Here is a 57,671-nt window from a genome sequence, read left to right on the forward strand (position 1 = left end):
GCCAGGCCGAACTCCCGGCCTGGAAGGAGGAACACAATGCCTCGCACCGCAAGGTCCGCGCCCGCGTGGAGCACGTCTTCGCCCGCATGAAGGGCTGGAAGATCCTCCGCGACTGCCGCCTGAAAGGCGACGGCGTTCACCACGCCACGCTCGGCATCGCCCGCCTGCACAACCTCGCCCTCGCCGGGTGACGCAGAAACCAGCAGGTCACCGAGCATGCCGTAGATCATTTACGGGACAACCCTTAGGCGGGCAAGCGCGTAAACGCCCGCCAGGCGTACAGCGGCCTGGTCATGACCGAGTTGTTCGGCGGCCGTGGTGTACCGATCGGCGAGCTGGCTGGCATCCGCGCGATGCGCGTCTCCCTCGGACAGCAACTGCTTGCGGTAGGCGTACAAGCCGGCAAGGACAGCGCCGATCAGGGTCAGCGCGGTGACAGTGGTTTTGAGGACATCGTTGACGTCGACCGGCTTGGAGGGCTTCTGGCGGGAGGCCGCATGCGCGAAGTAGTCGTAGGCGTACTGGTAGATCCCCCAGCCGAGCAGCGCAGCGAGAAGCAAAGCGGCAGGAGCCACGAACCAGACCGGCCACAGGTTCGGGGTATGCCGTCCCCGAGGAGCTTGTCGCCTGCGTCGAAGTGAGAAAGCCACGTCAGAAGCATGGCGCAGCGAGATCGTCGGCAGGGCCCATTTGCGAGATCGAGTTCGTACGCCGTCGGGGCATTGATACCTCAAGGGATTGGCATAGCATCTCTGGATGCCTTCTTTTCGCGCACTGGAGTGCCTGATCGCTGTCGCGGACACCGGGTCGATCACTCAGGCCGCATTGCTGCTGCACTCCTCGCAGCCGGCCGTGTCCCACCAGATCGCCTCACTGGAGCGCGAGGCCCGCACGGCCCTGTTGCGTCGCGAGGCACGGGGGGTCAGGCTCACCGCCGCGGGGCGGGTCGCGGTCGCTGACGCCCGACGGGCGGTCGAGGCGGCTGCCGCCGCTGTTCGATCGGCTCGGGCGGTGGGAGAAGCCGAGGGCGGGGTGCTGCGGATCGGCTGCGCGCAAAGCCTTACCGTCGCCCTGCTCGCCCCGGTGCTCCGCGACTGGCGCCGGCGCCACCCGGACGTGGTCATCACCCTGCACGAGCTCGCCGTCATGGACGAGGCGCTGAGGCTGGTCGAGTCCGACGACGTCGACGTCGCGGTGCTGCCGGACCCCCCGTCCGATCGTTTCCAGGTCACTGCCATCGCCGAGGAGGAGATCGTGCTGGCCGCGCCCACCGGCCACCCACTGGCCCAGCGGGCCTCGGTGCGGATTCAGGACCTCGACGGCGCGCCACTCGTGCACTACACGGCGCACAACCGCCTCGGCGCCTGGCTCGACCAGTCCTTCGCCCGGGCCGGGGTCCGCCCGGAGGCGGTCATGCGCACGTCCGTCACTGCTACGGCGCCTCAGCTCGCCGCCGCCGGACTGGGCGTTGCGGTCTGCCCGGTGAGCGCGGTCAGTGCGGGCTTTCCGGGGGTGGTCCGGCCGTTCTCACCGCGGTGGACCAGGCAGTTGATGGCGGTCACCTCCGCCGACCCCGACCCGCTTGTCGCACGGTTCATCGCCGGACTGCGCCGTCACGGAGTGCGGGTCACCCGCAGCGTACAGGCGCAGCTCGACGAAGGGATCGCGGCCGCGAACCAGTGACCATGGACGCTCTGAGACCTGCAGCAGGACACATGAGGGGAGGCTCGCAGGGTGTGCCCGCCATGGGTCTCATGGTGGGCACCGCGCACGGTTCGTGGATCGGCGGACCCCTGCTCGCCGCCGGGCTCAGCTGCAGTTCCTCCATCTGGACGGGCACGGTCGCCACCGGACTCGTCCTCGTCCTCCTCGCTGTCGTTACCGACCCGGCGGAAGCACGAGGTATCCAAAAAGTCTTTGTTACACCGTCCATCTATGAATGACTTCGAGGGAACAGCGGACCGTCCCCGATCGCTGCACAGCACATGACTTCCTGCCCGCAGCGAGCGGGAAGCGTCCTACGCGAGAAAGAAGGCTCCCATGTCCCAGGCATTCGTCACGGGTGGCTCCGGTTTCATCGGACAGGCCCTGATCCGCCGGCTTGTCGCAGAAGGCCATACGGTCCGCGCGCTGGTCCGCAGTCAGGCGTCGGCCGACAAGGTCGCGGCCGTGGGCGCGCAGCCGGTGCAGGGCGAGTTGACGGAAGCAGCCGACTGGCAGGACGCGGTGACAGGCAGTGAGGTGCTGTTCCACCTCGCCGCCGAGACGGACATCACCGCCGACCGCGAGCGCCACGAACGGGTGACGGTCGGTGGCACCCGAGCGGCTGTGGAAGCAGCCCGTACCGCGGGGGTCGCCACCTTCGTCCACTGTGGCAGCGAGGCCGCGCTCCTGGCCGGCGAACCGCTGCTGGACGTGGACGAGACCGCACCGCTGCGGCCGGACTCCGAGGCCGCCTACTGCGCGGGCAAGGCCATCGCCGAGCAGATCGTGCTGGAGGCCGGTGCACCGGGCTTCACCACCGTCTCCGTACGGCCGCGGTTCGTCTGGGGTCCCGACAGCAGCCTGATCGAAGGCCTGGCCGCTGCGGCCAGGGCCGGGCAGTTCGCCTGGATCGGCGGCGGCCGGCACACCACCGACGTGACGTATGTGGACAATGCCGTCGAGGGCTTGGTACTCGGCTGGCAGCATGGCCGGCCAGGACAGGCGTACTTCGTCACCGACCGGCATCCAGTCATCCTGCGGGATTTCCTGGAGACACTTTTCTCGCTCCACGGCGTCGACGCACCCATCCCCGACCTGGACGCCGACACCGCCGCCCAGGTGGTGCCGGTACCCGCTCGGTGGTTCGTCGGACAGCCGTGCACGCTGCGCACCGACAAGGCCGTGAGCGAACTGGAATACCGGCCCATCGTCTCGCACGCTGCCGGTTTCGCCGCCGTGAAGGAAGCTCTGGCCGTTGACGCCGCGTGACGGCCTGCGGAGTCATACCTGACCGTGGTGTCCGCCCCGGGCCCCGGTACGTCCGCGGGCAGGGAGGTGGCCCTGCCCGATGCCGGGCCACCGTGCGTGCTCGGGCGCGTCGGCAGGGGTGGGCCCGGTCAGCGGTGAACCTGGCCCCACAGATCACCTTCCCAGCTCCACGTGGCTGCCTCGCCGATCGGGCCGGAACGGGGCAGCCGCGAGAAAGATAGGGTGCGGTCGCGTGATGCGTCTTGCAATTCTTGGTCCTGTCCGTGCATGGCGGCGCGACGAGGAGATCGACCTCGGCTCCCCACAGCAACGTGGGCTGCTCGCGCTGCTGCTCCTGCACGAAGGACGCCCGGTGGAGACCGAGGCGATCCTGGAGGCCCTGTGGGGCGAACACGGGCCTCGCGGTGCTCGGGGCACCGTCCGCACGTACGTCTATCGTCTGCGCCCGATTCTCGGCGACATGGCGGTCATCGAATCGACCGGCAGCGGCTACCGTCTCACGGTCCGTGACGGGACCCTTGACCTGAGGAGGTTTCGGGAGCTGACCGCCCAGGCGCACCGGGCACGCCGCGCCGGCGCTGCGGCGAGCGCTGCCGAGCTCCTGCGTCAGGCTCTCGGCACGTGGCAGGGACCGGCCCTGTCAGGTGTCCGGGGCCCCTTCTTCGAGCTTGAGCGCGATCGGCTGGAGGAGCTGAGACTGGCGGCTCTGGAGGAGGTTTTCGATCTTGAGCTGGAGGTCGGCGGGCCCTCTGATCTGACGTCCGAGATTCGGGCAGCCGTGATGGAGCACCCGCTGCGGGAGCGGCTGCACGAACAGCTCATGCTGTCGTTGTTGCGTGCCGGCCGCCGGGCCGAGGCGCTGGCCGCCTTCCAGCGCACACGGCACCTTCTGCGTGAAGAGCTGGGCGTGGACCCCGGGCCCGCACTTCGCTCTCTGCACAGCCGTGTCCTGCGCGAGGTCGAGGACGCGCCCGCCCCTGCGCGCCGTGACCTGCCCTCGCCCCTCGCGCCCGCACCGGTTCCGGCGCAGCTCCCGGCGGACCTGGCAGTGTTCACCGGGCGCCGCGCAGAGATCACGGAGCTGTCCTTGACCGTGCGTGATGCTGCGCACGCTCCGGTCATCGGCATCACCGGTCTGGGCGGGATGGGCAAGACGACGCTCGCCGTCCACGTCGCCCACACCCAGCGCCGGCTGTTTCCCGACGGACAACTCTTCGCCGACCTCGGCGGCTTCACGGATCCGGTCGGCCCGTTGGAGGTGCTCGGCCAGTTCTTGCGTGCGGTAGGAGTGCACCGGCTGCCGGCGTCGCTGGACGAACGTGCCGCGTTGTGGCGTACGACGGTGTCAGGGCGCCGGCTGCTGATCGTCCTGGACGCGGCAACCAGCGGTGAGCAGGTGCGTCCCCTGCTGCCGGCCTCTCCGGGCTGTGCCGTCATCATGACCAGTGCGCGCCGCATCATCGACCTGCCCGGCATCCCCTGGCTGCGTCTGGGCGTCCTGCAGCCCCAGGACGCGTTGCACCTGCTCGCCGCCATCTCCGGCACCCGGCGCGTGTTCGCGGAGCAGGAAGCGGCCGGTCGCCTGGTGCAGGCCTGTTCCTACCAGCCGCTCTCGGTGCATGTGGCGGCCGCCCGGTTGGACGCCCGGCCGTCGTGGACGATCGACCAGATCCTGGCCCAGCTCGAAGACGATCTGCGCCAGCCGGTCGTCATGCATGAGGACTGCAAGATCGTCGACAAACCGTTCCGTGAAGCCCAGGCACGCATGGACACCTTCCACCGCAACGCCTTCCACCTCGCCGCCGTTCCCGACTGCAGCCGGCTGGACGCCGCCATGGCCGCGGCAGTGCTCGACCTGCCCGTCAACGAAGCCACCGCCGTCATGGAAGCCCTCGTCGACGCTCATGTGGTGGAGATCGGCGAGAACGGCGACTACCACTTCCTCGGGCTCGTCAAGGCGTTCGCGCGGCGCCAGGCCCTCAACGGGCTGGGACACGAGCACTGCCAGCAAGCGCTGCACCGACTGCTGCACCACTGCCTGACCGGCAAGGACACGGTCGACGAAAAGGACCTGCGCGCGCTACTGGACCAGATCACTGATCTTCCGGACGCACTCGCGGAAAAGGTGTCGCTCTCGCTGCCCTGATCCCTGCAGCGGCCGCGCGAGGCGACGTACCCGCACAAGCTCCAGCACCACCCGTGGTGCGAATGTGCGGAAGACCATCTGCCTCCCGTGGACGAAACGCCTCGTCGACACGCCGTCGACACCACGTCGACAAGCGCCCGATGCAATGCACGCATGCTCGACTCATTCACACGCGCCGCTCTGGCAGCACAGATCACCGGGTCCGTACTCGGACCGGAAGACGAAGGGTTCGCCGACGAGTGCGCGCCCTTCAACCTTGCCGTGACCCACCACCCCCGTGTCGTGGTCGCGGCCGCGAACAGCGCCGACGTGCAAGTCGCCGTTCGCTTCGCCGCACAGCGGCGTCTGCCTGTCGCCGTCATGGCCACCGGCCACCAGGCGACGATCCCGGCCGACGACGCGGTCCTCATCACCACTCACCGTATGGCGCAGGTGAGCATCGACCCCGCAGCCCGCACAGCCCACGTAACGGCGGGAGCCCGCTGGCAGCAGGTGATCGACGCGGCGACCCCGTTCGGGCTCGCCCCGCTCAACGGCTCCTCACCACTTGTCGGAGTCATCGGCTACACCCTCGGCGGAGGCCTGAGCCCCACCATGGGCCGCGCCCACGGATGGGCAGCCGACCACGTCACCTCCCTGGAGGTCGTGACAGCCGACGGCGAGCTGCGCCATGTCGACGCCACGTCGGAACCCGACTTGTTCTGGGCACTGCGCGGCGGCAAGAGCAACTTCGGTGTCGTCACCGCCATGGAGTTCGCGCTCTTCCCGGTGCAACAGCTGTGGGCGGGCGGCCTCTTCTTCGACGGCGCCGACGCAGCAGCCGTCCTGCACGCCTACGCCCGGGTCACGGCCGAGGCCCCGGACGGGTTGAGCTCGTCGGTCGCCCTGCTGCGTCTGCCGGCCCTGCCCGGCGTGCCTCCCTTCCTCGCCGACCGCTTCGCCGTGCACGTCCGCATCTCCTACCTCGGCCCGGCAGCCGAGGCCGTCGAGCTGGTTGCGCTGCTGCGGGCGGCCGCACCCGTCCTCGCGGACACTCTGGGGCCGATGCCCTACGCGTCCTTCGCCCAGATCCACAACGATCCAGCAGACCCGGCGCCGTTCATGGAACATACCGCGATGCTGCGCTCATTGACCGCCGAAGCCGTCGAGGAGATCCTGAGTGCCGCGGGCCCGACGGCCGACTGCCCGGTGCACTTCGTCGAGCTGCGTCACCTCGGTGGCGCCCTGGCCCGGGCCGCGGACAACGCCGTCGGACACCGGAACGCCCGGTTCGCACTCTGGATCGTGGGTGTCGGGGCACCCGATGCCTTCACCGCCATGAACGCCTACGCCGATGAGCTCCTGCAGCGCATGCGCCCCTGGTCCACCGGCGGACGCTACCTGAACTTCATGGCTGCCCAGGACACCGGCGTCAACGACGTGAGAGCCGCCTACGACGAAGCCGATTACAGCCGGCTCCGCAGCATCAAGAGGCGCTTCGACCCGGACAACCTCTTCCGCTTCAACCACAACATTCCCCCCGAGGAGCGCCCGATGTCCGACGACAAGCTGCAGCTCCTGATCGACCACGCCGCGATCGCCGATGCACTGCACCGCTACACGGCCGGCCTCGACCACGGTGACGCCGAACTGCTCGCTTCGTCACTGACCGAGGACGCCATGGTCGACCTGACACCGGCCACGAGCAAGATCGGTCTCGACTTCCCCGCTCTCAAGCCGCGCGACACCGTCGTGGGAGCACTGATCCCGGCGGTCGGCCCGCTCGACACCAGCCACGTGATCAGCAACATCCGCGCCACCGTCGACGGCGACACCGCCCACGTGTACTGCTATGCGATGGCCCAGCACTACCTGCCGCAGGAAGGCCCCAAGCCGGACCGGACCCGGCACGCGCTGATGATGAACCGCTACGACGCAGACCTGACGCGCGACGGAAGCACATGGCGCATCAGCCGGCTGACGATCGACAACGCCTGGTTCGAGGGCGACGAGACCGTCCTGATTCCCGGCGGCTGACCTCAGGGCGGGACGGTCCCACCGGGGTAACACCCTCCATCGGCAGGGCGTCACCCCGGTGCTGCCGGGTCCCACCCACACTGCCGCAGGTGCGGGCCGCACCGGCCCGTCCCACGAAACCTCCACCGGCGGGCCGGCCACCACCAAGCCCTCAACGCCCGCACTCCACGATCCACTTGGGAGCGTTCCGAGTGTCCACCCCCGACGAGCCCCACCCTCCTCAGCACTCACACCCCAACAGCGTCCAGGAACGGCTCAAGGCCCTCATACGGGACTTCCGCCACGGCGTGTGGCAGCCGACCGGCCTCGAACATCGCCTGGCCGAGCTTCTCGCTCAGTCGGCCGCCGGGTCCGGATCGCTCAGCGCGGTCAGCATCCGGGCCGCGACATGGGAGGGCTCGATGACGGCCGTCCACGAGAACGGCGGACGTTTCATCACTCTTCTGGCGGACCTGCTGCCGCTGGTGGAGAAGCCCGACGCAGCTGCGTTGCACACTGCCGGCCTGGCGCTGGACCTGGTCGAGACGATCACACAGACGGCACCGCACCGACAAGCTGCTCCTCCGCCGGGAGCACGCCCCTGTCCGAGCCCGGCAGGCAACCAGCAGAGTGCCCTACCACCCGCACCCCGGGCACCGCATCCTCGCGAGGACAGCAGACGGCTGCGCGTGGACGCGGCACGCAATCACGCCCGTCTGCTCGACGCCGCAGCACGAATTGCACAAGAGCAAGGGCTGAAGCACCTCACGATGGAAGCAGTGGCCACTGCGGCAGGTGTCGGCAAAGGCACCGTCTTTCGGCGGTTCGGCGACCGCACAGGTCTGCTGCAGGCCCTGCTGCAGCACTCCGAGGACACCTTCCAGGCCGCTCACCTCAACGGCTCGGACCAAGCAGAGGGCCGTGACGAGGCCATCGAGCAGCTTCGCGCATTCGGGGTGGCCGCCATACGACGCTATGCCCAGGAGCTGGAGCTCCAGACAGCCGCCGAGCCCTCCCCCGATGAGCGCTACCGGCGCGCACCTCGCCGCTCGTACCATGAGCGGGTCAGCGTCCTGCTCAGCCTGGCTGCACCCGAAGCAGACGCAGAACTGTTCGGCCACGCACTGCTGGGCTACCTGGAGCCCGCCCTTCTCCGGCATCTGAGCGACCAGTGCAACCTACCGCTGCAGCGGCTGGAAAGAGGCTGGCTCGAACTGGTCTCCCGACTCACCCATGAGGCCACGGCTCCACACGACATGACCTGAGGACCGCCGACGTGACTACGGGGACCTTGGCTGCAAGCGGGCCTGTGCGGGAGTTGGCGGCTGTTGTCCGTCTCTCTGCTGCCGAAGACTGCGCATTCCGAGGCGTCGTCGCCGACGATATCGCCGGGTCCGACAAGGCCTCGCGGACGGTGTCCAGAAGTGGCACCCCACCGGCCTGCGGGACCACCACACCCCGCCGACCTGGAGGAAGGGGGCGGGTGTGCGGGCGCGCCTCGGGGGCCGGGACGCACTGTGGCCGTCCGCGCGGCAGCTTCGCCTGTGCGCCGTGCCGCACCACAGTGGCGCGGTACTTGACCGGCGGCCGGGAAGCTTCGAGAAAGAGCGTGGGGTGCCTGAAGATCGCCCGGTCGGCCGAGTACCGGCAGGAAGTTCGTTCACAGCTTCATAGCTTGTTCCTCAACCTCCGACCTGGTCGAATCATCACTCTTTGAGGTGATTTCAGAGTGTGAGGCGGCCGCAGTCGGGGCCGCCTTCTTCGTTGCTACTGGTCCCTCACAGGCTCGGCCTGCACGGGACGGGTGAACCCGTGCCCCGGGGGGCCAGCCCAGGCCGTCAATGCCGTGCGCCGCCCGGCGTGGCGTTCCGCCGTGCCGGTGGCGCGCGTGGCCCAGGCGATGTGGCCGTCGGGGTGGACGAGGACTTCGCTCACCCCGTCCAGGCCGGCGTGGCCGTCGTGCGCGGTGACGGTCGCGGCGGTGACCCGCTGACCCCACTCCGCTACGGCTCGAAGATCCACTTGATGACTGAGCGGACCGGGCTGCCGATCTCGGTGGGCATCTCGGGCGCCAACCTGCATGACAGTCAAGCGCTCAAGTCGATGGTGCGGGGCATACCGCCCATCCGCTCCCGCCGCGGCCCTCGTCGGCGCAGGCCCGCCGAACTCCACGCCGACAAGGCCTACGACAACCGTCACCTGCGGCGATGACTGCGCTCCCGGCACATCACACCCCGCATCGCACGCAAGGGCATCGAGCCCTCCCAGCGGCTGGGCCGCCACCGCTGGACCATCGAACGCACCATGGCCTGGCTCGCCGGCTGCCGGCGCCTGCACCGCCGCTACGAATGCAAAGCCGTCCACTTCCTCGCCTTCGCCGGCATCGTCAGCACCCTCATCTGCTACCGCAGACTCTCCAAATGAAATGATCTTTCAGCGGGGCCTGAGCCCGTCGACGACGACGTCCAGCATGCGGTTCAGCTGGGGGCGCTGCTCGGGTGCGCCGGCCACGGAGAGCAGACCGGCGAGGATGCCGCCCACCTCGACCGGGTCGATGTCGTTGCGCAGTTCTCCTGCTGTGGCGCCGGCCTCGAGCACCATCGCCAGGACCTGCTGGACCTCGTCGCAGACCGGTCCGGTGCCGAAGCGGCCGGAAGCGCTCATGGCGACCAGGGCCTCGCAGATGCCGCGTCGTTCACCGGCCCAGTCGGCGAATCGGAGCATCCACGCGTGGAGGGCCTGCGCGGGCGGCTCGGTGGCCAGCAGGGTGCGCGCATCTTCGCGCAAGGGCCGGATCTGGTCCCGGTAGACCTCTTCGACCAGATCCTCACGGGTGGGGAAGTGCCGGTACAGGGTGGCGTTGCCCACTCCCGCGCGTTTGGCGATCGCGTCCAGCGAGATCGCGCGTCCGGACGCGAAGGCTTCGGCGGCCGTGGCGATCAACTGCTCGCGGTTGCGCTGCGCGTCGACGCGCAGGGTGCTGCGTGGAGGTGTCATGACCTTCGCGATCGTGAGTGTCGGATGAGGCGTCGGATGAGGCTCGGGATCGATTCGGGGATATCCCCGTTTCAGTGTACGGTGAGGCAAACGGGGAGGTCCCCGATTGTGGACGTCCCGCCGATCGCTCCAGCGACGAAAGGTTTGCCATGCCTGCAGCTCTCATCACCGGGGGGACGACCGGGATCGGCAGGGCGACGGCCGAGCTGCTGCACGCCCGCGGCTACCAGGTCGCGGTCACCGGACAGAATCCCGACTCCCTCGCGCGGGCGCGGTCCGAGCTCCCCGGCGACGTGCTCGTCGTCCGGTCCGACGGGCGCGTGCTCGCCGACACCGACGCCCTGATGTCGGCGGTGTCGGCGCGGTTCGGATCGCTGGACCTGCTCTTCCTCAACGCCGGGATCTTCCGTCCGGCACCGGTTGCCGAGGTGACGGAGGAATCGTTCGACGAGCACGCCGACCTCAACTTCAGGGGCCAGTACTTCACCCTCCAGAAGGCCCTTCCCCTCATGAACGACGGCGGCTCGATCGTGCTGACCGTCGGCATCGGATCCCGTCGCGGCACCCCTGGCGCCACGGTGGGGGCGGCGACACGCGGCGCGCTGCTGGCCATGCTGCCCTCACTCGCGCTCGAACTGGCCCCGCGCAGGATTCGCGTCAACGCCGTGAGCCCCGGGGCCACCGACACCCCGCTGCTCGACAAGCTGGGGGTGCCCGAGAGCGGCCGGGACGCCATGCGCTCGAAGATCCCCTTCGAGCGCTTCGGCTCCAGCCAGGAGGTCGCGGAAGCGGTCGCCTTCCTCGCCTCGGACGCCGCCGGCTACATCACCGGCCAGGACATCACCGTGGCCGGCGGCTACGGACTCGGCGCCTGAAACCCGGGCGGGCCGACCGCCAATCCGCACCTTTCGAACGCCATGAACCGCACCTCACAGGAGAACACGATGGCACTCACTCTCGACACGTATCGGCTGCTGGGCCGTTCCGGACTCCGGGTCTCACCGCTGGCGCTGGGCACGGCGACCTTCGGCACCGAGTGGGGCTGGGGCGCCGAGCGCGACCAGGCGCGCAAGCTCTTCGACCGCTACACCGAGCTCGGCGGCAACTTCTTCGACACCGCCAGCACCTACACCAACGGAAGCTCCGAGCGACTGCTCGGCGAATTCGCCCGCACCGACCGCGACAAGATGGTGCTGGCGACGAAGTACTCGACGCTGCGCCAGTCCGGTGACCCGAATTCCGGGGGTACCCACCGCAAGAGCATGCTCGCGTCGGTGGAAGCCAGTCTGCGGCAGCTGAACACCGACTACATCGATCTGCTCTACGTGAACGTATGGGACTTCAGGACGCCGGTGGAGGAGATCCTTCGGGGCCTGGACGACCTGGTGAGGCAGGGCAAGACGCTGTACGTGGCGATCTCCAACGCCCCGGCCTGGCAGGTGTCGCGGATGCAGGCGATCGCCGACCTGCGCGGCTGGTCACCACTGGTCGCACTGGAGACCGAGTACAGCCTGATCCAGCGCACCACGGAGCGTGACCTGATCCCGATGGCACGCGAGATGGGACTGGGCGTGGTCCCCTACTCCCCGTTGGGCGGCGGGGTGCTCACCGGCAAGTACAGCCGGCAGGACCAGAACCCGGTGGGCTCCGTCGCCGGCGAGACCGCCGGCAACCGCAAGAGCCTCAACGCCGCCCTGGGATGGGTCACCGACCGCAACCTTGCCATTGCCGAGGCGGTGAAGGAGGTGGCCTCGGAGCTGGGCCGCACACCCGCCCAGGTCGCACTGGCCTGGACCCTGAACGCCCCGGGCGTGACGGCACCCATCATCGGCGCCCGTACCGTCGCACAGCTGGAGGACAACCTGGGCGCCCTGCAGGTCGACCTCACTCCTTCACAGCTGGCCCGCCTCGACGAGGTCAGCGCCATCTCCCTCGGCAACCCGCATGATGTGCTCGCCAGCGAGCACATCCGCACGATCACCACAGGCGACATGAAGGTCGAAACCCTCGGCTGATTCGCTCCATGAACGGCGACATCCCGATATACCGGCACGCTTTTCAGGATGGAACGGAGCGACCTCGGCAATGCGTAAGTACAGCGGCAAGAATGTGGTGATCACAGGTGGCAGCAGCGGCATGGGGCTCGCGCTGGCGGAGCTGCTGGTGCAAGACGGAGCCCGCGTGGTGATCACCGGCCGTTCTCAGACCAAGCTCGACGCGGCACGCGAGCGGCTCGGCGACAACGCCGTGGCCGTCCGGGCGGACGTGGCCTCACTGTCCGACCTGGATATGCTCAGCGGCCGTGCAAAAAGCGAACTCGGCTCGATCGAGGCTCTGTTCGTCAACGCCGGCATCTCACCCCTCACGCCCCTTCAGTCGACGACCGAGGACATGTACGACGAGCTGTTCGCCATCAACGTCAAGGGCGCCTTCTTCACTGTGCAAAAGCTCGCCCCGCTGCTGAGCGCGAACGCCGGCATCGTCCTCACCACCTCGATCGCGAACGTCATCGGCATGGCGGACACCAGCGTCTACGCGGCCGGCAAGGCGGCGCTGCGCTCGATGGCCCGCACCTTCTCCCGCGAGTTGCTTCCGCGGGGAATCCGTGTCAATGCGATCAGCCCGGGCCCCATCGACTCGGGAATTCTGGAAACGATGAACTTGTCCAAGGAGGCCGCCGACCAGTTCAGGGCGGAGCGGACCGTGAGCAACCCCATGAAGCGCTACGGCACCGTCGAAGAGTTCGCCAAGGCGGCCGCATTCCTCGCCTTCGACGCCACGTACACCACCGGTATCGAGCTGGCCGTGGACGGCGGTGAAACCCAGCTCTGAGCTCGTCTGCCGTCCCGCTACGGGCGTAAGGCCTGCTACCACGGCAGTTATGGGGGACGCTGCAACGCGTGGTCGTGTCGATCAAGCCGCGAGCCGCTTATGCAGGCGCTCGGCCGGTGGATCGACGACGACGTCCGAGTTGGCCGTCGACGAGAACACCAGCTTGTCTGCGATGCCCTGCACCCATGCCATGGTGCCCGGGTCGCCGTCCTGGATCGGTTCCCGCCCCATGAACGCCGGGCTCACGCTGGTGACCCGAACGTTGCTGCACCCGCTGTCAGCGGGCGCCCCCCGATCAGGCGGGCGCCGGCTCGGCGGCGGGCCTATGCCTTCTTGCCGCCCCGGTGGTCCGCCAGGCCGCGGATCAGGGAGACGAACGGTGCGACGTTCGAGCTGTAGCTCATACCGTCGAAGCTGTTCGTCAGTGACAGCCCGTCCGTCATGGCCCGTCCCAGGACCGCCAGCTCCTCGATGAAAGCCTTGTCGCTCGCGACGTCACCCGGTGCGAAAACAGGCGTCAGGGCGTCCACCCAGGAAGCATGGGCGAAGTCGCGGATGCGGCGCACGGCAGCACTCACGACCTCGTCGTCCTTCTGCGGTCCTACGCTGATCGTCAGCAGAAGGCGGAGGTAGTCGGGCCGCTCGTCGAGGGAGGCGCACGCGGCGGTGAACCAGGCCTCGAACCGGTCGAGGGGTTCGAGGTCGTCGAAGGAGGACGGATGGGCGAACAGCGCGTGCAGCTCGTTGAAAGTGCGGTCGAGCAGCGCCGCCAGGACGCCCAGTTTGTTGCCGAAGTGGTAGTAGATGGAGCTGGCGGGCAACCCGGACTGTGCGGAAAGGTCTGAGATGGCCATGCCGTCATACCCTCGACTTGACACAAGGCTCCGGGCCGCATCGAGGATGAGATCGCGGCTGCTCAACCCGGCAGCGGTCGATGCGGAGTTGTTTCCCTTCACCATGGGCCCATGATAGGTGCCGGGCGACGTGTGGACGGACAGGCGTGCGGTGGGGGGCAGAGCGGTACTTGCCCCGCTTCACCTCGGTGGCCGAGGTGTCTCAGCGCAAGAAGCCTTCATAGGTGCGCTGTTGCAGCTGGCTCTCGATCTGCCTCACTGTCTCCAACCCCACACCGACGATGATCAGAATGCTGGTTCCGCCGAATGGGAAGTTCTGGCCTGCACCCGTTACGGCCAGGGCGATGGTGGGGACGAGGGCGATCAGCCCCAGATACAGCGCGCCCGGCCAGGTGATCCGGGTGAGCACATAGTGCAGGTACTGGGCGGTCGGCCGCCCGGCTCTGATCCCCGGTATGAAGCCTCCGTACTGCTTCATGTTTCCGGCGACCTCGTCCGGGTTGAAGGTGATCGCGACGTAGAAGAACGCGAAGAACACGATCAGCGCGGAGTACGTCGCTATGTAGACCGGATGATCGCTCTTGGAGAGGTTCTGGGTGACCCAGGCCTTCCACCCCGAGTCGCCCTGCGAGAACTGGGCCACCAAGGAGGGCACATAGAGAAGTGACGAGGCGAAGATCACCGGGATGACACCCGCCTGGTTCAGCTTCAGCGGTATGTAGGTGGAGGTGCCGCCGTAGGAACGGCGCCCGATCATGCGCTTGGCGTACTGCACCGGGATGCGGCGTTGGGCCTGTTCCACGAACACCACCAGGCCGACCAGGGCCAGGGCGACGAGGACGACTCCACCGAACTCGATCCATCCGCCGGCCAGGCTGCCCTGCTTCTTGATCGCCCACAGGGCGGCGGGGGTCGTGGAAGCGATCGAGACGAACATGAGGATCGACATGCCGTTTCCGATGCCACGATCGGTGATCAGCTCGCCGAGCCACATGACGACCGCCGTGCCGGCAGTCATGGTGACGACCATGGTGACGGTCGTGAAGACAGAGCGATCTGGAACGATCTGGCCGGCGGCCGAGCAGTTCTGGAACAGCGAGCCGTTGCGGGCGGTGGCCACCAGACCGGTGCCCTGAAGAACGGCGAGCGCCACGGTCAGGTACCGCGTGTACTGGGTTGTCTTCGCCGTACCGGCCTGGCCCTCCTTCTTCAGGGCTTCCAGGCGGGGGATCACCACGGTCAGCAGTTGCAGGATGATGCTGGCGGTGATGTACGGGAGGACGCCGAGCGCGAAGACGGTGATCTGCAGCAGGGCGCCTCCACTGAACAGGTTCACCAGTCCGAACAGCCCCTCACTGCCCGAGGTCTGATCGATGCACTGCTGGACCGCTCGGTAGTTGACCCCCGGGATCGGGACGTGGGTACCTGTCCGGTACACCACGATGACGCCGAGGGTGAACAGCAACCTCCTGCGCAGGTCAGGCGTTTTGAACGCGTGGGCTAGCGCGACGAACACGGTGCCTCCCGCGACCCTGCGTCCTCGTGCCGTGACGCGGGTCAGAGATTTTCGAAGGACAACGGCACGTCGACGACCGCTACCGCTGTGGTGATGGAACCGATCATTCGGGGATGAGGGCAGTGTCGGGGTGCGTGCTGTCCTTTCCCTGACGCAGCGACCTGCGACCCGTCGGCCCTGGGGTGAGCGAACGTTCTGCCTCGCGTCATTGTCGAGTCCTGCAGGACCTGTGTCAAGACTGAACGTTCTATCTAGTGTGTTGCTGGGTGTGCTGGGTGTGCTGGGTGTTGCGGAGGGTGCGCGGATACGCCCGGCACCGCCCCGGAGCTCGGGGCGTGGTCAGGATGTGCGGTCTGCCGCCGTGGCGGCCCGGGCCAGCCCGCTGGATCCGCTGAGCGGTACCTCCCTGATGAACAGGGTGACAAGGAAGGCGATCAGGGCGATCGGGGAGACGTACAGGAAGATGTCGCCGATGCCGTGGCCGTAGGCGCCCTCCAGCCAGCTGCGGACGGGGGCCGGCAGTGCGGCGAGGTCGGGCAGCCGGCCGCCGGACGATGCCTTTGCGGCGGTGGCCTGGTCCTGCGGGCTGAGCCGCGCGACGGTGTCGAGGGCGTGATGGCCGATGCGGGTCGTGAGGACCGAGCCGAGCACCGAGACGCCCACCGCGCCGCCGAGTGAGCGGAAGAAGGTCACGGTGGAGGACGCGGCGCCGAGGTCGCCGGGGGAGACCTGGTTCTGTGTGCACAGCACGAGGTTCTGCAGGGTCATACCGACGCCGAGTCCTATGAGCGCCATGCAGCTAGCCGTGTACAGGTACGGGGTGTCATGGCGGAGTGCGCCGAGCAGCGCCAGGCCTGCTGTCATCAGGGCGCCGCCGGTCAGGAGCCACCCCTTCCACCTGCCGGTGCGGGTGATGATCCGCCCGGAGACGGTGGAGGAGATGAACAGGCCCGCGATGAGCGGGATCGTCAGGACGCCCGACATGGTGGGGGACTCGCCCCGTGCGAGCTGGAAGTACTGGCTGAAGAAGACGGTGCCCGCGAACAGGGCGACGCCGYCGAACAGAGAGGCAAGGGAGGCGAGGGTGATGGTGGGGTTGCGGAACAGCCGCAGCGGGATGATCGGTTCAGCGGCCCGGGTCTCGACGACGACGAAGAGCAGCGTCAGCACGCCGGCCGCACCGACCAGCGTATATGTCTGCCAGGACAGCCAGTTGTACTTGTCGTCGGCGAAGGTGACCCAGATCAGCAGGGTGCATACGGCAGCGGTCACGAGGAAGGCGCCGGCCCAGTCGACCTTCACCTGACGTTTGACCAGCGGCAGATTCAGTGTGCGTTGCAGCACGACCAACGCGACGAGGGCGAACGGGATGCCGACGAACAGGCACCAGCGCCAGCCGAGCCACGAGGTGTCGGTGATGACGCCGCCGAGCAGCGGGCCGCCGACGGTGGCCACAGCGAAGGTGGCGCCCAGGTAACCGGAGTAACGGCCGCGCTCCCTAGGGGAGATCATCGCGGCGAGCACGATCTGGCCCAGGGCGGACAGGCCGCCTCCGCCCAGGCCCTGGATGACCCGGGCCGTGATCAGGGTGGCGGGGTTCTGGGCGAAGCCGGCGACCACGGAACCGAGGACGAAGATCACCAGTGCCGACTGGACCAGGATCTTCTTGCTGAACTGGTCGGCGAGCTTGCCCCACAGGGGTGTTGACGCGGTCACCGCGAGAAGGGACGAGGCGACGACCCAGGTGTATGCGCTCTGGCCGCCCCCGAGGTCGCTGATGATCCTGGGCAGGGCGTTGGTGACGACGGTCGAGGACAGGATGGCGCAGAAAAGGCCGAGGAGCAGTCCCGACAGGGCGCGCATGATCTGTGCATGAGTCATCGGCTCATCGGTGAATCCTCCCTCGTGGAGGGCGGGTGACTGCGCACCTGCGCTGGGGGTGGTTGTCATGGACGGCGGTTCCTTTACCGGAGCGATGGGTGTTGTGGGGCCGGGATGCGGGTGGCCTCCAGCCGGTGCGTGCGTCCTCGTGCGAGGCGTGCTCAGGAACGGCTGGTCTTGACTGCCGTTGCTTGAGGCAACCATGTGGTCGCGTGAACGCGCCGGACCGTGTCCCGGTAGGCTAGCAGGCTTCGAGATAGAACGTTCGGTATTGACGAAACGTTTGCCAGTCACCCACACGAGGGGACCTAACGTCATCGCCGAGTCGACATCGCCGGGTCGGGGTCGCGGAACCGGCTCTCGGGCCGCCCGACGGTGGTCATGTGGCCATGGCCTGCGGGCGATCTCGTCGCACGTACGCCAGGAATTCTTGGCAGGCCTCGGAGGGGATGACCCTCGGCTCCTTGGGCGACTCCGTGAAGAACTACTTGAGAACGAGGAAACTTTGACTGTCCGTCACGAGGCTCATCGCTGTGTCACGGTCACCGGACTTCTCTTTGCTGGCGCGCTGCTGACAACCCCTCAGGCTCTGGCGGCCACCGCCCCTGTGTATTGAGCAGCAGGTGCTGGAGCAGGTTCGGGTGAAGGCTGAAGCCCCGGGGTGGACCCGGACGAGGCGGCTGCCTTCTTCCAGGATCGGATCATGCACCTCTCGTTGGCCGCCGGCTCCGGGGCGGTGCGGGAGCGACTGGACGCACTCCACCGCCAGGCGCTCAGGACCGGGGCGCACTCCGTGTGCCGTTAAGGAGCCGGTCGATCAAGTCCGGCGGCGGGTAAAAATAGGGGTAGAACGTTCTGTCTTGACAGCGCGCGACGTGGTCGCCATGATGATGAGACAGAACATTCAGTCCCGCGGAAAGGCGGCCGGTGGCTTGCGGTTGGCAACCGCCCGGCACCCCACACCATTCAGCGGACCGATGTCGTCGTCCCTCAGGTCGAAGCGGCCGGCAGCACTGCGTGCTGGATCCGCTCCACCTCCCCGTATCAATCGAAAGGTTCGTTGTGAGCACTGTTGCTGCTGCTCCGTCCGGTGTCGCCGGGACCGCGTCTGCCCTGCGGCGGTTGTACTTCGTCCGGTTCGCGTTTGCGATCGTCTGGGCTGTGGTGCTGCTTCCGATGGCATCGAAGATCAACCCGGTGGTGGCGACCCTTCTGGTGCTGTACCCGCTGTTCGACGTGGGCGCGGCCTTGTACGACGCGAAGGTCTCGAAGGGCACGGGGTCACCTGCGCTGCTGTACGTGAACGTCGCGGTCAGTTCCGCCACGGCGATCGGTCTGGCCGTCGCGAGTGCGTCGGGTATTCCGGCGGTGCTGCGCGTGTGGGGTCTGTGGGCGGTGGTGGCCGGACTGGTCCAGCTGATCGTGGCCGTCCCCCGCCGCCGGATGGGCGGCCAGTGGCCGATGATCCTCAGCGGTGGCATCTCGGTCCTGGCGGGCGGGTCGTTCATCGCCTCGGCCGGCGCCGACGATCCTTCGCTGTCCAGCGCGATCGGCTACGCCGTTCCGGGCGCGATCTTCTTCCTCATCTCGGCCCTGCGTCTGGGCCGCGCCTCGAAGGGTGCATGACATGGGCGAGAACGTCTACGACGTCATCGTGATCGGCGCCGGACCGGTGGGTGAGAACGTCGCCGACCGGGTGGTGCAGGGCGGGCTGAGCGCCGCCGTCGTCGAGCGCGAACTGGTCGGCGGTGAGTGTTCGTACTGGGCCTGCATGCCGACCAAGGCGCTGCTGCGGAGCACCGCTGCGCTCCGGGCCGCCCGACAGGTGCCGGGGGCGCGTGAGGCGGTGAGCGGTGAGGTGGATGTCGCGGCCGTACTGCGCCGCCGGGACTCCTTCGCCTCGCAGTGGAAGGACGACGGACAGGCGTCCTGGCTCAACTCGGCGGGGATCGCGCTGTATCGCGGTCAGGGACGGATCAGCGGCGAGCGAACCGTCGAGGTGGCCGCCGAGGACGGTACGACGACGGCGTTGACCGCGCGCCATGCGGTGGTGATCGCGACGGGAACCGCCGCGCTGCTGCCGGACATCGACGGTCTGCGTGAGGCGACGCCGTGGAGCAGCCGGGAGGCCGCTGCCGCGAGCGAGGTACCCGGGCGGCTCGCCGTGATCGGCGGCGGTGTGGTGGCCTCGGAGATGGCGACGGCGTTCGCCGGGCTGGGCTCGTCGGTGACGGTGCTGGCGCGTGACGGTGTGCTGCCGCTCGCGGAACCGTTCGCCGGCGAACGGGTCACCGCGGCACTTCGGGAGTCCGGTGTCGATGTGCGTCTCGGGGCGGAGGCCGTGTKCGTGAAGCGTGCCGGTGACGGTTCGGTGCACATCACGCTCGCCACCGGTGAGAGCGTCGAGGCCGACGAGGTTCTCGTCGCGATCGGTCGTACGCCCAACACGCAGGACATCGGCCTGGAAGCGGTCGGCCTGAGTCCGGGCTCCTGGCTCGCCGTGGACGACACGCTGCGGATGCTCGGGGAGACCGGGGAGCCGCCGGCCGACGGCTGGCTGTACGCGGCCGGTGACGTCAACCGCCGTGTGTTGCTGACGCATCAGGGCAAGTACCAGGCTCGCGCCGTCGGTGATGTCATCGTGGCGCGTGCCAAGGGCGAAGCGGTCCAGGACGAGCCGTGGGGCAGGCATGTGGCCACCGCGGACGAGCGTGCGGTGCCGCAGGTGGTGTTCACCGAACCGGAGATCGCGTCGGTGGGACTGACCGCGGCTGCCGCCGAGGCCGCCGGCCTGCGGATCCGTGTCGTCGACCACGACCTGGGCGCTGTCGCGGGCTCGGCCCTGCATGCCGAGGGCTACCAGGGCCACGCCCGTATGGTCGTCGACGAGGACCGCAAGGTGGTCGTCGGCTTCACCCTCGTCGGCCCCGATGTGGCGGAACTGCTGCACGCCGCGACGATCGCGGTCGTCGGCGAGGTGCCGCTGGACCGGCTCTGGCACGCGGTTCCGGCGTTTCCCACCGTCAGCGAGGTCTGGCTGCGGCTGTTGGAAGCGTACGGGCGCTGACCAATCCGTCCCCTGGTGTCCTGTCCTCCCCGTCCCGTCCCTCCTCGTCGCGACCACGACGGGACGGGACGCATGGTCCCCACCGGAGGGCAGCACACGACATGAGCCCAAGATCATCCTATGACGCAACGGAGTGACCTCATGGAAGCGGAACTCACGAGTCAGAGTCAGTTCGAGGACGACGACTCGGCAGGGCTCAGGGCCGGGAGACGAGCGGTCAGGGGCGGTGACGGCGGCTCCGAGGGCGGAGAACTGGAGTTGCTGCACCTGGGGAAGGACCGTGTCCTTGAGTTCACCGTGCGAGGACCGCAGGACGGGCCGGTCGTTCTCTTCCACCACGGCATGCCGGGTTCCGCGGTTCCGATGGACTCCGTCCTCGACTCGGTGACCGGCAAGGGGTATCGCGTCGTGACCTGCTCCCGCCCCGGCTACGGCGCGTCGACTGCGGCCCCGGGGCGTACGGTCGCCGACACCGCAAGGACGTGCCGCGCCCTCATGGACCATCTGGGCGTCCACGAGTACTGGGTGACGGGGTGGTCCGCGGGCGGTCCGTACGCACTGGCCTCCGCCGTTGCCGACTCCGCACGGGTCCGTGGTGTGCTGTTGATCGCCTCGTTCGCGCCGTACGACGGCGAAGGACTCGACTTCGTCGAGGGCATGGGTGTGCAGAACCAGGCCCTTTTCGGAAGCGCGGCCCACGGGGAGCAGGAACAGCGCGCGATCGTGTCGCAGATGGCGGCGATCGTCCGCGACAGCGATCCTGCCGAGCTCGCGGCCGGAATGGCGAGTCTGCTCCCCAAAGTGGACGCAGCCGAGCTCACCGGCGCCTACGGCGTGGACAACGCCACGCACATGGACCACGGGCTCGCGGCGGGGGAGGACGGATGGCTGGAGGACCTGCGTGCGCTGACGGCACCCTGGGGATTCGAGCCGGGTGACGTCACCGTTCCCGTCGAGTTGTGGCACGGCGCCCTCGACCAGATGGTGCCGGTCGCGCACGGGCAGTGGCTGACCCGGCGGCTGCCGGCCGTCCACGCTCATGTCGAGGGAGGCCACGGACACATATCGCTCGGCGTCGGAAGACTGGGACACAAGCTCGACCGGCTCCGGTCCAGGACGTCCTGACCCCACTTCGATCTGACGCCTACCGCGAAGTCACGACAGGGAGCTGTGCCGGTCGTGGCTGAAGAGCGACGGGGACGCCACGAGTTGTACACCTTCCGTGCTGCACGTGACTGCCGAGGACGTGGCCGCGGGTCTCCTTGCAGCGCCCCTTGATCCCGAGCGCGTAGGGAGTTGTCGTGTCATCCAAGAACGTCGTGGACTACATCATCGTCGGCGGCGGGCCCGCGGGATCGGCGTTGGCCCACCAGCTCGGCTCGAATCCGCAGAACCGGGTTCTGGTGATCGAGGCCGGCGGCGGTTCCGACCCGAGTCCACGGCGTCCGGTCCCCGCGGACTTCGTGCGGGCGTCGAGCGGCGGTCCGCGGTACATGAGGCAGTACGCACACCGGCCGTTCGAAACCGAACGGATGGAGCAGCGGCACTCGGGGCGGGTCATGGACGGTTCGGCGACGCCTCACGGCCTGATCCGGGACCGGGGGAGAGAGGCCGACTACGAGGCCTGGGAAGCAGCCGGCGTCATCGGCTGGAACCGGTCCCGCTTCGAGCAGGCCTTCACCGCCATCGAGAAGCACGCCGCCGGTGTCACCGGAGGGCGCGACGTCGACGGCCCCCGGAGGCCCGAGGTGCCGGGCCCGCCGGACCTGGCGAGCGCATGGTGGATCGACGCTCTGGCGCGGCACGGCATCGAGGCGGCCGAAGACCTGAACGTGCGTCACGAGCAGGCCGCGTACGCGTCGCTGTGGACCTGGGACGGCGCCCGCACGAGTACACCCCGCGCGTTGCTGCGCACGTACGGCCGCCGGTCGAATGTCCGTGTCCGCACACACTGCGAAGTCCGTCGGATCCTTTTCGACGGCACGACCGCGACCGGGGTCGAGGCGAAGACCCGCCGGGGAACGGTCCGGTTCACTGCCCGCCGTGAGGTCGTTCTCTGCGCCGGAACGACGGGGAACCCCCTGCTGCTCGAACGCAGCGGTGTGGGCGACCCGGAGGTGCTCACCGCAGCCGGTGTGCACCTCGTCGCGGCGAATCCGGCCGTCGGTGACAACCTGCGACAGCGCCGTGGGGCCGTCATGGCACTGCGACTGAAGGGCCTGTCAGGACGCAACCGACAGCCGGTGGCACCGGCCGCGCGACCGTGGTCACCGTTCACGCACCTGCTACGGCGATCCGGTGAGCCGACGGACAGCGGCACCAGGGTCCTGGCAGTGCTGAGTTCGGACCGCGGGGCGCCGCATCCGGACATGACTCTGCTGTTCACACCGGCCCCGGTGACGGCGCACGACGCAATGCCGGCCGGGACGGACGGCGCGACCGTGGCCTTCTACCCGCACTCGCCCACCAGCACGGGGACCGTCCACATCACAGGGCCGACCCTTGACGACCCGCCCCTGCTCCTACCGGGGCACCTCTCCACCGGTCATGACAGAGAACTGACCGTCGCGGCCTTTGCCCGAGTGCGTGAGATCCTGGCCACCGAACCGTTCGCCTCCGCCACGACCGAAGTGCTTCCCGGGCCAGGGGTCGTTGCCACGGCGGACATCCTGCGGTACGTGCTCGACCAGGGGTTCACAGGGAATCACGAGGTCGGAACGTGCGCCCTGGGTCCCGCCGGGGTCGTGGACGACGCACTCCAGGTGCGCGGGACCCATCGGCTGAGAGTCGCCGACGCATCGGTGATGCCGACGCTCACCACCGGGGACACGACGGCACCGAGCATGGCGGTCGGCTGGATCGCCGGCGACATCCTCCGGAACGCGAACACACGAGGCAGATAGAGCAGATGGAGCAGACGGATCCGCCCATCCTGGCCGTCGCACCGACGGCCAGGATGGAGCCCCGTTCGCCCCTGACACCGTCTCTGACGGAGTGCGTCCGCGCTGTCCCCGCCGACTTCGACGTGGACCACATGGCGCGCCCTGAGGCAGGAATTCGGGGTAGAACGTTCGGTATTGACAAGGTGCAGGCTGGTCCTCTTTAATCAACAGGACCGAACGTTCTCCCTCTCTATCGGGTGTCCCTCATGACTCTGCGTCCCGAGATCCTTTTCTCGGGTGCGGCCCTGGCTCTCGTGTTCGGCGTCGCAGCCGTTCTGCCGGTCGTCGCCCCTCGGCCGGCTCCGGCTCCCGCGGCGGCCGTGGTGAAGTTCGCGGCCGGTGACAGGCTGACCGTGATGCCAGCCCCCGGCGCCGAAGCCGACTCGACGACCCCGAACGACGTGATTCGGTGGCTGCTGCGGTTCCAGTGGCCCACGCGGATTGCCATTGGGTGACGTAACTCCGGCCATATGCAAGGCAGTTGCCGAAGCCTCACTCCCGCGAAGTGTGGATCAGTCGGCCCCGAGGGCGTTTCGCCCCGGTGCGGCGCCACTTACACGCCTGGCCGACCTGCCCTGATTCCTCGACCCTGAAGGACAGACACATCATGCGAACCCGCGTCTCGCGTCGCCCCCGCAGTCGGCGCACCTGCCCTGCTGGGCGCCACCACGGCTCCCGGTACAGCGATGGCGAGCGGGGGCCGGTCGTCCACCGGTACTCCGAAGCCGTCACCGACGCCAGTGCGCAGGAGGCGTTCCGCACCGTCTCCTCCTGGGACCTGATCACTAGTCAGGATCGCGCGGTCGCTCCCGACGTGCAGCGCTCCATGTCCGAGCGAGCCGGTTCGCGCACCGAGGATGTCAACGCCTCCCACGCCGTGATGATCAGCCGTCCCGGCGCGGTCACGCGCGTGATCGAGGAAGCTGCCCGCGGCACCCGGTGACGAAGCGCCGCCGCCTCGCCGCTGGACGCGTGGCGGGTGGCGGATGGCCGGCCGGCGGATACCTGGCGGAAATCTAGCCAGTGCACTCCGACATCTGTAGAGTGAGCGTTACATACAGACGAAGGTCGTGAGCTGAGTGCGTGCGCACCAGCACGCTTTCGCCCAGCTCACAGGACCTTCAGGCAATTCCTCATCAAGCGTCGCAACGAAGCGGGGTTTCCATGAGCATCCTTGAGCACGTCAAAAACGCGCCAATGAGCCGCGTGCAGATCCAAGCAGTCGTGTTGTGCCTCGGAATGAATCTGCTCGACGGGTTCGACCTCCTGGCGACCTCGTTCGTCGGTCCGGCGATCACTCGCGAATGGGGCTTGTCCCCGTCACAGGTCGGCGTCCTGCTGAGCAGTGGCCTGGCGGGTATGGCGGTCGGGGCGCTGTTCCTCGCCCCGCTCGCCGACCGTGTCGGTCGCCGTCGCCTGACCCTCACCGGTCTTGCGGTGGCCTCCGTGGGCATGCTGGGCGCCGCCGTCTCACAGAACTTCGGCCAGCTCCTCGCCTGCCGGCTGGTGACCGGCGCGGCCGTGGGCGTGATGGCGGCCAGCCTGCCCGTGCTCGCCTCCGAATACGCGAACCACAGACGCAGAGGGCTGGTCGTCGCGCTGATCACGACAGGCTACGGGCTGGGCGCGGTCGCGGCCGGTCTTGCGACGAGCTTTCTGCTCAGCCCGTACGGCTGGCGATCGGTGTTCGTGTGCGGAGGCGTCGCCACGGCAGCCCTCTTCGCGCTCGGCGTGCGCTTCCTCCCCGAGTCCATGGACTACCTCGTTGCGTGCCGCCCCCGGGACGCGATCACCAGACTCAACCGGATCCTCGTCTCCATGGGCCATTCCCGGGTCGATGAACTGCCCCAAAAGGCCACGGTGTCGCGGAAGGCGGCGGTCGAATCGCTGTTCCGCGGGCACAACGCCCAGCGCACGGTGCTGATATGGGTCGCTTTCACCGCGGCGATGACGGCTTTCTACTTCGCGAGTTCGTGGACCCCTACTCTGCTCCTGAAGGCGGGTATGTCCAGCCAGCAAGGAATCAACGGCGGAGTGCTCTTCAGCCTGGGCGGAGTGATCGGCGCGGCGACGCTCGGGGTATTGGTGTCCCGGATCGAGCCTCGACGGCTGACTGCGGCCTACTTCTTCGTCGCGGCAATCGCCCTCGTACTCTTCTCGACGACGCTCGGATCCCTGGGCGGTGCACTCGTGGTCGCCGTGCTCGTCGGGTTTCTCCTCAACGGCTCGGTGTCGGGCATCAACGTCATTGTTCCGACCCTTTATCCCCCCGAGTCCCGTGCCACGGCACTCGGCATGGCTGTCGCGGTGAGCAGACTCGGCGCCGTGCTGGCCCCGCTGCTCGCGGGATTCCTGCTGGACGCCGGATGGGCTCCCGGTTCCATGTTCCGTGTCTTCGCGATACCGGCCCTGATCGGTGCGTTCGCGACCGCTCTCCTTCTGCGCGCAGACAGGCTCCGCGGCAATGCGCGGGCCTCGTCGACCACACCCGAAGTCCCCAAGAGCGTGACCGCGTGAAGAGAACCGGCCTCCCCGGAACAGAGGCCGACGACCGTATGAGACGTAACGCGACAGCAATACAGGAGGCGGTCGATGTCGGCCATGTCGAAGAAAGCTGCCCCATCGAATGCGGATGCGGATGCGGATACGAATGCTGACGCTGACGCAGGACCCGGCACCGCACTCATCCTGCTGCACGGCGGCGGACCGGGCGTGGACGCCCGGAGCAACTGGGCCACGGTCCGTTCCAGGCTCTCGGCCGCGTTCCAGTGCATCGCTCCCGACCTGCTCGGTTTCGGTACGCACCTCTCCGTCGGCGAGACGACCGACGGCAGTCCCCAGGGACCGCACGCCTGGGCACGGGCAAGGGCCCGGCAGGTCCTCTCGGTACTCGACGACCACCGACTGGAACGGGTCCATGTCCTCGGCAACTCGGCCGCCGGCGGAGCCGCGGCACTGGCCCTCATGGCCGAGGCGCCCGAACGGGTCGACCGCGCGGTCCTCATGGGCGGGGCGGGCACCGGGCCGCTGCCCCGCGCCATCCCCTTCTACGACCGGCCGACGAGGGAATCCATGCGCGTCACCCTGAGCCGCCTGGTGGCGGACGAAGAAGCCCACCGCGACCACCTCGACGACCTCTCCCTCCTGAGGCTGGAGCAAGCCCTGCGCCCCGGCGCCGAAGAAGCCTTCCGCTCCATGTTCACCGAGGCGGCAGACGGGCCGCCCCCCGTCGACCTCACCACGATCCGCACCCCAGTCCTCGCCCTGCACGGGGAGCTCGACCGGATCTCACCGGTCGCCGTCTCCGAACGTCTCGTCGAAGTCCTGCCCGCAGGGCGCCTCAAGGTCGTGCCGGGAGCCGGCCACTGGATCCACGTCGACCGACCGGACGAGTTCTGCACCCTGGTAGGGGAGTTCCTGACCGCATGAACCGACACAGCCCGCACCAGGAGGATTCGCCCGCTGTCCTCGTCGTCGGGGCCGGGCCCGCCGGCCTCACCCTCGCGATCGATCTCGCCCGCCGCGGCGTGCCGTGCCACATCGTGGAGGCGACCGAACACCGAGCCGTCAATCCCCGCTGCAACACGACCTCCGCGCGGTCGATGGAGATCTTCCGACGGCTGGGTCTCGCGGACGAGATCCGGCAGGCCGGTCTCCCCAAGGACTATCCGACATCCATCCAGTACCGGACGACGCTGGTGGGCGAAGAGATCTTCCGTATCGATCTGCCGTCCGCGGGCGACGTGCTGGCCGGCGAGGGCAAGGACAGCTGGCCCACGCCTGAGCCGCAGCACAGGGTCTCGCAGCTCTACCTGGAACCTGCCCTGGAACGGCACGCGAGCAGCCTGCCCGGGCTGACCGTCGAGCGCGGAACACGCCTGGTCGAACTGCGGCAGCACGAGGACCACGTCGAGGCGGTCGTGGACTCCGGCGGCACCACCCGGACGCTCCGCTGCGCCTACGTGGTGGGCTGCGACGGGGCCCACAGCACGGTCCGCCGCCAACTCGGCATTCGCTACGAGGGCGTCGACGCCCTCCAGAATTTCGTCTCGACCTTCGTCCGCTCTCCCGAACTCGGGCGGCTGGCCGCACGGGACCGCGCGTGGACGTACTGGACCTACGGGCGCCGGATCGCTTCGCTGATCGCCATCGACGGGGACGAGTTGTGGCTCAACCACGTCGCTTTCCCGCCGGACCACGACACCGGCCAGGAGGACCCCGAACAGCTCCTCCGGGAGTCGGTGGGGGCACCCGTCGAGCACGACGTGCTGGGAGTGGTCCGCTGGACCGGTCGCCGCCTCGTCGCACAGAAGTACGGCACGGGGCGTGTCTTCCTGGCCGGCGACGCCGCCCACATCTGGATCCCCGTCGGCGGGTTCGGGATGAACGCGGGCATCCAGGACGCGGCAACGCTGGGCTGGATGCTGGCCGCGGTCCATCACGGGTGGGCGCCCCCTGACCTGCTGGACGCGTACGAGCTGGAGCGCAAGCCGGTGGGTGAGCAGTTCGCCGGCGCGGTGGGGTCGGCGGCGCGCAGTTCATTCGCGGACTTCTCGCCCGACATCCATCTGCCCGGCCCGGAGGGTGAGCGGGCGCGCGCGGAGTTCGCCGGCCGACTCGCGGACACGGAACCCAACCGGTACTCGCCCGACGGCTTCAGCTTCGGTTACCACTACGCCGACTCACCGCTGGTGATCGGAGGGGAGGACCAAGCAGCGATCACCATGGGCGCGTACCAGGAACGGGCACAGCCCGGTTTTCGGCTCCCGCACACATGGCTCGACGACGGGCGGTCGGTGCTCGACCTGCTCGGGCCCGAATTCACCCTGCTGCGGACCGACCCCGGCGCCGACGTGCGGCCCTGGACCGACGCGGCGCGTGAGCGGGCGATCCCCCTCACCGTCGTCGACCTGCCCGGGCACCGGTCCGACCGCTATCCCACGGCACTCCTGCTCGTACGTCCGGACCAGCACGTCGCCTGGATGGGCGACGCGGACGCGGATCCCGAAGAGCTTCTGCACACGGCCACCGGGCGGGTCGCCGCCCACCAGCAGTAGAGACCACCAGGATCACCAGGAGAAGGCACATGTCATACGCACTGGGCATCGACGTGGGCGGCACGTTCACCGACGCCGTCGCCTCGGACGGTGCCGGCCGGATCGTCTCGGCCAAGACACCGACGACTCCACCGCACCGCGAAGTCGGTGTCATGCGCGCGATCGAGGAGATCGCGGGGGAGTTGGGCATCGACATCGGTGAACTGCTCTCGCAGACCGACTACATCGCCCATGGCACGACCGCGTCCATCAACGCCCTGGTCCAGGGGACGGTGGCCGATGTCGGGCTCATCGCCACCAAGGGACACCGGGACTCGATCTACATCATGAACGCCGAGGGGCGCACGCTCGGACGTTCCGCCCACGAGATCCAGGACACCCTGCGGCAGCGCAAACCCGCGCCGCTGATTCCGAAGCACCGGGCGCTTGAGGTCACCGAGCGCATCGACCATGCCGGAAAGGTGCTGGTCCCCCTCGACGAGGACGAGGTACGCGATGTCGCACGATCCCTCGTGGACCAGGGCGTCGAGGCGATCGCGGTCTGTCTGCTGTGGTCGTTCAAGAACGCGGCCCACGAGCAGCGCATCCGCGAACTGATCCACGAGATCGCCCCGGACATGTACGTGACCCTGTCGTCGGAGGTCAGCCCGCGCATCCGTGAGTTCGCGCGGACCTCCACGACCATCATGAACGCGCAGATCGGGCCGCGGCTGCGCATGTACCTGACCCCCCTGCAGAAGCAGTTGGAGGACCACGGGCTCAAGGGCCCGCTGCTGGTCATGCAGAGCGAGGGCGGCACCATCACGGCCGACCGGGCACCGGAGCACGCCATCACCACGGTCGGATCCGTCCTGTCCGGTGGTGTCATCGGTGGCATGCGCATGGCCGAGCAGCTGGGCCACCGCAATGTCATCACGACCGACGTCGGCGGGACGACCTTCCTGGCAGGGCTGATCGTCGACGGGGAGCCGGTGATGGCGCCGGGTTCGGTCGTCAACCAGTTCCCCATCAACGCCGCGACCATCCGCGTGCACACGATCGGGTCCGGCGGTGGGGCGCTCGCCTCCGTGGACGCCGGCGGCAACCTGAGGCTCGGCCCGCAGAGCGCCGAGGCCGTCCCCGGTCCCGCCTGCTACGGCAACGGCGGAACCCGCCCCACCAACACCGACGCGAACCTGGTCCTCGGCATCCTCAGCCCGCACGGGCTGCTCGGCGGCCGGAAGCCGTTGCGGATGGACCTGGCGCGCGAGGCGATCCGCGAGCACGTGGCCGACCCGCTCGGCCTCACCGTCGAGGAGGCCGCCATCGCCATCCACGAGGTGCAGAACGCGCAGGCGGGCGACCTCCTGCGCCGGTCCGTCGTACAGGCGGGCTACGACCCCCGTGACTTCGTGGCCTACGCCTTCGGCGGCGCCGGACCCGCCCACTGCGCCGGTTACTGCCAGGACCTGGGCGTACGCGAGGTCGTCGTGCCGCTCGGCCCCGTCGCCTCGGCCTTCTCCGCCTACGGCCTCGCGGCCTCGGACATCGTCCTGAGTGCCGAACTCTCCGACCCCTCCGCCTTCCCGGTCGACCACACGGTCCTGGAATCCCACTACGCCCGGCTGGAAGCCGATCTGCAGCGCGCGCTCGACCGGCAGAAGGTGAAGTTCCAGGAAGTGGTCATGCAGCGTGAGATCGACCTGCGCTATTCGATGCAGGTCAACGAACTCGCGACCACCATCCCGGAGACCGGATTCACCGAACGCACCGGTGACGAGATCCTGGAGCGCTTCGAGGAGCAGTACGAGCGCATCAACGGCAGCGGGGCCGGCTACCGCGAAGCCGGCGTGCAGGCGATCACCTACCGCGCGCGTGCCAAGGCAAGCCTCGACTTCCCCGTCGTACTGCCCGATATCGCACCGGCGAGCAGCTCCGACCCCGCCGGGGCACTGCGGGAGGAACGGCACGTCTGCCTCGACTCGCAGACCGGTTACGTGCCCACCCCCGTCTACGACTACGCCCGGCTGCGCGCCGGGCACGAGATCGCCGGTCCGGCGATCGTCGACGTACCGACCACCGTGGTCGTGGTTCCCGCCGGCGTGACCGGCCGTGTCGACCGTCTCGGCAACCTCGTGCTCAGTTACCAGTAGTCACCAGTTGTCACCAGTAAGGACAGCTCCCATGCCATCGAAGATCCCCGGCGCGGACGAGTTCACCAGCCGCCCCCTTCCGCGGGAGGAACTGCTGCGGCAGATCTCGCCCACCCTGCCTCTGCACCAGGTCGACGACGAATTGGCCGACCAGGTCAACGCCCTGACCTACGAAGTCGTCCGGCACCGCCTGTGGGCCATCACCCAGGAGATGGGGGAGACACTGCGACGGATGTCGGGCTCCCATGTCGTCACCGAGTCCAACGACTTCAACTTCTCCATCTGCGACGAACTCGGCGAGCAGGTCCAGGTCGGCGCCTACAACGTGGGCCTCATCGGATCCATGGACCTGGCCATCGTCTGGACGCTGCGCAACCGCAGTGACAACCCGGGCATCGAAGAGGGCGACATGTTCCTCTGCAACGACCCGTGGATCGGCGGCGGGCTCCACCAGAACGACGCCGCCGTCCTGGCCCCGATCTTCCACGAGGGCAAGCTGTTCGGCTGGACCTCGGCCATCGCCCACCAGGTCGACCTCGGCGGGCCGCGGCCGGGATCCTTCAGCCCGTCGGCCCAGGACGTGTTCGGGGAGGCGGTTCCCKCACCGCCGATCAAGGTGGTCCGGGGCGGAGTGCTGCAGCGCGATGTCGCCGACGCCTGGGTCCGCAGGTCACGCCTTCCCCACATGGTGGGCCTCGACCTGCGTGCCAAGATCGCCGCCAACAAGAACGCGGCGGAGCAGATCCTGCGGCTCATCGCCAAGTACGGTGCCGACACCGTCAAAGCCGTGATGCGCCGCATGATGGACGACGCCGAACGCCGGCTGAGGGCCAAGCTGGAAACCCTGCCCGACGGAACCTGGACCGCGATCGGCTACCAGGAACAGTCGCAGACCGGGGACCGGGACCTGCACGCCATCAAGGTCGCGATGACCAAGGAGGGCGACCGGCTGGTCTTCGACTTCCGGGGAACGGCCGAGCAGACCGGCATCATCAACTGCCCCTACCCGGGACTGCGGGCAGGGATCGTCTTCACCATGCTGCCTCTGCTGGCCGGGACTATCCCCTGGGCGGCGGGCGGGCTGATGCGCTGCTTCGAGATCATCACGGACGAGGACACCATCACCAACGCCTCGTTCCCGGCAGCCGTCGGGAAGGGGCCCTTCGGCCCGGCGTGGGGATCGGGCAACCTGGTCGCCGAGGTCATCGCCAAGATGCTGGACGCCGAACCCGACCACCGCAGCGACGTGCAGTCGATCTGCAACGGCACCACCGACCTGTGCGTGGTGTCCGGCGTCGACGTCCGCGGAGGCGGCAGCAAGGGCTTCGTGTCGCCCATCTTCGACGTCATGGCCGGCGGCTACGGGGCCCAGGTGCACCACGACGGCGTCGACACCGGCGGCCGGCTCATCATCCCCTCCGCGCGGGCACCCGACGTCGAGATGACCGAGTACCTGTACCCCCTGGTCGCCCTGTGGCGACGGGAGCAGACCGACTCCGGCGGACCGGGCCGGCAGCGGGGCGGCATGAGCGGCTCGGTCTGCTACGTGCAGCATCCGGACCAGAGCGGGACGATGTCCCTGGTCATCTCCGGCACCGGCAAGGTCGCGAACCAGAACGTCGGCCTGGCCGGGGGATACCCCGGCAACTCCCAACTCGACCTGGTGGTACGCGGTATCGGCGCGCCCCAGCTCGCCGGGGCGACGGCGATCCCCGCCGACCTGGACGCGCTCGGCGGTGACATCGAGGTGCTGCCCTGCGAAGGGGAGTCGAACCTCGGCCCGGACGACGCACTGTATCTGCACTGGCAGGCGGGCGGCGGCTACGGCGACCCGCTGCTCCGCCCGGCCGAGGGCGTCCGTGACGACGTGCTGCAGGTACGGGTGTCGGCGGACGCCGCACGGGACATCTACGGCGTCGCCTTCCACGAGAACGGTGAAGTGGACGTGCGTGCCACCGACGAGATCCGCGCGAAGCTGCGCCACCGCCGCGCCGCCGATGCGGGCCTGCCCGACGCCCGGCTCGAACCGATCGGCACGCCGGACCTGAGTGAGCTGCGCCGGCTCGACGACAACCTCGCGGTCCGGACGTCGTCCGACGGCATCGGCACGGTGGTGTGTGCCCACTGCACCACCGAGATCGGACCGTTGGCCGAAGGCGTGTTCATCGAGGAGTTGGCCCGCCGCGACTCCGCACCGGCCGAGGCCGGGCCGCACATCTGGCACGACCCGTCGGTCTACGTCGACGCGGACATCGTCTTCCGCCAGCTGTTCTGCCCCGGCTGCCTGACCACGGTCAGCTCCCGAGTCGTACCCGTCGACCATCCGCTGCCCTACGACGACTACAGGCGCTGGGCCTGAGAGCACCAGCAGAAGGAGACAGAACGTGAACCCGCACCACCATTCCCTCTTCATAGGGGGTCAGTGGGTGACGCCTGCGTCCGAGGAGAGGATCACCGTCCTCGACGCGAGCACCGAGGACGTCCTCGGCAGCGTCCCGAACGGCAGCCAGAAGGACATGGACGCGGCCGTGGCCGCCGCACGCGCGGCCTTCGACGACCCGGGCGGCTGGGCCGCCTGGGAACCGGCACGGCGGGCGGACGCCCTCCACCGTCTCGCCGAGGCACTGGAGCGACGCGCCGAGGCCATCACCCGTGTCGTCAGCGCCCAGAACGGTATGACGATCTCGCTCTCCGAGCAGGTCGAGGGCGCCCTGCCGACCGTCCTGCTGCGCTACTACGCCGATCTCGTCCGCGACGACACGGGCGAAGAGGTCCGCGACGGCATGCTCGGCGCGCCCGTCCACGTGCGCCGTGAACCCCTCGGCGTGGTCGCGGCCATCGTCCCCTGGAACGCTCCGCAGCTCCTGTCCGCGACGAAGTACGCGCCCGGCCTGGCCGCGGGATGCACCTTCGTGCTCAAGCCGTCCCCGGAGACCGTGCTCGACGCGGTTCTCTTCGCGGAGGCCGTCGAGGAAGCGGGACTGCCGCCCGGCGTCGTCAACGTCGTCCCGGCAGGTCGCGAAGTCGGCGCGTACCTCGTCTCGCATCCCGGTGTCGACAAGGTCGCCTTCACCGGGTCCACCGGCGCGGGCCGCCAGATCGGCGCGGCGTGCGGCACCCTCCTGCGTCCGGTGACACTGGAGCTCGGTGGCAAGTCGGCGGCCGTCATCCTCGACGACGTCGACCTCGAATCGGCGATCGCCGAACCGTTCTTCCAGGCGACGCTGCTGGCGAACGGCCAGGCCTGCTTCGCCAGCACCCGCGTACTCGCGCCGCGGAGCCGTTACGACGAGGTCGTGGACGCCGTGTCATCCCTGGTCGGCGGCCTGACGGTCGGAAGTCCTCTGGATCGCACAACGCAGATCGGTCCCATGGCGACCGCACGCCAGCGTGACCGGGTCGAGGGGTTCATCAGGCAGGGCAGGACGGAAGGCGCCCGGCTCGTGGTCGGCGGCTCCCGCCCCGACTTCGAAAAGGGCTTCTACGTCACACCGACCGTGTTCGCCGACGTGGACAACGCGCAGGTCATCGCGCGCGAGGAGATCTTCGGCCCGGTGCTGTCCGTCATCGCGTACACCGACGAGGACGACGCGGTGCGCATCGCCAACGACTCGGAGTACGGGCTGGGCGGGTCCGTGTGGACGGACGACGACGAGCGCGGTATGCGCGTCGCGCGCCGGATGCAGACGGGAACGGTCGGCCTGAACCACTACACGGTCGACCCGGCGGCACCGTTCGGTGGCATCAAGGCCAGCGGACTGGGCCGGGAGTTCGGCCCCGAGGCACTGCGCAACTACCAGCAGGTCAAGTCGATCTACCGATGAGTCGTTCAGAGTCACACAGCGAGCGTTACAGAGAGGTGGGATCGGCGTGACGAGCATGATGGACGTCGGAGACACGCGACTGGCCTACACCGACGTGGGTGCCGGCAGTCCCATTGTGTGGCTGCACGGCTCGGGGCCGGGCGCCACGGGCATGAGCAACTTCGGCGGCAACCTGGCAGCCTTCGAGGACCACCGCAACATCGTGGTGGACCTCCCCGGCTGGGGACGTTCCAGCAGGCCTACGACGGACGAGCCCCTGATCTTCCATGCGGCGGAGCGCGTGTGCGACGCCATGACGGCGCTCGGGATCGAACGTGCCCATCTGGTGGGCAACTCCTACGGTGGCGCCGTCGCGATGCGCCTGGCGATGCGTCATCCCGAGCGCGTGGACCGGCTGGTGCTCATGGCTCCGGGAGGAGTCCTGCCCGCCGACGCCCCACCGTGGCCCAAGGGGCTTGAGCACCTCTTCGCCTACATGGCGGACGAGAAGCCCTCACGGCAGGCCATGGCCGAGTTCGTGCGGCTGATGGTGTTCGACGAGTCGCTGGCGACCGAGTCCCTCATCGACGAGCGGTACGAGTCGAGCCTGAGGGCCCACCCCGAGCTGCCGATTCCCCCGAACTTCGGCGATCTGACTCCCGACCTGCATCGTGTCGCCGCTCCCACCCTGCTCGTCTGGGGACGGGAGGACCAGACCGTCCCGCTGGCCTGGGCGTCGAAGATCCTGGAGGGCATACCGAACGCGGAGCTGCGCGTTCTGCCCCACTGCCGGCACTGGGTGCAGTACGAGCGTGCACCCGAGTTCAACCACATCGTCAGCGAGTTCCTGCGAGGCGGAGCGTCCGCCGCAGTGGAGGGATGAGGCCGTGGGTATCCGCAAACTGGGTTACGTCGGACTCAACGTCACCGACGTGGACGCCTGGACCGACCTGCTCGGACGCACGCTGGGCATCGGCGTCACCATGGAGAAGTTCGGCACCGACAAGGTCGCCCTCGCCGAACTCGACATGTTCAAGTACCGCGTGGCTCTCCACCCGTCCACGCAGGACGGCCCACGGGAACTGGGCTGGATCGTCGACACTCCGAGCGAGCTCGACCGACTCACCCAGAGGCTCACCCGCGCGGGCTTCACCGTCGGCGACGGCTCGCCGGAGGAGACACGGCTGCGCGGCGCGACCCTGCTGCGCTGGTTCACCGATCCGGTCGGATACCGGGTCGAGCTGGCGGTCGGCGAGACCAAGGCGCGCACCAGTGTCGCGCGCCCGGACGGCACGAGCCCGGGTGCCACCGGCCTCGGCCACTTCGTACTGGCCAGTCCCGAGCTCGACGAACTCCGCGAACTGTACGAGTCCGTCCTTGAGTTCAAGCTGACCGACTACCGCGCCCCCGGTCTGTACTTCTTCCGTTGCAACACGGCCCACCACAGCATCGCGCTCGCGCGCGCGGAGGCGCCGTCGATCCATCACCTTGAGTTCGAGTACGACTCGCTCGACGACGTGGGGCGGGCCTACGACCGTGCCAAGGCCAACGGTGCGCCGGTCTCCATCAGTCTCGGCCGGCACATGAACGACAAGGCGATCTCGTTCTACGTGCGGAACCCCAGCGGGTTCCACCTGGAGATCGGCTGCGGCGGGATTGAAGTCGGGGAGGACTGGGTGCCGCACGACTTCGGTGTCCCGGATGTGTGGGGGCACCACCACGCCAGTGCCAATCCCTTCGCGTCGCCGACGTCATGACGGGCACCTACCGGGGCCCTGACCTGTCCGGTCGCCGTGCCGTCGTCACCGGCGCGGCGAGCGGGATCGGCGAGGCCGTTGCGACTCGGCTGGCGGGGCTCGGAGCGCACGTCGTCGTGTGTGACATCGATGCCGGGGGTGCGGCACGGACGGCTGAGCGGATCGGCGGTGAGGCGCTGGTCGTCGACCTGAGCCGGACCGCGGACCTGGCGGACCTGACCCTGGAAGCGGACATCCTGGTGAACAACGCCGGAGTCCAGCACGTCGCTCCCGTCGAGGGGTTCGAGCCCGAGCGGTTCGCGTTCATGCTGCGACTGATGCTGGAGGCACCCTTCCTGCTCAGCCGTGCGGCCCTGCCCCGCATGTACGAGCGGGGCTGGGGCCGGATCGTCCACATCTCCAGCGTTCACGGACTGCGGGCCAGTCCTTACAAAAGCGCGTACGTCAGCACCAAGCACGGTCTTGTGGGGCTGTCGAAGGTCATCGCCCTGGAGGGGGCCGCCAAGGGGGTGACCAGCAACTGCGTGTGTCCCGGGTATGTGCGCACCCCACTGGTGGAGAAACAGCTGGCGGACCAGGCGGCGGTACACGGACTGAGCCCCGATCAGGTGGTCTCGGACGTACTGCTGGCGCGATCGGCGCTCAAGCGGCTGATAGAGCCCGATGAGGTCGCCGGCGCGGTGGCCTTCCTCTGCTCACCGGAGGCGATGTCCGTCACCGGCACGGAGCTGACCCTGGACGGAGGGTGGAGCGCGTCCTGACCACGATGCCCATGGCGTTCACGGTGCTTCACGGCACTGGTCCGCGAACAGGTCGCTCCTCTTCGGCCTGTCCCGTGGACGCCGTCGGTGCCGTGACGCAGCCGGCGGGATTAGCGACCCACGCCGAGCGCCCCGCCGACGATTCGGCGGGGCGCGGTGCTACTGCCGTGTTGCCGGCGGGCGGTCGGGTTACGGCGTGGCGGTGGTGTTGGAGGTGAGCTCCGGGATCGTGCGGGCTTTGAGGATGCCTTCGACGCCGTGCAGGAAGGTGTCGGAGATCAGCTTCGGGTCGAAGAGGCAGCCGGCCGACATGGCGCCGTCGCGGAGCATGACGAAGTGACGCCCCGCGGCGTCGGCCGTCTTCTCGCTGGTCTGTGCCAGCATGTCGGTGACGGTGGTCAGGAACCATTGCCGGTGGGCCAGGACGGTCTGGTGGATCGGGTGGGCGGGATCGGAGTACTCGGCCGCCGCATTGAGGAAGGCACATCCGCGGAAGCCGGTCGACTGGATGCCATCGGTGATGGAACGGGCCACTGCCCGGACCTGATCGTTCGGTGACGAGCTGCTCGCTTGAGCGGCAGCGACCTGCCCCCGGATGGCCTGGTCGGCCTGCGCGAGGTAGGCCAGGATGAGGTCTTCCTTGCTCGCGAAATGCCGGTACAACGTGGCCCGGGTGACCTGCGCCTCCGCGACGATCCGGTCGATACCGACGGAATGGATCCCCTCGGTGTAGAAGATCCGGGTTGCTGTGTTGAGCAGCCGCGTACGCGCCTCAGACACCGTGCCGCTGCCGCCTTCAGTCCTCGGACTCATACGCTCCCTTACCAGATCTAGACGAGATAGAACGTTCGATTCCCATTATAGTACGTGCGGCCCCATGTAGGTAACGGACAATGGTTCCGCAAGGGCTCGCTCAAGCGTCTGTTCTGCCCCGGCCCGGCGCGCCTACGTGGAGCTTCCTGCTCGGTCGGGGGGGCGAAGCCGGCTCCCCCCGACCGGCGTCACGCTACCGTGACCGTCAGCTCGACCGGAACGTTGCCGCGTGTTGCGTTGGAGTACGGGCACATGGCGTGAGCTGCCTCAACCAGCTTGTCCGCCACGTCCTGTGCAATGCCTGCCAGTTCGACATGCAGGGCGGCGTTGAGGCCGAATCCACCTTCCGGCGTCTTCTCCACCCCCACCTCGACAACGACAGCGGAGTCGGAGATCTGGATCTGCTGTTGGGCCGCTACGGCCTTGAGGGCCGAGTGGAAGCATGAGGCCCAGCCTGCGGCGAACAGCTGCTCGGGATTGGTGGCGCCGCCGGGGCCGCCCATCTCCTTCGGGATCGCCAGGGTCACGTCGAGCAGTCCGTCATTGGTCCGCGCGCGTCCCCCCGCCCTGCCGTCGCCGGTGGACGTGGCGATGCCCCTGTAAATGGTGTCGGTCATCTTTTACTCTCCCTGGTTCAGGAAACGCCCTGGTGAAGCCGCTGCGTCACGCTCGCGACTGCGGTCGCCGTCGTGGCGGGTTGTCCGGCCGACGGATCAGCCGCCGCAAGGTAGAACGTTCGGTATAGATATCAGTTTCGCAGTCCGGGTGGTCACTGTCAAGACAGAACGTTCTACTCATTCGACTTGGTGAGCGCCACTCCGGGTCACGCCTTCGGTAGAAGGCAGAACGATCGGTCTTGACGGAACTCGCGACGCAGCCGTACGGTGAAGACCGAACGTTCTCCCCAGGGGGTCAGGTTCGTGTCGCCGCTGACAGGCCCTGCCTGTCCCTAGTGCTGGCGTAAGACCCCAGCTCGGACGGTGCAGACCTGTCCTTCTCCTCGGGCGTGCTCAGGCGTCCTAGCCCTGACGACTTCAGTCTCCCAGCAGTTTCACAGGAGGTCTCCATGCACGGGCTCGCCGGGAAAGAAACCGCGATCACCACGACCGGAGTGGCCCTGCCCTACCCGGTGAGGGTCAACCCGTACCTGAATGACTCGTACGCGGAGTCTGAGGCATGGGCCCGCTCCATGGGAATGCTGAGTAGGAATCACCGGGGGTCCGAGGGGATCTGGACACCGGAACGGTTTCGTCGGATCGCAGTCCCCGATCTCGCCGCCAAGATCGCTCCGGACGCCGAGCCGGCTGATCTGCTCCTCATCAACCAGGCGCTTGTCTGGATCTTCGCGTACGACGACTACTTCACCTCGGCCCACAAGCAGGTCCGGGACAGGGAAGGCGGATGGGAATACGCGCGCAGACTGTGTGATTTCATCGGTCCGGACCTCGGACTGTCTGTACCCGAACCGCGCGATCCTGTAGAACGCGGGCTCGTTGACCTGTGGCCACGCCTCGCGACCGGCCGGTCGTCCTACTGGCGCCGAGAGTTCACGCGAGCGATCCACGACTTCATCATCGGAGCCGCTCTTGAGCTGGAGAACATCTGTGATGACCGGGTACCTGACCTCATCCATTTCGTGAAACTCCGGCGCCAGACATTCGCCGGTGGCACGGGGGCGTGCTTCGCCGCGATGTCCACACGGGCTGAAATACCGGAACGTATCCGGGATACAGAGGCGGTCGCCTCACTTCTGGATGCCTTCATCGACGTCATGGCGCTGGGAAACGAGGCCGTCTCCTACGACATGGAGATCAACGATGAAGGCGAGGTGAACAACCTCATGCTGGTCCTGCAGGACCTCGCGGGTGATACGGGTGACGGCCTTGGTGAAGCGCACAGGATCGCGACTCGTCTCATTGTGGACCGAGTCGAGTACTTCAACCATTCGGTGGAGATCAAACTGCCGCAACTCGCCACGGACATCGGCCTGTCAGCCGATGAGCTCGCGCAGATGAGGGCGTGGATCCGGGGCGCCGAAAGTTATCTGTCAGGTCTGTACGACTGGTACGACTCCACCGCGCGCTACAAAGGCGGCGTCCAGGGTGCCTGACTCGAAGCCCACCTGAACCGACTGTCCGTCCGGCCGTGGGCCTGGCTCGGTGTCCGTCGACGTCTCCCTGACGGTCGGCGCACTCCCGCTCACGCCTATCACGTTCGCCTTCCACCAGCTCCACGCGGTCCGGTTCCGTGGCCCGGCTCCCGGCTCCCGGCTTCCGGCTCTTTGCCCAGTGACGCTCCGAGCCGAGCAGCCGACCTCGCTGCTCGTTCCGGGCTCCAGGAACGGAGATTTCCCGATGGCCACGATCCCCACCGCCCCCTCTCTCCCTCCGCCGGCACGGGGGCGCCTCCCGCTGATCGGACACGCCCTGCAGTTCGTCCGCGGACCGCTGAACGTTCTTCAGGGACTGCGTGGTCAGGGCGACATCGTTGCCCTTCATGTAGGAAGGCTGCCGATCTACGTCGTCAACTCGCCCCAGCTGCTGCACCGCGTCCTCGTCACCGATGCCGACTCCTTCACCAAGGGCCGGATGTACGACAAGACACGGCCTGTCGTGGGCAACGGCATCGCCACCTCGGAAGGCGCGTTCCACCACCGGCAGCGTCGCCTGATCCTGCCCGCCTTCCACCGTCCCCGCCTACGCGGCTACAGCGAGGTCATGCGGGAACAGGCGGAAGCGGTCATCGCCTCCTGGCGGCCGGGACAACACATCGCCGTCGACCGGGCCATGCACACCATGAGTGTGGGAACCACCGTCCGGACCCTGTTCGGCACCGGAATCGACAGCAGCACGATTGCCGAGATCGACCGCTGCGTGGGCGTCTTCCTCAAACAGATCATCGTGCGCACCATGGCGCCGAACTTCGTCGAAAGACTGCCTCTCCCCGGCACCCGCAGTTTCGAGGCGGCACGCAAGCGGCTCAAGGCCGTCGTCGACTCGATCCTCGATACGCGGCTGCGGGCCACCGAGCAGCCGGACGACCTGCTGTCCCTCCTCATCGCGGCGCGCGACGAAAAGACCGGGGAACCGCTGAGTCGTCAGCAACTTCACGACGAGGTGGTCACCATGGTGGTCGCCGGCGCGGACAGCACCGCCTACACGCTTGCCTGGCTCCTGTACGAACTCGGCCGCAACCCTGCGATCGAGGCGCGCCTGCACCACGAGCTCGACACCGTCCTCAGCGGCCGCCCCGTCACCTTCGACGATCTTCCGCGACTGCAGTACACCCAGCGCCTCATCCAGGAGACACTCCGCCTCCACTCCGTCTCCTGGATCCAGATGCGCCGCACGATCACCCCCGTGACACTCGGCGACCTGCACCTGCCCGCAGGAGCGGAGATCCTGTTCAGCGCGACGACCATGCACCGCGACCCCGAGCTGTACGCCGACCCCCTGCGTTTCGACCCGGACCGGTGGATCTCGCCGCCCCGGCGTGAGTCGTTCCAGCCCTTCAGCGCCGGCCCCCGGAAATGCCCGGGCGACCACTTCGCCCTCACCCAACTCGCGATCGGCGTCGCGACGATCGCCGCCCGCTGGCGACTCGTCCCCGCCACTCGCAACAAGGTGAGGGAAGTCCCCGCAGCGGTGCTCCGCCCCCACCGCCTGCCCATGGTCGCGCAGCCCATGGACTGAGGACGGACGCAAGGTCATGGCGCGGCACCGGGGGCCGTGCCCACCCGGCAGCAAGGCGCCCGGTTCTCACCCTCCACCTACGCCGAACGTCTGGAGCGATCATGAAGAAGTCGCAGTCGATCCCTACCGCACCGAGAGCACTGCCCCTGGTCGGTCACCTGCTGCCGCTGATGCGGAACCCGACGGCATTTCTGGACTCACTGCCTGCCCACGGAGACATGGTCAAAATCCGTGTAGGGCCCTTCTCCATGGTGGTGTTGTGTGACGCGGGCCTGACCCATCAGGTCCTGCTCGACGACCGCACCTTCGACAAGGGCGGCCCGATCTACGACCGAGCACGGGAAGTGAGCGGCAACGGCATCGGCACGAGCCATCACGATGAACACCGGCGGTTGAGACGGCTCGTCCAACCCTCGTTCCATTCCTCCCGGCTTCCGGGCTACGCGGAGACCATGACCGCCTGTATCGACGAGGCGGTCTCTTCCTGGCGAGCCGGACAGATCCTTGACGTCCCGGCTGAAATGATGGCGATCACCTCCAAGATCGCGATAGCCACCCTGTTCTCCGGCGCTCTGTCCCGGGAAGAGCTCGACAAGCTCCTCGACGCCGGCATGACCCTCCTCGCGGGCTTCTACCGGCGCATGTTCCTGCTACCGCCACTGGACCGGCTGCCCCTGCCGGGCAACCGCTCCTACACGCGCGCCCGCGACCATCTTCACGAGGTCTGCGGCCAGATCATCGCCCAGCGTCGAGTCGATGGCACCGATCACGAAGATCTGGTCTCGGCACTGCTTTCGGCCCATGACGTGGATACCGACGGGCGGGGCATGACGGATGCGGAAATCATCGACACGATCGTGGCGATCCTGCTGGCGGGAATCGAGAACACCGCGTCCGCCCTGGCCTGGGCACTGGACTTCCTGGCCCAGCATCCGGAAGTGGAGCGGCAGGTGCACGCCGAGGTCGACACCGTACTGAGCGGTGCCACGGCCACCCATGCCGACCTGCGCCACCTGGAGGTCACCAACCGTGTGATCACCGAAACGCTGCGGCTGCGCCCACCGGCTTGGTTCTTCACCCGCACGGTTACGGCTGACACCCGTCTGGGAGGGCACTTCCTCCCTGCCGGAACCAACGTGGCGTACAGCCCCTATCTCATTCACCACCGGCCCGATCTCCACAACAGGCCTGAAGACTTCGACCCCGACCGATGGGACCCTCGCGGCCCCCAGCCGCACCGGCACGCCATGATCCCGTTCGCTTCCGGCGCCCGCAAGTGCCCCGGCGACACCTTCGCGATGGCGGAAGCCACCCTCGCCCTCGCGACCATCACGGCCCGCTGGCGGCTGGAACACGCGCCGGGCACGGAGAGGCGCCCCGCTCCGAGCCTTACGCTGAAACCCCGCGCATTGCCGATGCGCACATGGCCTCGAACCGTTGCCCAATGACCGCACCGAGACGAGCAACTGCTCTGCGCACCCTTCACGGCGAGCACGGGGGACGCCTGTCAGGACACCGCCGTCTGCTCGGTGAGGAAGGCGAGGACGGTGGAGTCGAAGCGCTCCGGTTCCTCCAGGGACGGCAGGTGACCCGAGTGCTCGAACACCTCCAGGCGGGCCGAGGGCAGCAGCCGGGCCATCCGCCCGGCCTCCGCCGGCGGGTTGAGGAGGTCGTGGCGTCCGCTGATCAGCAGGGTCGGGATCTCAAGGGTGGCCAGGTCGGCCCGGAAGTCGAACCCGAGGACGGCTTTGTTGGCGGCCTCGATCTGCTCCGGGCTCAGCGCGAGCCCGAGGCCGTGCCGGGAGACGTACCAGTCACGCACCTGGTCGCGGACGGACGACGGTGTCTCCGGCGCGAACAGGCGGTCGCCGAGCCACTGCTGCTGTTGTTCACGGGAGAGTCCCCGTAGTTCGTCGGCGTGTTCGGCGAGCACGCGGTCCGTGGAGGACGTGCGGCCGTGGGACGTGGCCGCCACCAGGACCAACTCCCGTACGCGCTGCGGTACGGCAAGCGCCAGAGCCTGCGCCACGTAGCTGCCCATCGAGCCGCCCAGCACGGCGGTCCTGGCCAGGCCCAGCTCGTCCAGCAGCCCGATCATGTCGTCGACGTGGTCGCGCAGCGAATAGGCGGCAGGACGTGTGCTGCGCCCGTGGCCGCGCAGGTCGGGCGCAATGACCCGGTGGGAGCGGGCCAATGCCTCGATCTCGCGGCGCTGTGCAGAAGCGTCCACGCCGACGCCGTGGAGCATCAGCAGCGGCGCACCCGAGCCGGCTTCCGTGACATGCAGTTCGATCCCGTTGACGGACCGGACGTATTCAGACAGCTCGGGTGGGGCGGACGGGTCGGCGGTCATGGTCGGACCACCTCGCTTTCTTTCGAGCGGATCAGGACAGGGGTACGGGGGAGGCTGTCGCCCGTCTGTGGGTGTACCGATGCGGATGAGGACGGATCGGGAACGGGACGCCGGGCGGCCGCCGCTCACATGGTGACGACGAGCTTGCCCAGGGTGTGGGTGCGGACCAGGTCGACACATGCCTGCGGGCCCTGGTCGAGGGTGTAGCGGCGGCTGATGGTCGCGGGCAGTCGGCCGTCCACCGCGAGTGCGCCGACCTCGCGCATGCCGCCGAACTCCCCGCCCAGGTCGAGCAGGAAACGCAGGTCCACGTCGTCGCGGCCGAGGACCTCCGGCGCGGGCGGCGGAAAGATGATCGTGATCAGGCGACCGCCGGGCCGAAGCGTCCGGGCGAGTTCGGCCAGCCGGTCGTCGGGGAGCGTCAGGTTCAACGCGACGTCGATGTCCGCGGGGTAGTCGCTCGCCGCGTAGCCGATGACCTCGCTCGCACCCAGCTCGCGCAGGACGCCGGCGTCCGCAGGGGTGCCCGTGGCGATCACGCGTGCCCCGGTGGTGGCGAGCAGCGGGATCACGGCGGTGCCGACGCCACCGGTCGCGCCGACGACGAGGACGCTCTCGCCGTCCTTCACCTCGGCCGATCCGATCACTGACAGCGCGGTCAGGCCCGCGGTCGCCACGGCGGCGGCGTCCGGCGCGGACAGTCCCGCCGGGCGGTGCGCGATCAGCGGGGTGTCCGCCTCGAAGACCGCGTACTCGGCGAGCGAGCCCGTGCTCAGCGAGGGGCGGGACGGGTCTGCCACCGCGCGCATGGCGCGGGGAACGGCCTCGCCGAAGATCTCGTCACCCACCCGGAAGGCGGTGACGCCGGGACCGACCTCGCTCACCGTCCCGGCGAAGTCGTTGCCCGGTATGTGCGGGAACGGCAGGTCCACGGCCGCGCGGTACTCACCGCCGGGCAGCCGGATGTCGGTCGGGTTGAGCGAGGCGGCGGCGATCCTGACCTGGATCTGACCGGGCCCCGGTCGGGGTACCGGTACCTCCTGCACCGTGAACTGCTCGGGCGGTCCGTATGCGTGCGCGACGACGGCCTTCATGGACAGCGCTCCTCTGCGTGGGTCTCCTGCATGACAACCTGACCGTGCGGTCCGGTTATGGGCGGGACCGTAACCCTAAACGGACCGAGCGGTCAACTTGTTAGTCTCTGCGTGTGACCTCATCCCGACCGCTGCGCGCGGATGCCGCCAGGAACCGCAAGCTGCTGCTCGCCGCGGCGGCGGACGAGTTCGACGTGCGAGGGCTGGATGTGTCGGTGGCCGACATCGCCCGCCGGGCCGGTGTCGGCAAGGGCACGGTCTTCCGGCATTTCGCGACCAAGGACGACCTCATCGCCGCGATCGTCCTCGACCGGATCGCCGCGCTCACCGAGACGGGTGAGGAACTGCTCGACGCCCCCGATGCGGGAGCCGCGCTGCTGGAGTTCCTGTCCGCCGTGGCGCGCGAGATGCAGCACTTCGACCTGGTGTATCTCCAGCGCGCCGCCGAGCTCGACCCTGAGCTGTCCCGGGCCCAGGAGCGGCTCTTCCGGCACGTCCATGTGCTGGTCGAGCGCGCGCGTTCGTACGGCGCGGTGCGCGCGGACGTCACGGGAGCGGATGTCGTGGCGCTGATGTGCGCGCCGAAGCACGCGGCGAGTTCCCTGCCGGACGCCCCGCCCGACCTCTGGCAGCGCTACCTCGCGATCATCTTCGACGGCCTGCGCCCCGCGGGAGCCCACCCGCTGCCCCGGCCCGCCCCCACCGGGCCCGTCGCTGCCCTGCCCTACCGGCCTACGCCTCCGGGAGCGTCTCCCCCTGCACGGCCTGGATGTCCAGCTCGACCTTCAGGGTCGTGCCGATGGCCGCGATGCCCGCCTGCACCACCTGGTTGTAGTTCATCGCGAAGTCCTCGCGGCGCAGCTCCGTGGTGGCGCGGAAGGCCGCCCGCGTCCCGCCCCACGGGTCGGCGCCCGTGCCCAGGTAGGCGAGGTCCAGGTCGACCGGGCGTACGACCCCGTGCAGGGTCAGTTCGCCGTGCACCGTCCAGCGGTCGGTCCCGGCGGCCGGGGTCAGGCCCGTCGAGACGAACCTGATCTCCGGGTGGCGCTCGACGTCCAGGAAGTCGGACGACTTCAGGTGGCCGTCGCGCATGGCGTTGCCCGTGTCGATCGAGTCGGCCCGGATCACCGCCTCCACCCGTGACTTGGCGACCTCGTCCGGAGCGATCTCGATCGCGCCGGCGAACTGCGTGAACCGGCCGCGCACACTGGAGATCCCCAGGTGCTGGGCGACGGCGCCCACCGAGGAGTGGGCCGGGTCCACGGTCCAGGGGCCGGGCGGCGGCAGCTCGGTGCCGCCCTGCCGGGCGAGGGTGACGGTGCCGATCTCGGCCCGGCCGCTCGCCGTGACGATGGCGCTCGACGCGACGGGCGCGTACCCGACGGCCGTGACGATCACCGTGTACGCGCCGGGTGCGAGCACGACCGCGTCCCGCACACCGCCCTCCTCGTCGGCCTCGGCGCGCACCACCTGGGCGCCCGTCATGTCGGTCATCGTGACGACCGCGTGCGACACGGCCCAGCCGTCCCGCGTACGGATCCGCGCGGTCAGTCCCATTGCACACAACCTCATCTCAAGAGAACCGGCCCGCGGAGCACGTCTCCGCTCGGAACGCGCTCCACGGGCCGGGGTCTTCGACTGCTGTTTCCTCAGGTGGCCCGGTGACTACTCGCCGGGGTGCGCGAGCCGGATGTCGTGGCCGTCCACTCCGCCGCCGTCCACGGTCAGCGCCGTGGCCACCGGCGGGTAGCCGGTCGCGATGACGGTGTACTCGCCGCTGTCCAGGTCGGTGAAGGCGTACGCCCCGTCCGTCCCGGTGGTGGCGGTGCCGACCACGTTGCCGGCCGCGTCGACGAGCGTGACGCGGGCGTCGCCCAGCGGGCCGCCGGGTGCGTGCACCACGCCCTGGAGCCGTGCCCCTGCGGTGAGCGCGACCTCGACCCGGGTGACGCCGGTGCCGCCGACCTCGACGGGCAGCGCGCGGGGCCGGTGCCCGGCCGCGTTCACCGCGACGGTCACCGCGCCGGGCACCAGCTCGGCGAAGGTGAACTCGCCCTGCGCACCGGTGGTCCCGGTGGCCAGCACGTCACCGCGCACATCGGTCACGATGACCATCGCGCCGGCGACCGGAAGCCCGCTGTCGGCGGCCTTCACCGTGCCCACGAGCCCGCTCGTGCCGCTCAGCAGGATGTCGTACGCGAGCGGTTCGTCGTGCACGACGACCGTCGAGGCCTGCGGCTGGAAGCCGTCCGCGGAGGCGATCAGCACGTACGAACCGGTGCCGGGCGCGTCCACCGCGTAGGCGCCGTCGGCCTGGGCGACCGAGCGGCCCAGCTGACGGCCCGCGAGGGAGATCAGCGTGACGGCGGCCCGGGGCACGGGCGCGCTCTCGGCGCCGCGCACGAACCCGTGGACCGGGATCCCGCCGGAGCCGGCGGCCGCGCCGGTGTCGGCACCGGCCGCCAGGGTGGCGACCGCCGCGAGCCGCTGGGTGCCCTCGGGACCGGACCCGGCGCCTTCGGTGGTGCTGGCGCCGGTGGCGGTAGCGGCGGCGTTGTCGTTGCCGTTGTCGGAGACGGCCCAGCTCGGGACGTGCTCCCCGGCCTCGGCGGGGAAGGCCCCGTTCGTACCGGCCACGGCCGGGGTGGCTCCCTCGGCGGCCGGGACCGGGACCGGAGCCGCGGCCCCGTTCTGGGCCTCGGCGGCCTGCGCCAGCCCGCCCGACGTACGCAGCGGAACCTCCTTGATGAAGATCGTGATGACGAAGGCGATGAACGCCATGGCGGCGGCGATCAGGAAGACGTCCGCGATGCCGTGCCCGTAGGAGCTCTCGACGACCGTGCGCAGCGGGCCGGGCAGCGAGTCCACGTCCGGGATGGCGCCGCTGCTCGAACCGGCGGCCGCGGAGTACTTCGGGTCGATGCCGGCCAGACCGTCCGTGGTGTAGTGCGTGATGCGGTTGGCCAGCACGGCACCGAGCGCGGAGACGCCGATCGCACCGCCGAGGGACCGGAAGAAGGTGACCACGGAGCTGGCCGCGCCGAGGTCGGAGGGGTCCACCTGGTTCTGCGTGCACAGCACCAGGTTCTGCATCATCATGCCGATGCCGAGACCCATGAGCGCCATGAAGATGGCGACCTGCCAGTAGTCCGTGTCGTACCGGATCGTGCCGAGCAGTCCGAGCCCCGCGGTCACCAGCGCACCGCCGATGACCAGCCAGGCCTTCCACCTGCCGGTCTTGGTGATGATCTGGCCGGAGACGGTGGAGGAGACGAACAGTCCGCCGATCATCGGGATCGTCAGCACGCCGGACATGGTCGGCGACTCGTCCCGGGCCAGCTGGAAGTACTGGCTGAAGAACACCGTGCCGGTGAACATCGCGATGCCCACGAAGAGCGAGGCGACGGACGACAGCGTGATGGTGCGGTTGCGGAACAGGCGCAGCGGGACGATCGGCTCGCTCGCCTTGGACTCGACGAGCACGAAGAGCAGGCCGAGGACGATCGCGCCGGCGACCATCGTGTACGTCTGCCACGAGACCCAGTCGTACTTGTCACCGGCGAAGGTGACCCACAGGAGCAGCAGCGAGACCGCGGCGGAGATGAAGAACGCGCCGGCCCAGTCGACCTTGACCTCACGCTTCACGGTGGGCAGGTGCAGGGTCCGCTGGAGCACGATCAGTGCGATGATCGCGAAGGGCACACCGACGTAGAAGCACCAGCGCCAGCCGAGCCAGCTGGTGTCGGTGATGACACCGCCGAGCAGCGGGCCGCCGACGGTCGCGACTGCGAACGTCGCGCCGAGGTAGCCGGAGTACCGGCCGCGCTCGCGCGGGGAGATCATCGCGGCCATGACGATCTGTGCGAGGGCGGACAGACCGCCGACGCCGATGCCCTGGACCACGCGGACGGCGATCAGCATCCCGGGGTTCTGCGCGAGCCCCGCCACGATCGAGCCCGCCACGTAGATGACGAGGGCTATCTGGACGAGCGCCTTCTTGCTGTAGAGGTCCGCGAGCTTGCCCCACAGGGGCGTGGTCGCGGTCATGGACAGCAGCGTGGCGGTGACGACCCAGGTGTAGGCGGACTGGCCGCCGCCCAGGTCGCCGATGATCTCGGGCAGTGCGTTGGAGACGATCGTCGACGACAGGATCGCGACGAACATGCCGAGCAGCAGCCCGGAGAGGGCCTCCATGATCTGCCGGTGCGTCATCGGGGCGCCGTCGGGGGCGCCTCCGTGCTTGGCGTGTGAGCCCCGCACACCGGCTGGTGTGGTCGTTGCCATGGGCTTCCTTTTCTTGTGATGCGTCATACGGGTGTACGGGCGGTCCGCCCGCCGGGAGCCGGTGCGGGCTCCCCGGGCGGGACGGGAGGTGCGGACGCGGCCGGTACGGTCCGGCAGTCGCCGAAGCTCGCGCGCAGTCGTCCGAGCAGGGTGTTGAGCTGGTCGACCTCGTCGTCGGACCAGTCCTCCAGGTAGTGGGCGAGCGCGTTCATGTAGCGCTCGGAGAGGTCGGCGAGCATGTCCCGTCCGGCGGGGGTCAGCCGCAGGATGCGGGAGCGCTTGTCGGCGGGGTCGGCGGACCGGTCGATCCAGCCGCGCTCGGCGACGTGCGCCACGTGCCGGCTCGTCACCGACATGTCGATGGCCATCAGCTCGGCGAGTCTGCTCAGTCGCATCTCGCCGTGCCGGTCGAGCAGGGTGAGCACGGCGGCGGAGCCCGCCGGGCACTCGTGCGGGAGCATCCGGCCCAGGCCGCGCTTCACGGCGCCGATGGCGCTGAGCTGCTGGGCCAGCTCCTCGTACTGCCGTCGAGCGGCCATCGCACCTCCCTCATTGTTGCTTGAGGCAACCATAAGAACTGTTGGTTGCTGCAGGCAAACGAAATGAGGCCCTACGGTCTAAAACCTTGGCAAAGGCAAGTATTGGCGAACGTAAACTCGCAGGTGGGACGGTTTTCGGCCGGGCCGGGGGCGGGGGTCATGCCTCTGGGGGCGCAGCCCTTCAGGGGTGCGGGGAACTGCGCGCCCGGACACGACGCACCCGCAGCCGAAGACGACCGCAGCCACCGGAAGCCACACCGGGCGTACCCGGTCCCAGGGGCACCGCCCCGGGCCCGGGTACGCCCAACCAGAAGTCGGCACCCGAAACTTGGGACCGCAGAACGTACCCGATAGGGTCACGCGCATGGCAAACACCCAGGGCCCCGAGGGCAACTACGACCCCGCGGGTAGCACCCAGATGTTCCGAGCGTTCGTCGACGACCCACAGAGTCGTCAGCAGCAGCAGGCGGCCTCCGCCCGGGGTCCCCGGGTCGGCCTGATCGTCGGTGTGATCGCGGTGGTCGTGGTCGTCGCCGTGGTCGCCTGGCTCGCACTCGCGTAAAGAGTGGGGCGCCACAGGGCGCCCCACTCCTACGGGGCGGGACCGACCCGGCGCACACGTGCCGGACGCCCGCCTGACGTACGCCCCGATCACGGGCGGACCGACGACGGCGCCGCGCGCCCCGAAGCGCGCAGCCGTGCCCGGACGCGGTACAACGACGTCCCGTCCGCCACGCCGTCCTCCGGCCGGTGCCGCGAGCCGAGGGCGCTCCGGACACGGCGAGGCCGCCGTGGCACCCCGGGGTACCTCGACGGCCACGTGCCGAGAGCCGGCCCACCCGGCGACGTACCGGGTCGGCATGTCTGCCGGCCGGACCGGCCCCACCGGATGGTGGGGCTGCCGATACGGCTTGGCCGATGCGAGCCGGCCGTTACGGACCAGCCGGGGCAGGTCCACCGGCCGGTCGCCGACCCCACGGTCACCCACCGGCCACCCGCCAGCCGATCAGTCGGAGATGAGCCCTTCCCGGAGCTGGGAGAGGGTCCGCGTGAGCAGTCGGGAGACGTGCATCTGTGAGATGCCGACCTCCTCGCCGATCTGCGACTGCGTCATGTTGGCGAAGAAGCGGAGCATGATGATCCGCCGCTCGCGGGGCGGCAGCTTGGCGAGCAGGGGCTTCAGGGACTCGCGGTACTCGACCCCCTCCAACGCCGTGTCCTCGTAACCGAGGCGGTCCGCCAGGGAACCCTCGCCGCCGTCGTCCTCGGGGGCCGGCGAGTCGAGGGACGAGGCCGTGTAGGCGTTGCCCACGGCCAGGCCGTCGACCACGTCCTCCTGCGACACACCGAGCACGGCGGCCAGCTCGGCGACGGTCGGCGAGCGGTCCAGCTTCTGGGAGAGCTCGTCGCTGGCCTTGGTCAGCGCCAGCCGCAGTTCCTGGAGCCGGCGCGGCACCCGCACCGACCACGAGGTGTCCCGGAAGAACCGCTTGATCTCACCCACGACCGTCGGCATCGCGAACGTCGGGAACTCCACGCCCCGTTCGCAGTCGAAGCGGTCGATCGCCTTGATCAGACCGATCGTGCCGACCTGGACGATGTCCTCCATCGGTTCGTTGCGCGACCGGAAGCGGGCGGCCGCATAACGCACCAGCGGGAGGTTGAGTTCGATGAGGGTGTCCCGTACATAGGCACGCTCGGGGCTGTTCTCGTCCAGCGCGGCGAGCCGCAGGAACAGGGAGCGGGACAGGGTGCGGGTGTCGATCGCTTCCGACGTCGGGGGGAAGGCCGGGGCTTCCTCGGCCGGGACGGCCGGTACCTCGGCAACGACACTGTGAAGCACGTCGGGTGCGGATTCGCTCTTTTCGAGCGTGAGCACCTTCGAGCTGCCCTGGTCTGCGGACATGCCACCCCCTTTGGGTCGCGGACGGTCGCGGCGGACGCTCCCGTGGAAGGAACGCAGCCTCCACCTGAATACCGGAGGCGGGGCCGCGGCAAACGCTTCACCGGAAGAATGTCACATGTCGGCAACACGCTGTAGTGACATGTCGACACCGGTGAGGCGAATAGGCCCTGGAAAAAGGGGGTCTGACGGTTTTTCACCGCAGAAATGTCGTGAAATGCCCTTGGAGGCGATTCGCTCCCAGGGGTTACGCCTCGATCCTGTTTGCGGATCGCAGCCGGGCGAAACTGCGGGCGAGCAACCTTGACACGTGCATCTGCGAGACGCCCAGTTCCGCACTGATCTGGGACTGCGTCAGGTTGCTGTAGTAGCGCAGCAGGAGAATGCGCTGCTCCCGTTCCGGGAGCTGCACGAGGAGGTGCCGTACGAGGTCGCGGTGCTCCACGCCGTCCAGGGCCGGGTCCTCGAAGCCGAGCCGGTCGAGGAGGCCGGGCAGTCCGTCGCCCTCCTGGGCGGCCTCCAGGGAGGTCGCGTGGTACGAGCGGCCGGCCTCGATGCAGGCCAGCACCTCGTCCTCGCCGATGCGCAGCCGCTCGGCGACCTCGGCGGTCGTGGGGGTGCGCCCGAAGGCCGTCGTGAGATCCTCGGTGGCGCTGTTCACCTGCACCCACAGCTCGTGCAGCCGGCGCGGTACGTGGACCGTGCGGACGTTGTCGCGGAAGTACCGCTTGATCTCGCCGACCACGGTGGGCATCGCGAAGGTCGGGAACTGCACGCCCCGGTCGGGGTCGAAGCGGTCGATGGCGTTGATCAGGCCGATCGTGCCGACCTGGACGACGTCCTCCATGGGCTCGTTGCGGGAGCGGAAGCGGGCGGCGGCGTACCGCACCAGCGGGAGGTTCGCCTCGATCAGCGCGGCCCGCACGCGGCCGTGCTCGGGGGTGCCGGGCTGCAGGTTCTTGAGCTCGCCGAAGAGGACCTGGGTCAGGGCCCTGGTGTCCGCCCCGCGGCGGCGCTGCGGACCGGGTTCCCGGGAGTCGCCGGGTTCGTCGATCCGTTCGACCGCCTGCGGCTTCTGCTGGGGAGGTGCTTGAGGCGCGGTACTGGCCGGCACGGTCCACTCCACCTCTGGGTCCGTCAACCCGTGAAAACACAAGTCCGAACGATGCTCGCCAGACACATGCGTCAACTCATCGGTCAAAAGCGGTCATAGCATCACAAGACATGTGCACTGTGTGCAAGCACCCTGTTACTCCGTGTTGAAAACCGGACGGCCCCGAAAGACTTCCCGGACCGCCCCGGACCGCCCCGGACAGAGAAGGACCCCCGCCGCCAGGGCGAGGGTCTGGGCATGGACCGATCCGCGATCCGCAGTGCTGGTGCTCAGTACTCGTAGTCGGCGATCACCCAGGTGGCGAACTCGCGCCACAGGGCGACGCCCGCCTGGTGGGCGGGGTGTTCGAGGTACCGCTTGAGCGCGTCCGTGTCCTCGACCGCCGAGTTGATCGCGAAGTCGTACGCGATGGGCCGGTCGGTGATGTTCCAGGCGCACTCCCAGAACCGCAGTTCGGGGATCTGCCCGCCGAGCGCGCGGAAGGCGGCGACGCCCTCGGCGACGCGGGGCTCCTCCCGGTCGACGCCTTCATCGAGCTTGAAGAGGACGAGGTGGCGGATCACGGGCACTCCCGGAGTGGAGGGGGACCGGCGGACGGAAGGAGCGCGGCGGTCGCGGCCCTCCGGCTCGCTAGTCCTTGGCGCCGTCGGCGACCCACGTCATGAAGTCACCGACGGACTGGGCGGCGTTCGAGATGCCCTCGAACCCTATCTGGACGTAGTCCGCCGCCTTCTCGGGGTCGGTGATGATCACGTACAGCGCGAAGACCACGAGTACGTAGACGGCGATCCTCTTCGCGTTCACCGCCACCGCGGCCTCCCCTGTCCCTGCCTGTGCCGGCGGCGCCCCCTGCGCCCGCCGTGCACGCTGTGCCTGCTGAGGCCCCTGTTGTCGGCGGTGAGTGTAACCCGGGCAACAGATATGACGATCTTTCCATCACACCTCAGGCCTCGGACTTCAGGCCCCAGGGCAGGGCAACGCGAAGGGCCCGGTCCATCGGACCGGGCCCTTCGTCTATCTGCGGTAGCGGAGGGATTTGAACCCTCGGTGACTTGCGCCACACTCGCTTTCGAGGCGAGCTCCTTCGGCCGCTCGGACACGCTACCGAGAGAGATCCTAGCCCACGATGGGCCGTGCTCGGAAATCCGTATCCGAGGGCCGGTCCGGAGCCGATTCTGAGCCGGCCCGGAGCAGGTTCGGGGGTGGTCAGCGGTCGCGGAAGAAGGCCGTGAGCAGCTGGGCGCACTCCTCGTCGAGCACGCCCGCGATCACCTCCGGCCGGTGGTTGAGGCGGCGGTCGCGCACGACGTCCCACAGGGAGCCGGCCGCGCCCGCCTTCTCGTCGCGGGCGCCGTAGACGACCCGGTCCACGCGGGACTGGACGAGCGCCCCGGCGCACATCGTGCAGGGTTCGAGGGTGACGACGAGCGTGCAGCCGGTCAGCCGCCACTCGCCGGTGCGGGCGGCGGCCCGGCGCAGCGCCAGCACCTCGGCGTGGGCGGTCGGGTCGCCGGCCGCCTCACGCTCGTTGTGCCCGGTTGCGAGCACCGTCGTACCGTCCGGGGACAGGACGACGGCGCCCACCGGCACGTCCCCGCCGCGGCCCGCCAGGGCGGCCTCGTCGAGGGCGTGCCGCATCGCGGACCGCCACCGGTCGCGTACAGGGTCGTGTTCCTCCTGGGTGTACGGGGCCGTCAGCGGACGGCCTCCAGGACCTCTGCCGCCCCGAGGACCTCGGCGATCTCACCGAGGGCGTCGGTGCTGTCCAGGGCCAGCAACTCCTTCTCGCTCACACCGAGGTCGGTGAGGACCTCGCGGTCTCCGATGGGTCCGGACGGCACGACCTGTCCCTTGGAGGTGGCGCCGACGCCGTCCTCTTCCTCGTCGTCGGCCTCGTCCTCGGGTTCACCGTCCTCCGTGCCGTCGAGGTCGAGGGAGTCCAGGTCGGCGACGCCGTCGTCACCGGGATCCCTTCCGAGCAGTTCGTCCGTGAGCAGGATCTCGCCGTACGAACTGCGGGCAGCGGCCGCGGCGTCCGAGACGTAGATGCGAGGGTCCTCCTCGCCGTCCACGCGGACGACTCCGAACCACGCGTCCTCCTGCTCGATGTAGACGAGGACCGTGTCGTCGTCGACCGAGGCCTCACGGGCCAGGTCGCCGAGATCCGACAGGGTCTCCACGTCGTCGAGCTCTGTGTCGCTCGCTTCCCACCCGTCTTCGGTGCGCGCGAGCAGTGCGGCGAAGTACACCGTGACTCTCCCACTGGTCATAGGCGTGCCGGTTGGGGGTCCCCCCGGCGGAGGTTGTGGACGGGGGATGAGTGCTCCGAGCCCCGCCCACTCGGAATCGTGGCAGAAACAGAGCGTTCAGGAGAGGTCTTCGGCTCGCTGTGTCCCGGTCGCGTCCCCGCGCCGGGGTGCGTGGCGTGTGCGTCGCACCGCCGCATGGCCCCACCTGAGCGCCCGGCGCCCACCGACAGCCGGATCGTACGCCGCCGGAACTTCCGCTCCGTACGCGGCCGTCCGGGTGGGCCCGGCGGGTCGCGCGACCCGCCGGGCCCACCCGGACGGAACGGCGGCCGGTGCACGCGCAGGCGCACGGCGGGTCCTCACCAGCGGAATGTGCGCATGCGCATCGCATGCCGCATGCGGGCCGTCTTCGCGCGGCGCGGCTGCACCCGGTCGCGCAGCTCGCGGGCCTCCTTCAGCTCCCGCAGGAACTGAGCCCGGCGCCGGCGGCGCTGAGCGTCGCTCTCCAGGTCCGCCCGGTTGCTCTGCTCCGGGTCCAGCATCGGCAACACCCCCAGTCAGGTCCCTCCCACTTTCCCTCCGACGGGCGGTTTGATGCCAACGGAGGTTTGCGCGGTGGCGGCGGTGAAGATTGCGGAACACTCCGGAACCGGCTGGTGACGGACGTACGGGCGTACGGGCGTACGGACGGCCGGCGCGGGCCCGGATACCCTGGTGGGCATGCGTCTCCACGTCGTCGACCACCCCCTGGTCGCCCATAAGCTCACCACGCTGCGCGACCGCCGCACCGACTCCGCGACCTTCCGCCGGCTCGCCGACGAACTGGTCACCCTGCTGGCCTACGAGGCCACGCGGGACGTGCGCACCGAACAGGTCGACATCGAGACCCCGGTGTCCGCCACCACGGGCGTCAAGCTGTCCTACCCGCGGCCCCTCGTCGTACCGATCCTGCGGGCCGGCCTCGGCATGCTCGACGGCATGGTGCGCCTCCTGCCGACCGCCGAGGTGGGCTTCCTCGGCATGATCCGCGACGAGGAGACGCTCCAGGCGTCCACGTATGCGACCCGTATGCCCGAGGACCTCTCCGGGCGCCAGGTGTACGTCCTGGACCCGATGCTGGCCACCGGCGGCACCCTCGTCGCGGCGATCCAGGAGCTGATCAAGCGCGGCGCCGACGACGTGACGGCCGTGGTGCTCCTGGCCGCTCCCGAGGGCGTCGAGGTGATGGAGCGCGACCTCGCGGGCGCCCCCGTCACGGTCGTGACCGCCTCGGTCGACGAGCGCCTGAACGAGAACGGCTACATCGTCCCGGGCCTCGGCGACGCGGGCGACCGCATGTACGGCGCGGCCGAGTAGCCGCACGGCTGAGTGGCCGGGCGGCCCGGGGGCCGGAGCCCTTACGGCCCGGTGCCCCTACGGAGCCGTCAGCAGTCCTTCTTCGCCGAGGGCGCCGGCACGGGCTTGGCCAGGGTGGTCAGGGCCTTGTCGGCGTCCTTCTCCGCCGTCAGGGCCTTGAAGGCCTTGCCGAGGATCAGGTCGACCTCCGCCGGCTTCGTCCGGGCGTCGGTCTTCGTCTCGGCGCCGACGAGCTGGGTCCCGAGGACGGGCAGCGCGGCGTCCGCGGCGGTCTTCGCACCGAGCACCACGCCCGGCCCGTCGACCTTCTTGTCGTACGCCTTGGTGGCGTTGCCCACCTCGCCGATCTTGAAGCCGCGCTTCTTCAGCGCGTCCGCGACGTCCTTGGCGAGACCCGAGCGGGTCGTGGCGTTGAGGACGTTCACGGTGATCTGGCCGGGCTTCGGCACGGCCTTGACCGGCTTCGCGGTGGGCGAGGGGGACGGCTTGCACCCCAGTGCCGGGCCGACCGCCGAGGCCTTGTCGCCACCGCCGGTGAAGACGTCGATGAGCTGCAGGGTGCCCCAGCCGGCCAGTCCGAGTGCGGCGACGGAGGCGGCAGCCGCGAGCACGATCCGGCGGCGACCCCGGTTCCTGCGCATCCGTGGGTACTTGTCCCCCGTGATCCGGTACTGGCCGCCCATGCCAGGGGGAGTGAGCATGCTCATGAGCGAAGCGTAGTGCGCCCGGGCCGCAATGCCTACTAGATGATCATTGGTCGGCGGTCGGACCAACCCGAAAGGGCCAACCCGGGGATCAGTCCAGTTCGAGGACGCGGGCGTGCAGCACCTGGCGCTGCTGGAGCGCGGCGCGGACGGCGCGGTGCAGGCCGTCCTCCAGGTACAGGTCGCCCTGCCACTTCACGACGTGCGCGAAGAGGTCGCCGTAGAACGTGGAGTCCTCGGCGAGCAGCGTTTCCAGATCGAGCTGGCCCTTGGTCGTCACCAGCTGATCGAGGCGGACCGGGCGCGGCGCGACGTCCGCCCACTGCCGGGTGCTTTCCCGGCCGTGGTCGGGGTACGGCCGGCCGTTTCCGATGCGCTTGAAGATCACACGGAAAGCCTACCGGCCGAGAGCTTCCGGGCGCAGCCATGGCGCCGGAGTGCGGCGCTGGAAATGACGTCGTAAATATGCGCAAACCGGTAATTCTCCTGGATCACCCTTTCATGATCGATTCGGAAACTGGACGGGAGCAGGCCCTGGACTGGCGCGGGGCGGGCGCGGGGTGCGTACGAGGTGCGCGCACCGGGTGTGCGGCGCGTGTGTGGGGTGTGTGTGGAGCGCGTGCCGGGGCGGGTGCGGGCCGGCGCGGGACGAACCGGCAGCGGCGGCATGGAACGGCTGATGGGGGCGCCGTCGGTGGAGGTCCCCGGGACCGGAGGCCCTGCTCCCAGAGGTGCTCCCAGAGGTGATCCCAGGGGGTAGAGGGTGGCGGCGAGGTGCGGTCGCGGCCCTCGGCGGTTCGGGCCACGGCCTTCCGGTACGCGTCGCGGGTGGCGCGCTCGGCCCGGTTCGCTCGAAA

General features: G+C 69.0%; 52 protein-coding genes, 1 tRNA gene and 2 pseudogenes. 31 read left to right on the plus strand and 24 right to left on the minus strand.

Translation table 11 applies throughout. The features are described 5' to 3' along the window. Positions 1–191 (plus strand): transposase (locus FGF04_RS19240; protein WP_149512347.1); only part of this gene is annotated, 191 nt, incomplete at its 5' end. A gap of 39 nt (positions 192–230) precedes the next feature. On the opposite strand, the gene FGF04_RS19245 is transcribed toward FGF04_RS19240, so the two are convergent. Then, complete coding sequence (locus FGF04_RS19245) at positions 231–575, minus strand: hypothetical protein (protein WP_149512551.1); 345 nt, start codon at positions 573–575, stop codon at positions 231–233. A 181-nt stretch (positions 576–756) separates the two neighbouring features. Here FGF04_RS19245 and FGF04_RS19250 point away from each other — a divergent pair, with 181 nt between their 5' ends. The 5 genes from FGF04_RS19250 to FGF04_RS41170 all read left to right on the plus strand — a co-directional run bounded on the left by FGF04_RS19250 (position 757) and on the right by FGF04_RS41170 (position 8,379). Then, positions 757–1,683, plus strand: coding sequence for a LysR family transcriptional regulator (locus FGF04_RS19250; protein WP_149512552.1), 927 nt, complete (start codon positions 757–759; stop codon positions 1,681–1,683). 357 nt (positions 1,684–2,040) lie between these two features. Then, positions 2,041–2,973 (plus strand): NAD-dependent epimerase/dehydratase family protein, encoded by a 933-nt coding sequence (locus tag FGF04_RS19255; protein WP_149512553.1) that lies wholly within the window; start codon positions 2,041–2,043, stop codon positions 2,971–2,973. A 235-nt stretch (positions 2,974–3,208) separates the two neighbouring features. Further along, positions 3,209–5,119, plus strand: coding sequence for an AfsR/SARP family transcriptional regulator (locus FGF04_RS19260; protein ID WP_235882410.1), 1,911 nt, complete (start codon positions 3,209–3,211; stop codon positions 5,117–5,119). Between the two features lie 153 nt (positions 5,120–5,272). Next, positions 5,273–7,135 carry an FAD-binding protein gene (locus FGF04_RS19265; protein ID WP_149512555.1) on the plus strand — a complete coding sequence of 621 codons (1,863 nt, stop codon included), beginning with the start codon at positions 5,273–5,275 and terminating at the stop codon, positions 7,133–7,135. A gap of 191 nt (positions 7,136–7,326) precedes the next feature. Further along, positions 7,327–8,379, plus strand: coding sequence for a TetR/AcrR family transcriptional regulator (locus FGF04_RS41170; protein WP_235882399.1), 1,053 nt, complete (start codon positions 7,327–7,329; stop codon positions 8,377–8,379). A 502-nt stretch (positions 8,380–8,881) separates the two neighbouring features. On the opposite strand, the gene FGF04_RS41175 is transcribed toward FGF04_RS41170, so the two are convergent. Continuing rightward, entirely contained in the window at positions 8,882–9,196 is a 315-nt protein-coding gene (locus FGF04_RS41175) for an aromatic-ring hydroxylase C-terminal domain-containing protein (protein WP_328596392.1), read from the minus strand. Here FGF04_RS41175 and FGF04_RS19275 point away from each other — a divergent pair. Further along, positions 9,119–9,538, plus strand: a pseudogene (locus FGF04_RS19275) (IS5 family transposase); the annotation flags it as partial. The gene FGF04_RS41175 and the pseudogene FGF04_RS19275 sit on opposite strands and share 78 nt — an antisense overlap. Positions 9,539–9,547: 9 nt before the next feature. Here the strand turns inward: FGF04_RS19275 and FGF04_RS19280 are convergent. Continuing rightward, a complete protein-coding gene (locus FGF04_RS19280) occupies positions 9,548–10,111 on the minus strand; it encodes a TetR/AcrR family transcriptional regulator (protein ID WP_149512556.1) in 564 nt (187 codons plus the stop codon). A 149-nt stretch (positions 10,112–10,260) separates the two neighbouring features. On the opposite strand from FGF04_RS19280, the gene FGF04_RS19285 reads away from it, so the two are divergent. The 3 genes from FGF04_RS19285 (at position 10,261) to FGF04_RS19295 (ending at position 12,943) form a co-directional block, all read left to right on the plus strand. After that, a complete protein-coding gene (locus FGF04_RS19285; protein WP_149512557.1) occupies positions 10,261–10,986 on the plus strand; it encodes an SDR family oxidoreductase in 726 nt (241 codons plus the stop codon). Between the two features lie 69 nt (positions 10,987–11,055). After that, positions 11,056–12,126, plus strand: coding sequence for an aldo/keto reductase (locus FGF04_RS19290; protein ID WP_149512558.1), 1,071 nt, complete (start codon positions 11,056–11,058; stop codon positions 12,124–12,126). A 70-nt stretch (positions 12,127–12,196) separates the two neighbouring features. Next, positions 12,197–12,943, plus strand: a complete 747-nt coding sequence (locus tag FGF04_RS19295; protein WP_149512559.1) for an SDR family oxidoreductase — start codon at positions 12,197–12,199, stop codon at positions 12,941–12,943. Between the two features lie 81 nt (positions 12,944–13,024). Here the strand turns inward: FGF04_RS19295 and FGF04_RS40110 are convergent, their stop codons facing one another. From FGF04_RS40110 to FGF04_RS19310, 4 genes are all read right to left on the minus strand, one after another. Continuing rightward, positions 13,025–13,189, minus strand: a complete 165-nt coding sequence (locus tag FGF04_RS40110) for a hypothetical protein (RefSeq protein WP_188114141.1) — start codon at positions 13,187–13,189, stop codon at positions 13,025–13,027. A 77-nt stretch (positions 13,190–13,266) separates the two neighbouring features. Next, a complete protein-coding gene (locus FGF04_RS19300; RefSeq protein ID WP_149512560.1) occupies positions 13,267–13,902 on the minus strand; it encodes a TetR/AcrR family transcriptional regulator in 636 nt (211 codons plus the stop codon). 97 nt (positions 13,903–13,999) lie between these two features. Further along, the gene (gene secY / locus FGF04_RS19305) at positions 14,000–15,313 is read right to left on the minus strand and encodes a preprotein translocase subunit SecY (RefSeq protein WP_149512561.1); all 1,314 of its coding nucleotides are present in this window, start codon (positions 15,311–15,313) and stop codon (positions 14,000–14,002) included. A gap of 339 nt (positions 15,314–15,652) precedes the next feature. Further along, positions 15,653–17,194, minus strand: coding sequence for an MDR family MFS transporter (locus FGF04_RS19310; protein WP_149512562.1), 1,542 nt, complete (start codon positions 17,192–17,194; stop codon positions 15,653–15,655). A gap of 1,062 nt (positions 17,195–18,256) precedes the next feature. Here FGF04_RS19310 and FGF04_RS19315 point away from each other — a divergent pair. The 15 genes from FGF04_RS19315 to FGF04_RS19385 all read left to right on the plus strand — a co-directional run bounded on the left by FGF04_RS19315 (position 18,257) and on the right by FGF04_RS19385 (position 36,713). Beyond that, the gene (locus tag FGF04_RS19315) at positions 18,257–18,820 is read left to right on the plus strand and encodes a hypothetical protein (protein ID WP_149512563.1); all 564 of its coding nucleotides are present in this window, start codon (positions 18,257–18,259) and stop codon (positions 18,818–18,820) included. 1 nt (position 18,821) lies between these two features. Beyond that, positions 18,822–20,261, plus strand: coding sequence for a dihydrolipoyl dehydrogenase family protein (locus tag FGF04_RS19320; protein WP_149512564.1), 1,440 nt, complete (start codon positions 18,822–18,824; stop codon positions 20,259–20,261). Between the two features lie 141 nt (positions 20,262–20,402). After that, positions 20,403–21,386 carry an alpha/beta fold hydrolase gene (locus tag FGF04_RS19325; protein ID WP_149512565.1) on the plus strand — a complete coding sequence of 328 codons (984 nt, stop codon included), beginning with the start codon at positions 20,403–20,405 and terminating at the stop codon, positions 21,384–21,386. 176 nt (positions 21,387–21,562) lie between these two features. Further along, positions 21,563–23,164 carry a GMC family oxidoreductase gene (locus FGF04_RS19330; protein ID WP_149512566.1) on the plus strand — a complete coding sequence of 534 codons (1,602 nt, stop codon included), beginning with the start codon at positions 21,563–21,565 and terminating at the stop codon, positions 23,162–23,164. Positions 23,165–23,409: 245 nt separating this feature from the next. Beyond that, entirely contained in the window at positions 23,410–23,658 is a 249-nt protein-coding gene (locus tag FGF04_RS19335; protein WP_149512567.1) for a hypothetical protein, read from the plus strand. 152 nt (positions 23,659–23,810) lie between these two features. After that, positions 23,811–24,146 carry a hypothetical protein gene (locus FGF04_RS19340; protein ID WP_149512568.1) on the plus strand — a complete coding sequence of 112 codons (336 nt, stop codon included), beginning with the start codon at positions 23,811–23,813 and terminating at the stop codon, positions 24,144–24,146. Positions 24,147–24,367: 221 nt separating this feature from the next. Beyond that, positions 24,368–25,720, plus strand: a complete 1,353-nt coding sequence (locus FGF04_RS19345) for an MFS transporter (RefSeq protein ID WP_149512569.1) — start codon at positions 24,368–24,370, stop codon at positions 25,718–25,720. Positions 25,721–25,804: 84 nt separating this feature from the next. Then, positions 25,805–26,632, plus strand: coding sequence for an alpha/beta fold hydrolase (locus FGF04_RS19350; RefSeq protein WP_149512570.1), 828 nt, complete (start codon positions 25,805–25,807; stop codon positions 26,630–26,632). Next, entirely contained in the window at positions 26,629–28,260 is a 1,632-nt protein-coding gene (locus tag FGF04_RS19355) for an FAD-dependent monooxygenase (RefSeq protein WP_149512571.1), read from the plus strand. The genes FGF04_RS19350 and FGF04_RS19355 overlap by 4 nt, the downstream gene beginning before the upstream one ends. Before the next feature lie 29 nt (positions 28,261–28,289). Next, the gene (locus FGF04_RS19360) at positions 28,290–30,392 is read left to right on the plus strand and encodes a hydantoinase/oxoprolinase family protein (RefSeq protein WP_149512572.1); all 2,103 of its coding nucleotides are present in this window, start codon (positions 28,290–28,292) and stop codon (positions 30,390–30,392) included. A gap of 31 nt (positions 30,393–30,423) precedes the next feature. Then, positions 30,424–32,751: a hydantoinase B/oxoprolinase family protein gene (locus tag FGF04_RS19365; protein WP_149512573.1), complete on the plus strand. Its 2,328-nt coding sequence runs from the start codon at positions 30,424–30,426 to the stop codon at positions 32,749–32,751. Between the two features lie 25 nt (positions 32,752–32,776). Further along, complete coding sequence (locus tag FGF04_RS19370) at positions 32,777–34,216, plus strand: aldehyde dehydrogenase (protein WP_149512574.1); 1,440 nt, start codon at positions 32,777–32,779, stop codon at positions 34,214–34,216. Positions 34,217–34,271: 55 nt separating this feature from the next. Further along, a complete protein-coding gene (locus FGF04_RS19375) occupies positions 34,272–35,078 on the plus strand; it encodes an alpha/beta fold hydrolase (RefSeq protein WP_235882411.1) in 807 nt (268 codons plus the stop codon). 4 nt (positions 35,079–35,082) lie between these two features. Next, a complete protein-coding gene (locus FGF04_RS19380) occupies positions 35,083–35,952 on the plus strand; it encodes a VOC family protein (protein ID WP_149512576.1) in 870 nt (289 codons plus the stop codon). Beyond that, entirely contained in the window at positions 35,949–36,713 is a 765-nt protein-coding gene (locus tag FGF04_RS19385) for a 3-hydroxybutyrate dehydrogenase (protein WP_149512577.1), read from the plus strand. The genes FGF04_RS19380 and FGF04_RS19385 overlap by 4 nt, the downstream gene beginning before the upstream one ends. A 189-nt stretch (positions 36,714–36,902) precedes the next feature. On the opposite strand, the gene FGF04_RS19390 is transcribed toward FGF04_RS19385, so the two are convergent. Both FGF04_RS19390 and FGF04_RS19395 read right to left on the minus strand, forming a co-directional pair. Further along, positions 36,903–37,526 carry a TetR/AcrR family transcriptional regulator gene (locus tag FGF04_RS19390; RefSeq protein WP_149512578.1) on the minus strand — a complete coding sequence of 208 codons (624 nt, stop codon included), beginning with the start codon at positions 37,524–37,526 and terminating at the stop codon, positions 36,903–36,905. Between the two features lie 188 nt (positions 37,527–37,714). Then, positions 37,715–38,143 carry an organic hydroperoxide resistance protein gene (locus FGF04_RS19395; RefSeq protein ID WP_149512579.1) on the minus strand — a complete coding sequence of 143 codons (429 nt, stop codon included), beginning with the start codon at positions 38,141–38,143 and terminating at the stop codon, positions 37,715–37,717. A 449-nt stretch (positions 38,144–38,592) separates the two neighbouring features. On the opposite strand from FGF04_RS19395, the gene FGF04_RS19400 reads away from it, so the two are divergent. The 3 genes from FGF04_RS19400 to FGF04_RS19410 all read left to right on the plus strand — a co-directional run bounded on the left by FGF04_RS19400 (position 38,593) and on the right by FGF04_RS19410 (position 42,666). Then, positions 38,593–39,636: a terpene synthase family protein gene (locus FGF04_RS19400; RefSeq protein ID WP_149512580.1), complete on the plus strand. Its 1,044-nt coding sequence runs from the start codon at positions 38,593–38,595 to the stop codon at positions 39,634–39,636. 244 nt (positions 39,637–39,880) lie between these two features. Beyond that, positions 39,881–41,218, plus strand: coding sequence for a cytochrome P450 (locus FGF04_RS19405; protein ID WP_149512581.1), 1,338 nt, complete (start codon positions 39,881–39,883; stop codon positions 41,216–41,218). 101 nt (positions 41,219–41,319) lie between these two features. Next, entirely contained in the window at positions 41,320–42,666 is a 1,347-nt protein-coding gene (locus FGF04_RS19410; protein ID WP_149512582.1) for a cytochrome P450, read from the plus strand. Between the two features lie 59 nt (positions 42,667–42,725). On the opposite strand, the gene FGF04_RS19415 is transcribed toward FGF04_RS19410, so the two are convergent. Together FGF04_RS19415 and FGF04_RS19420 are read right to left on the minus strand one after the other, a co-directional pair. Beyond that, positions 42,726–43,571 carry an alpha/beta fold hydrolase gene (locus FGF04_RS19415; protein ID WP_149512583.1) on the minus strand — a complete coding sequence of 282 codons (846 nt, stop codon included), beginning with the start codon at positions 43,569–43,571 and terminating at the stop codon, positions 42,726–42,728. Between the two features lie 125 nt (positions 43,572–43,696). Then, the gene (locus FGF04_RS19420; RefSeq protein WP_149512584.1) at positions 43,697–44,665 is read right to left on the minus strand and encodes an NADP-dependent oxidoreductase; all 969 of its coding nucleotides are present in this window, start codon (positions 44,663–44,665) and stop codon (positions 43,697–43,699) included. Between the two features lie 215 nt (positions 44,666–44,880). Between FGF04_RS19420 and FGF04_RS41860 the strand changes: the two are divergent. Continuing rightward, a pseudogene (locus FGF04_RS41860) lies at positions 44,881–45,273 on the plus strand (TetR/AcrR family transcriptional regulator); the annotation flags it as partial. Positions 45,274–45,397: 124 nt separating this feature from the next. On the opposite strand, the gene FGF04_RS19430 reads toward FGF04_RS41860, so the two are convergent. The 3 genes from FGF04_RS19430 to FGF04_RS19440 all read right to left on the minus strand — a co-directional run bounded on the left by FGF04_RS19430 (position 45,398) and on the right by FGF04_RS19440 (position 49,488). Then, positions 45,398–46,222 carry a YceI family protein gene (locus tag FGF04_RS19430; protein ID WP_149512585.1) on the minus strand — a complete coding sequence of 275 codons (825 nt, stop codon included), beginning with the start codon at positions 46,220–46,222 and terminating at the stop codon, positions 45,398–45,400. 108 nt (positions 46,223–46,330) lie between these two features. Then, entirely contained in the window at positions 46,331–48,949 is a 2,619-nt protein-coding gene (locus FGF04_RS19435; protein ID WP_149512586.1) for an MFS transporter, read from the minus strand. A gap of 23 nt (positions 48,950–48,972) precedes the next feature. After that, entirely contained in the window at positions 48,973–49,488 is a 516-nt protein-coding gene (locus tag FGF04_RS19440; protein WP_149512587.1) for a MarR family winged helix-turn-helix transcriptional regulator, read from the minus strand. A 364-nt stretch (positions 49,489–49,852) separates the two neighbouring features. Here FGF04_RS19440 and FGF04_RS19445 point away from each other — a divergent pair, with 364 nt between their 5' ends. Beyond that, positions 49,853–50,050: a hypothetical protein gene (locus tag FGF04_RS19445; RefSeq protein ID WP_149512588.1), complete on the plus strand. Its 198-nt coding sequence runs from the start codon at positions 49,853–49,855 to the stop codon at positions 50,048–50,050. A 444-nt stretch (positions 50,051–50,494) separates the two neighbouring features. On the opposite strand, the gene FGF04_RS19450 is transcribed toward FGF04_RS19445, so the two are convergent. From FGF04_RS19450 to FGF04_RS19485, 8 genes are all read right to left on the minus strand, one after another. Next, complete coding sequence (locus tag FGF04_RS19450; RefSeq protein WP_149512589.1) at positions 50,495–51,394, minus strand: RNA polymerase sigma factor SigF; 900 nt, start codon at positions 51,392–51,394, stop codon at positions 50,495–50,497. A gap of 244 nt (positions 51,395–51,638) precedes the next feature. Next, entirely contained in the window at positions 51,639–52,505 is an 867-nt protein-coding gene (locus FGF04_RS19455; protein ID WP_149512590.1) for an RNA polymerase sigma factor SigF, read from the minus strand. A 269-nt stretch (positions 52,506–52,774) separates the two neighbouring features. Beyond that, positions 52,775–53,068, minus strand: a complete 294-nt coding sequence (locus FGF04_RS19460) for a Dabb family protein (RefSeq protein WP_149512591.1) — start codon at positions 53,066–53,068, stop codon at positions 52,775–52,777. Between the two features lie 67 nt (positions 53,069–53,135). Continuing rightward, positions 53,136–53,315, minus strand: a complete 180-nt coding sequence (locus FGF04_RS19465) for a hypothetical protein (RefSeq protein ID WP_149512592.1) — start codon at positions 53,313–53,315, stop codon at positions 53,136–53,138. A 211-nt stretch (positions 53,316–53,526) separates the two neighbouring features. After that, a tRNA-Ser gene (locus FGF04_RS19470) sits at positions 53,527–53,611 on the minus strand. Between the two features lie 100 nt (positions 53,612–53,711). Next, on the minus strand, positions 53,712–54,143 hold the full coding sequence (gene tadA, locus FGF04_RS19475; RefSeq protein WP_149512593.1) for a tRNA adenosine(34) deaminase TadA: 432 nt from the start codon (positions 54,141–54,143) through the stop codon (positions 53,712–53,714). 56 nt (positions 54,144–54,199) lie between these two features. Next, the gene (locus FGF04_RS19480; RefSeq protein ID WP_149512671.1) at positions 54,200–54,754 is read right to left on the minus strand and encodes a tRNA adenosine deaminase-associated protein; all 555 of its coding nucleotides are present in this window, start codon (positions 54,752–54,754) and stop codon (positions 54,200–54,202) included. Between the two features lie 359 nt (positions 54,755–55,113). Further along, positions 55,114–55,296 carry a hypothetical protein gene (locus tag FGF04_RS19485; RefSeq protein ID WP_149512594.1) on the minus strand — a complete coding sequence of 61 codons (183 nt, stop codon included), beginning with the start codon at positions 55,294–55,296 and terminating at the stop codon, positions 55,114–55,116. A 178-nt stretch (positions 55,297–55,474) separates the two neighbouring features. Between FGF04_RS19485 and upp the strand changes: the two genes are divergently transcribed. Next, positions 55,475–56,110 (plus strand): uracil phosphoribosyltransferase, encoded by a 636-nt coding sequence (gene upp / locus FGF04_RS19490; protein WP_149512595.1) that lies wholly within the window; start codon positions 55,475–55,477, stop codon positions 56,108–56,110. Positions 56,111–56,178: 68 nt separating this feature from the next. On the opposite strand, the gene FGF04_RS19495 is transcribed toward upp, so the two are convergent. After that, the gene (locus FGF04_RS19495) at positions 56,179–56,817 is read right to left on the minus strand and encodes a LytR C-terminal domain-containing protein (protein WP_149512596.1); all 639 of its coding nucleotides are present in this window, start codon (positions 56,815–56,817) and stop codon (positions 56,179–56,181) included. 88 nt (positions 56,818–56,905) lie between these two features. Next, entirely contained in the window at positions 56,906–57,202 is a 297-nt protein-coding gene (locus tag FGF04_RS19500; protein WP_003999914.1) for a type II toxin-antitoxin system VapB family antitoxin, read from the minus strand. Positions 57,203–57,671: the final 469 nt, after the last annotated feature.

Origin of the sequence: Streptomyces apricus, from assembly GCF_008369065.1 — a bacterium.
Taxonomy (GTDB): domain Bacteria; phylum Actinomycetota; class Actinomycetes; order Streptomycetales; family Streptomycetaceae; genus Streptomyces; species Streptomyces apricus.

Bases quoted from the DNA above. Each gene is read 5' to 3' on its own strand.
- FGF04_RS19250 (WP_149512552.1), top strand. From the start codon at position 757: ATGCCTTCTTTTCGCGCACTGGAGTGCCTGATCGCTGTCGCGGACACC.
- FGF04_RS19340 (WP_149512568.1), top strand. From the start codon at position 23,811: ATGCGAACCCGCGTCTCGCGTCGCCCCCGCAGTCGGCGCACCTGCCCT.
- FGF04_RS19360 (WP_149512572.1), top strand. From the start codon at position 28,290: ATGTCATACGCACTGGGCATCGACGTGGGCGGCACGTTCACCGACGCC.
- FGF04_RS19295 (WP_149512559.1), top strand. From the start codon at position 12,197: ATGCGTAAGTACAGCGGCAAGAATGTGGTGATCACAGGTGGCAGCAGC.
- FGF04_RS19440 (WP_149512587.1), bottom strand. From the start codon at position 49,488: ATGGCCGCTCGACGGCAGTACGAGGAGCTGGCCCAGCAGCTCAGCGCC.
- FGF04_RS19450 (WP_149512589.1), bottom strand. From the start codon at position 51,394: ATGTCCGCAGACCAGGGCAGCTCGAAGGTGCTCACGCTCGAAAAGAGC.
- FGF04_RS19345 (WP_149512569.1), top strand. From the start codon at position 24,368: ATGAGCATCCTTGAGCACGTCAAAAACGCGCCAATGAGCCGCGTGCAG.
- FGF04_RS19400 (WP_149512580.1), top strand. From the start codon at position 38,593: ATGCACGGGCTCGCCGGGAAAGAAACCGCGATCACCACGACCGGAGTG.
- FGF04_RS19285 (WP_149512557.1), top strand. From the start codon at position 10,261: ATGCCTGCAGCTCTCATCACCGGGGGGACGACCGGGATCGGCAGGGCG.
- FGF04_RS19300 (WP_149512560.1), bottom strand. From the start codon at position 13,902: ATGGTGAAGGGAAACAACTCCGCATCGACCGCTGCCGGGTTGAGCAGC.
- FGF04_RS19280 (WP_149512556.1), bottom strand. From the start codon at position 10,111: ATGACACCTCCACGCAGCACCCTGCGCGTCGACGCGCAGCGCAACCGC.
- FGF04_RS19255 (WP_149512553.1), top strand. From the start codon at position 2,041: ATGTCCCAGGCATTCGTCACGGGTGGCTCCGGTTTCATCGGACAGGCC.
- upp (WP_149512595.1), top strand. From the start codon at position 55,475: ATGCGTCTCCACGTCGTCGACCACCCCCTGGTCGCCCATAAGCTCACC.
- FGF04_RS19350 (WP_149512570.1), top strand. From the start codon at position 25,805: ATGTCGAAGAAAGCTGCCCCATCGAATGCGGATGCGGATGCGGATACG.
- FGF04_RS19385 (WP_149512577.1), top strand. From the start codon at position 35,949: ATGACGGGCACCTACCGGGGCCCTGACCTGTCCGGTCGCCGTGCCGTC.
- FGF04_RS19430 (WP_149512585.1), bottom strand. From the start codon at position 46,222: ATGGGACTGACCGCGCGGATCCGTACGCGGGACGGCTGGGCCGTGTCG.
- FGF04_RS19435 (WP_149512586.1), bottom strand. From the start codon at position 48,949: ATGGCAACGACCACACCAGCCGGTGTGCGGGGCTCACACGCCAAGCAC.
- FGF04_RS19260 (WP_235882410.1), top strand. From the start codon at position 3,209: ATGCGTCTTGCAATTCTTGGTCCTGTCCGTGCATGGCGGCGCGACGAG.
- FGF04_RS19290 (WP_149512558.1), top strand. From the start codon at position 11,056: ATGGCACTCACTCTCGACACGTATCGGCTGCTGGGCCGTTCCGGACTC.
- FGF04_RS19375 (WP_235882411.1), top strand. From the start codon at position 34,272: ATGATGGACGTCGGAGACACGCGACTGGCCTACACCGACGTGGGTGCC.
- FGF04_RS19420 (WP_149512584.1), bottom strand. From the start codon at position 44,665: ATGAAGGCCGTCGTCGCGCACGCATACGGACCGCCCGAGCAGTTCACG.
- FGF04_RS19445 (WP_149512588.1), top strand. From the start codon at position 49,853: ATGGCAAACACCCAGGGCCCCGAGGGCAACTACGACCCCGCGGGTAGC.
- FGF04_RS19395 (WP_149512579.1), bottom strand. From the start codon at position 38,143: ATGACCGACACCATTTACAGGGGCATCGCCACGTCCACCGGCGACGGC.
- FGF04_RS19265 (WP_149512555.1), top strand. From the start codon at position 5,273: ATGCTCGACTCATTCACACGCGCCGCTCTGGCAGCACAGATCACCGGG.
- FGF04_RS19335 (WP_149512567.1), top strand. From the start codon at position 23,410: ATGACTCTGCGTCCCGAGATCCTTTTCTCGGGTGCGGCCCTGGCTCTC.
- FGF04_RS19355 (WP_149512571.1), top strand. From the start codon at position 26,629: ATGAACCGACACAGCCCGCACCAGGAGGATTCGCCCGCTGTCCTCGTC.
- FGF04_RS19415 (WP_149512583.1), bottom strand. From the start codon at position 43,571: ATGACCGCCGACCCGTCCGCCCCACCCGAGCTGTCTGAATACGTCCGG.
- FGF04_RS19390 (WP_149512578.1), bottom strand. From the start codon at position 37,526: ATGAGTCCGAGGACTGAAGGCGGCAGCGGCACGGTGTCTGAGGCGCGT.
- FGF04_RS19410 (WP_149512582.1), top strand. From the start codon at position 41,320: ATGAAGAAGTCGCAGTCGATCCCTACCGCACCGAGAGCACTGCCCCTG.
- FGF04_RS19405 (WP_149512581.1), top strand. From the start codon at position 39,881: ATGGCCACGATCCCCACCGCCCCCTCTCTCCCTCCGCCGGCACGGGGG.
- FGF04_RS41175 (WP_328596392.1), bottom strand. From the start codon at position 9,196: ATGCAGGTTGGCGCCCGAGATGCCCACCGAGATCGGCAGCCCGGTCCG.
- FGF04_RS19325 (WP_149512565.1), top strand. From the start codon at position 20,403: ATGGAAGCGGAACTCACGAGTCAGAGTCAGTTCGAGGACGACGACTCG.
- FGF04_RS19495 (WP_149512596.1), bottom strand. From the start codon at position 56,817: ATGAGCATGCTCACTCCCCCTGGCATGGGCGGCCAGTACCGGATCACG.
- FGF04_RS19485 (WP_149512594.1), bottom strand. From the start codon at position 55,296: ATGCTGGACCCGGAGCAGAGCAACCGGGCGGACCTGGAGAGCGACGCT.
- tadA (WP_149512593.1), bottom strand. From the start codon at position 54,143: ATGCGGCACGCCCTCGACGAGGCCGCCCTGGCGGGCCGCGGCGGGGAC.